Here is a 56,394-nt window from a genome sequence, read left to right on the forward strand (position 1 = left end):
GTCGACTTCGGGCGGCATCGGCGCATGCGGATGCAGCGGCAGCGGCTGGTCGAATGTGCCGATTGCACTGGGCGCTTGCCGGCTCGTATCAGGTAAATCCATCAGTCCTCTCCCATAGTCTTGGTTCAGACGCGCAATGCTCGTGCCGCATGCCGACGGATGTCGTTCGCGTGGAACGCCAATTGCTGGAACCCGGCACGCGCGCCGCATCGCGATGACCGCGCGCGCCCGGCTCACATTGGACATCGCCCACGCAAAGCACAGGACGAGGAGCGCATATGGCGCGACACAAGGCCGACGTTGCCGACGACGACTTCGAGATTTTCGCCAGCTATCACGGAACAGGCGACGGCCGATACATAGGTGGACTGAAGGTTGTGAGGAAAGCGGACCGGCGGATTCTGTTCCCGTTCGAGGGCGCACCGCAGATCGGCCCCTATGCGACCGCCGACGAAGCACGCCGCGCCGCGATTGCGTACGGCCGCAAGCTCGTCGCGGCCGATCGTGCCGCGCCCGAAGGCTGAGCGGGCGCAGCCGGTTCGGCAGTGCTTGCGTGCGAGGCGCAGAGCCATCAAGGCAGACCGCCGAGCGACGGCGAAATCGTGCTGCCGCGCGCGGGATCGCCCGGATGTTCGTCGGGCAGGGTAGGGCGCGCCGACAGCGGCGGATGATCGCGATAGCAGGTGTCGACCGAACCGTCGACGAGGCAGTTCTGGAACGCATCGGCGTCGCTCTTTTGCGCGAACGTGTACAGCGTGCGCTCGACCTGCACCTCGGTATCGGATACGCGAATTGTCGTAATGCTCATGAGGTTCTCCTTCGGGGGCGCTTTTTTACAAAGCGAACGTGCCGCGCTACTGCCTTCGAGATCGCAATGGCCGTGCCTGTTGCGCTGCGCGCGGACTTCTCCGGCAAGGCTCGAATGTTGCTGCATGAACCAGGTGCCCGTTCGAGATGGCGCGTAATGACGCGAATCGACGGCAGAACAAACGAGGAGGGCGCGATGCAAGATCCCCAATCGACCGACACCCCGCAGCAGAGCGCGACGCCGGGCGGCGAGCAGTCCGCGAGGCCAGATAACCGCGCCGCGCCCACGCTGTCCGACGAAGTCAAAGCCCGCAACAAGCCGAGCGGCACGCACTACGTCGAGCCGAGTCCGCTCGGCATCGAACCGGTCGTGCAGACCGGCGTGGACAAAGCGACCAATCCGCCACGGTCGAGCGAGCGGCCGCGCCAGGGCGCCGAAGTGCCGCTCGGCACCGGCGAGCACGCGGAGCCGCCGGGGGGCGGCGGGCGCGAATCGCATCACAAGCAGCCGGGCGAGCAATGACGCGGCGCGTTGCGTGCCAGCCGTGCATCCAATCCGTCAACACCCAACCGGAGAAAGCGCATGCAACCGGACACTCCAACCCCATCGATGAACCCCGGCGACGAAGCGCCGTCCAACACGCCGGGCGCTGGCGAAGACCTGTGCGGCGCCTGCCACGGCACGGGCAAGGTCGAGGGCGCTCGCTGCGCGGTGTGCGGCGGCACGGGCAAGGTGCTGCAGGGCATCGGCGGAGGCTAGCCGGCTGCTCGTCCGCAGGTTCGCGGCAACCGCATCACAAGCCAGGAGCAACCATGTTCAACGAGTCCAGGCACGGCTTCGACGCCGCGCAGACCGAATACGAAGCGTTCATGCTGGAGCCGCACGACTGGGTGCCGAACAACAGCAAGCTGCCGGTCGTGCTGTACCGGCGCGCGCTGTCGCCCGGCAGCGGCAATCTGCCCGCCGCGTTCGAAATCCTCTTCGAGCGCAATGCATGGCCCGCGCAGTGGCGCAACAGCATCTTCGACTTCCATCACTTTCACGCGACCGCGCACGAGGTGCTCGGCGTGACAGACGCGAGCGCCGAGGTGATCGTCGGCGGGCCGGGCGGACGCGTGGTGACGGTGCACGCGGGCGACGTGCTGCTGCTGCCGGCCGGCACCGGCCATTGTCTGCAATCGTTCGAGCGGCATTTTCAGGTGGTGGCGGGCTATCCGTTAGGGCAGCAATGGGACATTCGCCGCGAAGCGCTGACGCCGCAGGAACTCACCGAGATGCTGGCGTTGCCGTTTCCGCCGCTCGATCCGATCGACGGCAAGCATGGTCCCGTCATCGAGTTTTGGCTGCAGTCGGCCTGAACTTCGTCGTTTGCGAAGCAACCGACCTGCCGCGGCGTGGCGTGCAGAGTTGCGCGGTTAGGCGCATCATCTGTGGGCTTTGCCGCGATTTCCCCGCGCGCTTTCGGCGCTGACGCTGGCACGTGGGCGGTTCCACGTGCGGCTTCGCGTCCTTATCGACATGCCCGGACGCGCGCGATTCCATGTCGACACGATGCGCCGATCCGTCCGCGCGCTCCGCGGCGCGCGTCGGCCGTCTTGCGAATTGCCGAACAAGGAGCGTCCCATGCAAAACGATTCCGCCCTCGATCAGTTGTGCATCAACACGATCCGCACGCTGTCGATGGACGCCGTGCAGAAAGCCAATTCCGGCCACCCCGGCACGCCGATGGCGCTCGCGCCGGTCGCCTATCACCTGTGGCAACACCACCTGCGTTACGACCCTGACGAGCCGCTGTGGCCGAATCGCGACCGCTTCGTGCTGTCGGCCGGGCATGCGTCGATGCTGCTGTATTCGCTGCTGCATCTGGCCAACGTGAAAGCCGTCGACGAACACGGCAAGCCGACCGGCGCGCCGGCCGTGTCGCTCGACGACATCGAGCATTTCCGCCAGATCGACAGCAATACGCCGGGCCACCCCGAGTACCGGATGACGACCGGCGTCGAGACCACCACGGGACCGCTTGGGCAAGGGCTCGGCAATAGCGTCGGCATGGCGATGGCCGCGCGCTGGTACGAGAGCCGCTTCAATCGCGCGGACGCGCCGCTGTTCGACTACCGCGTGTACGCGATTTGCGGCGACGGCGACATGATGGAAGGCATCTCGCACGAAGCGGCCTCGCTCGCGGGGCATCTGAAGCTGTCGAACCTGATCTGGATTTACGACAGCAACCGCGTGACGATCGAAGGCCATACGGACCTCGCGTATAGCGACGATGTGGCAAGCCGCTTTCACGGCTACAACTGGCACACGCTGCACGTCGGCGATGCGAACGACACCGCCGCGCTGGAAAAGGCGCTGGTCGAAGCGAAGAGCGTGACCGACCGGCCGTCGCTGATCGTGGTCCACAGCATCATCGGTTGGGGGGCGCCGAACAAGCAGGACACCGCGTCCGCGCATGGCGAAGCGCTCGGCGTCGAGGAAGTCGCGCTGGCCAAGAAGTTCTACGGCTGGCCCGAGGACAAGTTCTTCTACGTGCCCGAGGGCGTGCACGAGCGCTTCGCGCAGGGCATCGGCGCGCGCGGCAAGGCGGCGCGCGAACAATGGCAGGCGAAGTTCGACAGCTACAAAAAGCAGTATGCGGAGCTCGCGCGCGAATTCGCGCAGATCGAGGCGCACGAATTGCCGCAGGGCTGGGACAGCGACATCCCGAGCTTCAACGCGGACCCGAAGGGCATCGCGACACGCGAATCGTCGGGCAAGGTGCTCAATGCGATTGCCGCGCGTGTGCCGTGGATGATCGGCGGCGCGGCGGACCTGTCGCCGTCGACGAAAACCAACCTGAAGTTCGAAGGCGCCGGCAGCTTCCAGGCGGATCACTATGCCGGCCGCAATCTGCACTTCGGCATTCGCGAGCATGCGATGGGCGCGGTGGTCAACGGTCTTGCGCTATCGAATCTGCGCGCGTACGGCTCGACGTTCCTGATCTTCAGCGACTACATGAAGCCGCCGATCCGCCTGTCCGCGATCATGGAAGTGCCGGCCATCTTTGTGTTCACGCACGATTCGATCGGCCTCGGCGAAGACGGTCCGACACATCAGCCGATCGAGCAGCTCGCGTCGCTGCGCGGCGTGCCCGGCCTCACGGTACTGCGTCCCGGCGACGCGAACGAAGCGGCCGAGGCCTGGCGCGTTGCGCTGACACAGCCGCATCGGCCGGCGTGCATCGTCTTGTCGCGCCAGCCGCTGCCGACGCTCGACCGGAGCCGCTATGCGCCCGCGAGCGGCGTCAGGCACGGTGCATATGTGCTCGCCGATGCGCCCGCTGGCAAGAAGCCCGAGGTGATCCTGATGGCGACCGGCAGCGAGCTGTCGATCTGCGCCGACGTGTACGAGAAGCTGAAGAGCGAGGGCATCGCGGCGCGCGTCGTGTCGATGCCGTCGTGGGACATCTTCGAGCGCGAGGACGGCGCGTATCAGGAGTCGGTGCTGCCCGCGGACGTCGAGGCGCGCGTCGCCGTCGAGCAGGCTGCGTCGCTCGGCTGGGATCGGTATACAGGACGGCTCGGTGCGCAGGTCGTCATGCATACGTTCGGCGCGTCGGCGCCGATCGCGGATCTGAAGAAGAAATTCGGTTTCACGCCGGAAGTCGTGTATCAGGCGGCGAAGCAGCAGATCGAGCGGGTGAAGAAGGGGAAGGGCACTTGAGCGTGCGGCGCTCGACGACGTCGTGAACGCTTGATGCGAAAAGCGGTGGGCCGGCGGAATCTATCCGTTTCGATCAGACGTGCGGCCGCGGTTTGCGGCCGCTTGCCGGCCTACTCGGTCGCGAGGCCGGATGCCTCGCCGCGCCATGAAAGGAGACTTCAAATGGCCGAGATCAATAAGGAAGACGTTGTTGCGGTGCTGAACCGGATTCTCGAATCCGAGTTGGCCGGCGTCGTCCGATATACGCACTATTCGTTCCTTGTTTTCGGATTCGGACGCATTCCGATCAGGTCGTGGTTGCGCGCGCAGGCCGATGAATCGTTGTTGCACGCACAGCAGGCCGGCGAATGGATCACGACTCTGGGTGCCTATCCGTCGCTTGCGATCGGTCCTCTGCTCGACTCGCACACCTTCGATATCTCTTCGATCCTGCGCGAGTCGTTGCAAGCCGAGAATCTTGCGTTGCAGTTGTATCGCGACCTGCTGGCGCTCGTCGAGGACCGCTCGGTTGCACTCGAGGAGTTCGCCCGTCAGATGATCCACGTCGAGGAGATGCACGCGGGCGAAGTCGACAAGATGCTGCGCCGCCCTGGGGAAATGACGACGTCGGAGGACAGCTAGTGCTGATGCCGATGATGGATATCGGGGAAATGCGCGTGCGAATGTGTAATAGGCAGATGCACGTGAGCGTGCGTGTGCGGATCTTCACCGGCATAAGGAAACTCATGCGCGTGCTGATGGTGCTCGTCATGGCGATGCTGGTGCGTGTGTTGAAGAAACTCATGGCTGTGCTCATGCTCATGCCGCTCGCGCACATGTAGCCAGATACCCAGCGCCATCAGGGCGGCGGCAATCCAGAAAGACAGATTGGGTAGCGCGGGCCATATGATCAGCGAAAGCATGACACCGAAAAGCGGCGCAACGGAAAAGTACGCGCCTGTACGCGCCGTACCGAGATGGCGAAGTGCAACAACGAACAGCACGAGGCTGATGCCGTAACCGCCAAGCCCGGTCAGCATCGCTGCCGCCATGGTTCCTGCTGACGGAAGCGAAGCGCCCGCCGCGATCGCAATGCCGAGATTCACGGGACCGGCCACCATCCCTTTGAGACACGCGATCACCATCGGGTCGTTCGCCGAGACCTTGCGCGTCAGGTTGTTGTCGATTGCCCAGCACAGACACGCGCCGACGATCAGTAACGCACCCACCGGCACGCCTGACTGTCCCGGATGCCACGACAGAAGTACGCCGCCCGCAACGATCGCCACCATCCCGAGAAAAACCTGAATGTCGACATTTTCCTGGAAGACCACCCAGGCAATCACTGCGGTCAACACACCCTCAAGGTTGAGCAATAACGAACTCGTTGCCGCTGGAGTAGTGGACAGGCCCAGCATCAGCAATGCGGGGCCGGCGACGCCACCCATCGCTATCGCCCCGATCAGCCAAGGCGACTCGCCTTTGGTGATGCGGTGGTCCGCGGTGGACTGAAGCCCGCGCGATCGAAAGGCACGCCACGCGATGCCGACGCCAAGCCCCAGGCCGCTACCGAGATAAAACAGTCCTGCGAGCATGAAGGGGCTGACTGAGCCGAGCAGCGCCTTGGCCAACGGTGTCGCGGCGCCGAACAGCGCCGCGGCGATTAAGGCGGTGAATATCGCGCCGTATCCTGATCTCACCACTCCAACCTCTTGTCCGCAGCAGAAGGGACAGTTTCCAAGGTACATCGGTCGTTCAACACCGCCTGGACGAAATGATAGGGGCATACGTCGACGCACTTCGCACATGTTCGGAGCATCGAACTGTCGGCACGCCGCAGACATTTCGCCGCGAGGCTGTCCGTGCGCCACCACCACTCGCGAATCGCCTTCATGCCCGCGGCTGCCGCGCAAACCGATTCGATCGCGCAAAGCCGTGTGGCGCCCGGAGCGCGGCACACGGCGCGAACATGGCACACCCTGTGCGCTAGAGACCGCGGGTCCGCAACACTCTGCAGTTCAAGGATCTGCGGCCTCGTTCGATATGCTAAGCTGTCAGGCAGTGCTCCGCACAAACGTAGCGCACGATCGATGCTTTTCTCGGATGTATAAAGAGGAGAAGCGACCATGAAAATCCTATGGGTCGATGACCACGAAATTCTTTGCGTTGCTCTTTCCGAATATGTCCAAACACACGCGTCGGAGCTGAGCGCAGCCCCCATCGACATCACGCCCGTCTTTACGCTTGCCAGCGCGCTTGAAGAAGTCAACAAGACACCGCCCCCGGACCTGGTATTCCTGGATCTTAATCTGGATGGTGAGAATCGTGGCGCCGCGACACTTGAACATTTTCAGGCCGGAAATCCATCCAATGTTCCCGTGGTCATCTGCACAGGACTTGCTCCTGGAAACGATCATGAAGTTGAAATTTTGCGAATGTGCATGCGTGACTACGCCGCTCGAGGAATCCTGTTGAAAGGAGGCGCGCACAAAAAAATGTTCATTGGACTGAGCAGGATCTTAGGAGGTGAACTCTGGATTCCGGAAGAAGTCTTGCTCCGCTTTGCCTGCTCGACACAAGCGCCCTCAGCTAGCCGGAATCAGCATCATCTTGGGCTTTCTCCGCGAGAGTGGGATTTGGCGCGTTGCATTGCACGTGGCCTCTCAGGTAAACAGATCGCAAGAGAGCTTGGCGTCTCCGAGGGACATGTCAGACAGGTTTCTTGTGTTATTTACGACAAACTTCAAGTCAGAAACCGCGTTGAAGCTGCACTTCGAGTCAATGCCGAACTTACCCTTGGAACGGGGGCAGCAGATACGCGACTGTCGTGAAGATCTCTGCTAACGCTCTTCATGTTTCCCTGCCATCACTTTTAACCGCCTTCGGTCGACGTTTTTGGCTTATGTTCTGCAAGTGTGGTCAATAAGGTTCGTTCCGAAACCGGTTTCGACAAAAGCTTGATGCCACTGACGGCTACTTTTTTGAGCACAGCTGACGAGGTGTCCCCCGACCACAGGATCGCAGGGATCGAGGCGTCGGTAGCAGCGCGGACCGCCGTAATCGCCGCAATGCCGTTCTCGTTTTCCAGCCGGTAGTCGGAGAGGATGAAGTGCGGACCGCTTGCCAAAGCCTCAATGCGCAACTGCTCGATGACGTCGGATGACGATTCCCCCGCCACGACGTAGCAGCCATGCTCGATCAGGCGCATCGATATTTCGATTCTTAAGTCGCTGTTGTCCTCGATGATCGCCACGACCATATTGGTCAGGTCCGGGTCGCCGTCTTCAACCGTTTGAACCTCGCGCAACTCCGGCGGTATGAGTCCCATGAACGGGACCGTAACCGAAAAACGCGATCCCCGTCCTGGTGTCGAGTCCACGTCCAGTTTGTGACCAAGAAGGCTCGCGAGCCCCTGGACAATGGACAGACCCAGGCCGAACCCTTTTTCACGATTCCTCTCGGGATTATCGACCTGTACATAGCTTTTGAAGATATCCGCCTGTCGACCTTCCGGGATACCGATCCCGTTGTCCCAGACGCTTATCTTTATGCCGCTGCCTCGCCTCTGGCAACTCACCAGAACATGTCCCTTCTTGCCTCCCCGCTCGGAAGGCGTGTAACGGAGCCCATTGAGCACCATATTCCGGACGATCCTGTCCAACGCATGTCGATCCGTACGGACCAGATAGGGGCGACTACGGAGTCTTAACTTCAGCCCCTTTGCCTCAGCCAGCGGCTGCATATCCACGACTATGCCGCGTAAAAGGGAAGGCAGCGCCACCTCCAGAATTTCTACATTCCAGGTGCCGGACTCGAGGCGGCAGATATCCAGTGCCCCGTTAATCATCCCTTCCATCGCATCCACTTGCCTTTGCGCAATCGAGACGCCTTCGACCAGATCGGTCGATTTAACGCTCCGCTCGATGAAATTTAACTTCAGGCCGAGCGTGGTGAGCGGTTGACGCAGGTCATGGCTTATCGCAGCGATAAGCAGGTTCTTCTCCGCCGTTGCCGCTACAGCCTGAGATCGCGCCTCCTCGAGAATAATCTCTTTAACATATGCGCGCTTCTGAGTGTAAAAAATGAACCACGCGAGGAAACAATAGCCAATTAGTTGAGCCGTATAAAAGCCCAGCATTGCTGGCCGGTAAATAAAAAGAGGTGGTCCCAAGCTGAATCCGAACGGGATAGCGCCGAGCACGAATGAACCTAAATTCGCACGAAGACTCGGTGCGAGCAGCAGCAAGGTAAATGTATGGCTGATTAGCGTGTACTCAAGGAAGCCAGAACTGGCCAATTTGACGTAGGGAGCATGGCCCGAGAAATCGGGTGGAGTTAGCCCAAAGCTACCTGCCGCCCACCAGAACGATGTCAGTGTGACGACTGCAGCCCATGTCCAGTGCATCTGCTCGACCGCGTCGACGCTGGCGTGCTTCGGGAGCGCCATGGTCTTTTTCAGCAAGTATGCTGCCATGGGAGTGGCTATCCCCCACAGTCCCAGGACCCAGACGACACGGAACCAACGGTAGCTATCCGACGTTTTGATCCACGATCCATATACGCACAACAGCGAGGCTCCGACCGACACTAGCACGGTCCAACATACCGCTCGACGGGACAGCGATTTCAATAACTCACGTTTGACATAGAGATTCTGCTCGGTACTGAGTGCCGCACCCGGTCCCAGAAAAGGATTCACAAGTTCAGCGAATACGCGGCGCTCGATTGTGTGAGCCGTTTCGCCCGCGCACAGTGATGTGCTGGCCCCGGGCTTTTCGCCCGCGTCGGAATCACGTCTTGTTTGAATACGGGACGCCATAGCAGGCCTCCGAGAATCAAGTGCAGCTACGCTCCGTTGCGCTAGCTTTGTGTTCCCCTGCCATCTCTTTCACCCTCCTTCGGTCAATGTTTTTGGCTTATGTTCTGCAAGTATGGTCAATAAGGTCTGGTTAGAATCCGGTCCCGACAAAAGCTTCATGCCACTGACGGCTACTTTTTTGAGCACAGCTGACGAGGTGTCCCCCGACCACAGGATCGCAGGGATCGAGGCGTCGGTAGCAGCGCGGACCGCCGTAATCGCCGCAATGCCGTCCTCGTTTTCCAGCCGGTAGTCAGAGAGGATGAAGTGCGGACCGCTTGCCAAAGCCTCAATGCGCAACTGCTCGATGACGTCGGATGACGATTCCCCCGCCACGACGTAGCAGCCATGCTCGATCAGGCGCATCGATATTTCGATTCTTAAGTCGCTGTTGTCCTCGATGATCGCCACGACCATATTGGTCAGGTCCGGGTCGCCGTCTTCAACCGTTTGAACCTCGCGCAACTCCGGCGGTATGAGTCCCATGAACGGGACCGTAACCGAAAAACGCGATCCACGTGCTGGTGTCGAGTCCACGTCCAGTTTGTGACCAAGAAGGCTCGCGAGACCCTGGACAATGGACAGACCCAGGCCGAACCCTTTTTCACGATTCCTCTCGGGATTATCGACCTGTACATAGCTTTTGAAGATATCCGCCTGTCTACCTTCAGGGATACCGATCCCGTTGTCCCAGACGCTTATCTTTATGCCGCTGCCTTGCCTCTGGCAACTCACCAGAACATGTCCCTTCTTGCCTCCCTGTTCGGAAGGCGTGTAACGGACCGCATTGATCACCATATTCCGGACGATCCTGTCCAACGCATGTCGATCCGTACGGACCAGATAGGGGCGACTACGGAGTCTTAACTTCAGCCCCTTTGCCTCAGCCAGCGGCTGCATATCCACGACTATGCCGCGTAAAAGGGAAGGCAGCGCCACCTCCTGAATTTCTACATTCCAGGTGCCGGACTCGAGGCGGCAGATATCCAGTGCCCCGTTAATCATCCCTTCCATTGCATCCACTTGCCTTTGCGCAATCGAGACGTCTTCAACCAGATTGGTCGATTTAATGCCCCGCTCGATGAAATCTAACTTCAGGCCGAGCGTGGTGAGCGGTTGACGCAGGTCATGGCTTATTGCGGCGATAAATTGGTTCTTCTCCGCCGTTGCCGCTACAGCCAGAGATCGCGCCTCCTCGAGAACAACCTCTTTTACACATGTGCGTTGCTGATCGTTGCAAATGAACCATGCGACGACACAATAGCCAATTATTTGAGCCGTATACCAGTCAAACATTCCTGGCCGGTTAATAAAGAACAGTGGTGCCATGTTAAATCCGAATGGGATAGTGCCAATCACGAGTGCGCCTAAAGCCGCACGAAGACTGGGTGCGAGCAGCAGCAACGTAAATGCCTGGCAGATCATCGTCAGTTCCAGAAAGCCATACCGGCCGAATCTAAAGTAATAACCATGGAGGACCACGAATTTGGGTGGGATGAGCCCAAAGCTGGCCGCCGCCCACCAGAAAGATGTCAGCATGATCAATGCAGCCCATGCCCAGTGCATCTGCTCGACCGCGTTGACGCTGGCGTGCTTCGGGAGCGTCATGGTCTTTTTCAGCAAGTATGCTGCCAAAGGAGCGGCTATCCCCCACAGTCCCAGGATCCAGACGACACGGAACAAGGGATAAATATCCGATGTTTGGATCCACGATCCAAATACGAACCAGAACGGGCTTCCGACCAGCAGTAGCGCGATCCAATATACCGATCGGCGGGACAGCGATTGCAATAACTCGCGTTTGACGAGGAGATTCTGCTCAGTACTGAGTGCTGCAACCGGTCCCACAAAAAGATTCATAAATTCAGCGAATCTGCGGCGCTCGATTGTGTGAGCCGTTTCGCCCGTGCACAGTGATGTTCTGGCCCCGGGCTTTTCGCCCGCGTCGGAATCACGTGGTGTTCGAGTACAGGACGCCATAACAGGCCTCCGGGAATCAGGTGCAGCTACACGCCATTGTGCTAGCGGTCCGCCAGCAAGTCGATGGACAAGTGTTCTGTTTTTTGCCGAACAAAAGTTCGTGATCCACGCAGGTGGTCCCTAACGGAGATTTGTGCCCGCTGTGAAGAGCGTTGGGCGCAAGACCGTCAAAGCTGCTGAACGAGGGTAAGTATGAGGCTGATCTCTCGCGCTGCGCAGTACCAGTAACTCGCGGTTGTCCTGATCAAGCACGGCTCGCCAATTGCGATATTGGGTGCTCGCTCCGTGTGTGCCGCGTCGAACTGCATCCGTAACCAGGCGTGCGCCGCACGCTCAATAAATCACTCTAACGAATAATCGTAAAGCGACACCGAACATTTATTCTCCCGAAAAGTAACTTTTAATGCCGAACATCAAATTATCGACGTAACTACAACTGACACGATTACACGGCGCAATAATGCAACATAATTCGATACAAGGAGGGCAGCAATCACCGCACAATGGCCCGCGTTCTTCTCTTGTCGAATGCCCCCATATCAACCACAACTTCCAGTTTGTCTGCAGAACTGGCTGCAGTGTGCTATTCGGTTTCCCGATTGTTAAGTTAGCCATGAATCAAGGAGCTCCACGATGAAAACCCTTGCATGCCTTGTCCTCGCCAGCTGTGCGCTTGCCAGCCCAGTCGTCAGCTTCGCTCAGAGCACCGCGCCCGTCACCCGTGCGCAGGTGCGCGCGGAACTGATCCTTCTCGAGCAGGCCGGCTATCACATGGGCGACGGCGACCATACGAAGTATCCCGAGCAAATTCAGGCTGCTGAAGCGAAGATCGCTGCACAGGACAGCCAGCAGGCGGGCAACAGTGACGTTGGCGGTACGACGACCAACGGCACCGCAGCTTCCGGCAGTGTCGAGCATGTGTCGACGCCCTCGCCATCGTCGTGCGTCGGCCCCGCAAGTTATTGCAACCTTTTCTTCGGTAATTGACCGCAGATGGCTCGCCCGACACCGCCCCGAAGATCCGGGTAACGTGCCTGGATCGTCGGGGGGCGTCCTCACCGGTGGCGTCCGAATCTTCGGACCCTGCGCAACGAATTCCAGGTGAAATGATGAACCCGCGGGCGATACGCATCGCCGGCCACATGGCCTTGACCTCGTTGACACTTTACGTCGCCGATGTATTGCTGCGCACTAACAACAGCGTTGCAGGCGCGATGTTGCTGATCCTCGGGACGTTGGTCATACATCTCCTTCGCCCCTTAATCCATTCGAGCATCGAGCCGCCTTCGATGAGCTTTCGCGTCTGGCTCAACAAATCCTCGATGCCAACGGACTTTCAGATCGGGCAAGCATCGCTTCGTTCGCACCCGACGCCGCGGGATACGGTTCTCGACAGCTTCTCAGCCTCGGCGCTCATCAGCCGTCCGTCGAAACGGTGGTAGCCTCCCATGCATCGATTTCCACGTTCAATGCCGACAACCTGTCTCGAACGAGCCCGAGTGCGTCGCTACCGAGCAAAAGACGCGTGGGCGGATGATCCGCTGCCATGGCGGCCAGCATTGCGCGCGCCGCTTTGCTGGGATCTCCCAATTGCTTGCCGCTTTTTTCCTCGCGGGCCTGGCGGATGGGATTGAAAATATCGTCGTAATCCGAAATCGAGCGGGGGGTTCGCGTCATCGAGCGACCTGCCCAGTCAGTGCGAAATGAGCCCGGCGCCACGGCCGTCACGGCAATACCGAAGGGCTTGACCTCTTTGCCAAGCGCCTCGGAGATGCCCTCCAACGCAAACTTGCTGCCGCAGTAATAAGCGATTCCCGGCATCGTGATGTAGCCGCCCATCGATGTGATATTCAGAATGTGGCCGCGGCGGCGCTCACGCATGAACGGCAGGACGGCCTTCATCATGGCGACCGCACCAAATACATTCACATCGAACTGTCGGCGCATATCCGAGAGCGGCGATTCCTCCATGATGCCCTCGTGGCCGTAGCCGGCATTGTTGACCAGCACATCGATTGGTCCGACGCCAGCCTCGATTTCCGCCACGACGCCGTCGATCGCGTCGAAGTCGGTCACGTCGAGCACGCGTCCCCAAGCGGCATTCGCGGATACGGACTCGAATTCACGCTTTGCCTGGGCACTTCTCACCGTACCGACGACCTTGTGACCCACCGCCAGCGCTTCCTGTGCGAGCGCGCGGCCAAAGCCGCTGCTGACGCCGGTGATGAGCAGTGTTTTGCTGGTTGCCATTGAAGCTTCTCCCGAATGTCGATTGGAGAGTGCATACTAATCTGACCAGCGAGGTAAATTAAGCCGAATTCCGCTGATTTTCTTGCATAAAACTATGAACACGATACGCGCTTTGGCCCAGCATCCAGCTCTATCCTCTCGAAGCCAGAAACGCATGATTGTCCTGCTACGCGCGTTGGGGCCTGATGAGGGCTACAACCTGACGGCACTGCCGAGCGTCCGCATCTTGCGGTCGAACCGGGCGCTATCGCGCACGCCCGTTCTGTACGATCCCGGTATCGTGATCGTCTGCCAGGGCCGCAAGCGAGGTTATTTCGGCGACCAGCTCTACCTGTACGACGAGCGTCACTACCTGGCCGTGTCCGTGCCCGTGCCGTTCAGCATGGAGACCGACGCAACCGAGGAGCGCCCACTGCTCGCGCTGTATCTGCACCTCGATTTCGCATTGGCCGCCGAACTTGCGGAGCGGATCGACCGCGAAGGAGTGGGGGAGTGCGCACCAGCACCTCAAAGCATGATGTCGACGCCGATGGATGACGCAATGCAAGCGTCCGTGCTGCGCTTCCTCGAGGCGATGCATCGGCCACTCGAATCTGCTGTGTTGGGCGCCGGGCTGCTGCGTGAACTGTATTTCCGGGTGCTCACCGGAGCCCAGGGAGGCTCGTTGCGCGAGGCTTTGGCGATGCGAGGACAGTTCGGCCAGATAGGCCGCTCACTCCGCCTGATTCATGCAAGCTATGCGCAGCCCCTCGACGTGAGGCAACTGGCCGACGAAGCGGGTATGAGCATTCCGAGTTTCCACAGCCACTTCAAGGCGATTACGCAGGTGTCGCCGATGCAATATGTGAAGTCGACGCGCCTTCATCAGGCTCGCCTGTTAATGGTGCGCAAGGAACTAACCGCGGAGGCGGCGGGACACGCTGTGGGTTATGCGAGCCCGTCCCAGTTCAGCAGGGAATTCAGGCGTCTGTTTGGCTTGACGCCTGCCGCAGAGGCTAAGCGTATGCGCGAGAGCTTCGCGATCCCGGCAGTATTCGCTGATACGGCTTATGTCTCGTCGCACTGAATTTGCCGCACCGGTGAGCGCGATTGTTCGATGTCACGCCGATTGTCCGAAAGTTAGGGGGATACAGGGACGGCGGCCGTTTTCAAGCGGCGATGCAAACCACCGAGCCAACGGATTAACTGACCGAGGTCCGTCCTTGATTGGTTGCGCGGCCGCCGCCTTGAACTCCGCCGTGTACACCTGGTTTGGTACCTTGAACATCTCTTCTTTCCTTCCTTTGGGTCGATTTTATGCACGACCTACTGGAAGGCGAAATTTCGGGGGAAGCTCAATCGAGACGTTTTGGCACACAGGCCGACACGTTGGGGCCAACTCGACCTTCTGGCGCGTTATGACCGGCCAGTCACACCAACTTTTTTCTACCGTCGCGATCTGTGTTGCCAGTCGCGGCTATCCGGTCACGCTACGCCCGACGAAATTGAACCGCCTGGTCGCATTGCGCTCATTTGCGCCCGGTTGCCAGCCTTGATTGCTCTCATTGGCCGGCTGGCGACTTTGTGGTTGGGGTCGCCAGCGAGTTGTTAACCCCGTAAGCGGGGGGGCGGGCCGTCGAGCTACTGTTCGCGCTATTCGGCTGGCCCCAGGTCGGCTGGCCCGAGGTCGGCGACCCGGCGCCGCTGTCCGTGTTGGTGGCACCAGGCGTGCCGTAGCCACTCGTTGCAGCGGCCGGCGACTGTGTGCTCGGAGTCGCCAGCGTGTTGTTGCTTTGTGCATATACGCCGCCCGACAGCGTGAGTGCGGCGACGGCCGCGATCAATGTGCTGCTTGCCTTGTTCATGACACGCTTCTCCTTGGTTGGACTGCGATTTCGACGCAAACGATGCTTTCGTACCGTTTCCGTCGCGGTCCCGTAATGCCAAGTTTAGGAAAGCGGTGGCTGATAGTTACGCGCATTATTCACAATGGTGAATATCGATTTTCGGCGCTAACCGGGTAACCTGACGCGCGCTGGTCCCCAATCTGAGGCTATCAGTCACCGCGCGCAAGACTGCCACTGCGGCCGCCATTATTTCTCTTCCCGCATCGATGGCGTAAACGTGATTCCGACCAGCAATCCTTCCGGCCCGATGAAGCGACTGACCGTCTGGCCCCACGGCTCATTCCGGTTCCTGACCAGCATCCGATACCCTTGCGATTCAAGTTCCGCCGTTGCCGCCTGGACGTCGTCGACATCAAACTCGATCCAGGCTTGCGGGATGGGTACGTCGCGAGGCCACGAATCCGTGCCGAAGCACGACTGGGAGGCGTGGGAGAGCGGCCACAAGGCGAAAGAGTTTGCGCCGTTCAGACCCTCCGTATGGAGATAGCCGCCGTTCTCTTCCTTGAAGGGGATACCGAAGGCCCGACCGTAGAGATCGCGGCTTGCCTGGGCATCAATCACAATCGGGCCAAAACCTGCGATGAACAAGGCCGTGGCTTTTGGGATCTTTTCCATGGCTTCTCCTTTGCCGCGAAAGAGCGGCGCGATGAAGAGCGAACATGTTCGCCCACGCCCATCGAACTGATCTGGCGGCGAGTTTTCCGGTACCGCAGGGCATGGCATGGTTGAGTGTAGGCTTGTTTCGGGGGGCCGGCGATGCATCGCCCGGCGCCGTGGCGCGTGCGTCGACGCGAAACGGCGTTGGCACGCTTTACCGTCGCTTTGCAAGAATTGCAGAAATGCGCGCGGGTCCGATGCCCGGCCATCAAGCCTTGGCGTTGATGCCGTCTTGCGCGTTGTCCTCGCCGCCTCGTTCAAGCGTGCTGCGATATGCGCGCGACTGCATCTCGGCAAGCCGGCTCAGCGTACGCGACAGATCATGCGCGCCTTCGAGACCGATCAACGCGGTCTCGATCGGCTGATCGGAGGCGATGAAGAGCGCACGCTTGCGGTCGTAGAAGATGTCGATGAGCCAGACGAGTCGCTGCAGCGTATGCGGCTGCCTCAGCGCTTCCGTATGCAGACGATCGACGATCAAGCCTTGCCATTGCTCGGCGAGATCGAGGTAGTCGAGGTGCGAGCGGCTTGCGACGCACAACTGCTCGAAGTCCGCCCACAGCAGCGCGCGGCCGGCTGCCCGCGCTTCGAGCGGCCGGCCCGCCGCGCTCATCCTGACCGGCTCGATCGCAGCGTCGCGTTCATGGCCCGTGAAGATATCGCGCAACGCGGCCTCGCTCGATGCGTCGAGCGGCGCGAAAAAGCGCGGCACCTCGGCCGCTTCGCCGCCGAAGCGGTAATCGCGCACGCCGTCGAAATGGATCACCGTGAAGCCGCGTTTGATCTGCGCGATGGTCGGCAGAAAGCGCTCGTGAAACTCGGGGTCGGGCAACAGATCGTCCGGTGCGTAGTTCGACGTCAGCACGATACGCGTGCCCAGCTTGATCGCGGTGTCGAGAAAGCGGCCCATCAGGAACGCGTCGGCGATATCGTGCACATGGAATTCGTCGAAGCACAGCAGCTCGATACCGTCGAGCCATTGCCGCGACACGTCGCCGAGCCGGTCGTCGCCGCGCGGCGCGTGCACGAGCCGGCGGTTCATTTCGCGCAGGAACTCGTGGAAATGCAGGCGCCGTTTGCGGCATGGCGCAAGCTCGAACAGCGTATCGACGACGAGGCTCTTACCGCGGCCCGGCAGTCCGTGACAGTAGACGCCTTGCGGCCCGAACGCGGCGGTGGACCATGCCTGCCGCGCGCGCTGCTGCGCGCCGACCAACCCGACGAGCGCGCCGATGGCCTCGCGCTGCCGTGCATCGGCAGAGATGCCGCGCGCGGTCAGTGCGCGCGCGATGCGGGTTTCGTCAAGCATGGGCAGGAGCGTGCATGCCTGATGACGCGAATGATGCGACTTGCGCGAATGACGCAGTGTGGGCCGCCGCGAAAACGGCGAGGACGTGTGTGAGCATGAGATAACGGCCGACGTGATGGCCTGCGGCGAAGCAGACCCAATGAGCGCGTGCACGGAGCGCGCGCCATTTTACCAGCCACGTTCTGCGTCGAACGTTGGCGCGCACAGGCGTCGTCGAGCCGCTACCGCGTCATTTGTCGTGATGCCCCGGCAGCACGGCACCGAGCACCTGCTTCGCCGTTTCGACCACCACGTTGCCCTGATCGGGGTCGCCCTTCATCAACGTCTCGGCGAACGCTTTGGCCTGCGCGAGCGTGACATGAGGCGGCAGCGGCGGCACGTTCGGATCGGCCTTCACCTCGATCACGACCGGACGATTCGACGCGAGCGCGTCGTCCCAGGCGGTGGCCATCTGATCGGGATTGTCGACATAGATGCCCTTCAGACCGATCAGTTCCGCGAAGCGGTGATACGGCACGGACGGAATGCTCTGCGAGGCCTCGAACTTCGGATCGCCTTCCATCACGCGCTGCTCCCATGTGACCTGATTCAGGTCGCCATTGTTGAGCACCATGCAGATCCAGCGCGGATCGCTCCAGCCTTGCCAGTACTTCGCAACCGTGATCAGCTCCGCCATGTTGTTCATCTGCATCGCGCCGTCACCGACGAGCGCAATCACGGGCCGCTCGGGGTACGCGAACTTCGCGGCGATCGCATAGGGCACGGCCGCGCCCATCGACGCGAGCCCGCCCGACAGCGAGCACATCATGCCGCGCTGCACTTGCAGATCGCGTGCGTACCAGTTCGCGACCGAGCCCGAATCGCTGGTGACGATCGCGTTCGAGGGAATGCGCTTCGACAGCTCCCATACCGAGAGCTGCGGATTCAGGCCATCTTTCGCGGGTTCGTGCGCACGTTTCTCCAGCGTCTTCCACCAGTCGGACACCCAGCCTTCGATGCGCTCGCGCCACAGCCGATCCTTCTTTTCCTCGAGCAGCGGCAGCAGCGCGCGCAGCGTCTCGGCGCTATCGCCGACGAGGTTCACTTCCATCGGATAACGCAGGCTCAGCATGTCGGCCTTGATGTCGATCTGCACGCCGCGCGCGTCGCCTTCCTTCGGCAGAAATTCCGAGTAGGGGAAGCCCGAGCCGATCATCAGCAACGTATCGCAATGGGTCATCATGTCGTAGCTCGGCTTCGTGCCGAGCAGGCCGATCGAACCGGTCACCCACGGCAGATCGTCGGGCAGCGCGGCCTTGCCGAGCAGCGCCTTGGCGACGCCGGCGCCGAGCTTCTCGGCGATCGCGATCACTTCGTCGGTCGCGTGCAGCGCGCCCGCGCCGACCAGGATCGCGACCTTGCGGCCCGCGTTCAGCACGTCGGCGGCCTGGCGCAATTGCTCGTCGGTCGGCACGACGCGCGGGCGCGCGTAACCGATGCCCGAATGCAGCGTGCCGTGCTTGCGCCCCGGCGGCTCGTAGGAAATGTCCTGCAGATCGTTCGGCAGTATCAGCGCCGTGACCGCGCGCTCGGCGAGCGCGATGCGCACCGCGCGATCGACCAGATGACGGACCTGCGCGGGCATCGTCGCAAAGCCGACGAACGAGCCGGCCACGTCCTTGAACATCGCGGGCAGATCGAGCTCCTGCTGATAGTGTCCGCCGATCGCCGCGCGTGCCTGCTGACCAGTGATCGCGAGCACCGGCATGTGATCCATGCGCGCGTCGTACAGCCCCGTCAGCAGATGCGATGCGCCTGGTCCCGAGGTGGCGATGCACACGCCCAACTCGCCGGTGAATTTCGCATGTGCGGAGGCCATGAACGCGGCCATTTCTTCGTGACGGACCTGAATGAATTCGATCGGGCCCGGCTGATCCGTGCTCTTGTGGCGTTTCTTCACTTCGCTCTGCGCGCGGTTCAACGCGCCGAACACGCCGTTGATGCCGTCGCCCGGATAGCCGTAGATTCGCCGCACACCCCATGCGTGCAGCCGCCCGATGATGAAATCGCCGACGGTTTCAGCCATGATCCTCGCTCCTCGATAGCCAGTCGATGCCGCCCTGCGAAACGGGCGGCCGTCGTCGGTATCGGCGAGCAAGGGTTGTTCCTTGCGACTGGCTTGCTACCCGGTCTTGATCCTCGGCTGCGGCGCGTCGAGCGGTTCGTGGCCGAAGCGCTCGTATTGCGATATCACCTGCGCGCCGAACAGCAGCAAGGTGGCGAGCCATTCGAAGCTGAGCAGGATCACGATCGCCATCGTCAGCGAACCATAGACGACGCTGACCTGCGACAGCGTGGCGAAATACCAGACCAGCACGTGCCGCGTGATCTCCCACAACGCGCCGGCCACCACGCCGCCGATCAGCGCGTGTTTGAGCGACGGCCGTCCGACCGGCATCACCAGATACACCGAGGTCAGCACGAAGATTTCGCCGGCGAGCCCGAACAGATACAGCATCACTCGCGAGAAGCCCTGCAACGACACGTGCAGGCCGAACAGTCTCAGTCCTTCTGCGCCGATCGTGTCGAGCGCGCTCGACACGAACGTGACGATCAGCAGCCCCACGCCGAGAAACAGGATGTAGCAGTACGGCAGCAGCGCCGAGATCAGGAAGTGGCGCCGCTTCACGACGACCCGATGCACGAAGATCAGCGACATCGCGTTTTCGAGCACGGTGAACGCGAGCGAGCTGAAGAAGATCATCGTCAGCAGCAGCACCCAGCCGATTACCGCGCGATGCAGCAGGAAGTTCGACAGCTCACGCACGAGCGCGGCCGATTGTCCGGGCACGAGCCAGCGCAGCAGATGCGCAAGCGCGTCGAGCACCAGCTGCTGCGGCACCACGCGCGACAACACGATGACGATCAGGATCAGCAGCGGCACGATGGACAGCAACGCGTAGTACGCGACCGCGCCCGCGAGCAGCAGCCCCTGGTTCGCGCGAAACGCTTTCAGCGTTTGCAGCAGGAAGCGCCAGGGATGTCTGGCGATATACAGCGCTTGCTGGTCGAGCAGGATCGGCATGAGGCCTCGCGGTGCGCGCCGGGCACTGCCGGATGGCAGCCGCTCTCGACACGCCTGTGTGCTTTATATACCGTAAGCAGAAACGGGGCCATCAATGGTGCGGCATATAGTTTGCTTGGCCGCGTTCGCAAGGTCGCGTTCCCTTGCCGAGGACAGCCGATGGATCAGCCGCCGCGTCAGACCGACACCGCGCCGCAAGCCAACGATCTGGTGATCGCGCGGCCGGAGGGACTGTATTGCCCGCCCGGCGATTTTTACATCGATCCGTGGCGGCCGGTCGAACGCGCGGTGATCACACACGCGCATTCCGACCACGCGCGTTTCGGTCATCAGCGCTACCTGGCCACGCGCGCGGGCGCGAGCGTGCTGCTATCGCGGCTGCCCGGCATCGCGCTGCACACGCTCGACTACGGCGAGCCGCTGACGATTGGCGCGGCGCGCGTGTCGCTGCATCCGGCCGGGCACGTGCTCGGCTCGGCGCAGGTGCGCATCGAACACGCGGGCCGCGTGTGGGTCGCATCGGGCGACTACAAGCTCGAAGCCGATCCGACCTGCGCCGCGTTCGAACCGGTGCGCTGCGATACGTTCATCACCGAATCGACGTTCGGTCTGCCGATCTATCGCTGGGATACGCCGCAAAGCGTGTTCGATTCGATCGATTCATGGTGGCGTCACAACGCCTCCGAAGGGCGCGCGTCGGTGCTGTTCTGCTATTCATTCGGCAAGGCGCAACGCGTGCTCGCGAGTGTCGATGCGGCGATCGGGCCGATCTTCTGCCACGGCGCGCTCGAGCCGCTCAATCGCGCGTATCGCGACGCGGGCGTGCGTCTGCCGGCGCTCGGTCTGGTCGGCGAGATTGCCGCGAAAGACAAGGGCGTATTCAAACAGGCGCTGATCGTCGCGCCGCCGTCCGCGCAGAGCAGCGCGTGGCTCAAGCGCTTCGGCGACTACAGCGATGCGTTCGCGTCGGGCTGGATGCGCCTGCGCGGCGCGCGTCGCCGGCGCGGCGTCGATCGTGGCTTCGTGCTGTCGGATCACGCGGACTGGCCGGGTTTGCAAACGGCGATACGCGAGAGCGGCGCCTCCCGCGTGATCGTCACGCATGGCTCGATCGAACCGATGGTGCGCTGGCTCAACGAGCAGGGCCTGCACGCCAGCGCGTTCGAAACGCAATACGGCGACGATACCGTCGAAGCCGATGCGGCCGGCGCCGACGAAGCGCCGGCGGCGAGCGAATCATGACGGGCACCGTATGAAACGCTTCGCGGCTCTTTACACCGCGCTCGATGCGACCACGTCGACGCACGACAAGCTCGCGGCGCTGACCAGTTATTTCTCGGTGGCCGACCCCGAAGACGCGGCATGGGCGTCGTATTTCCTCGCGGGCGGCAAGCCGCGTCAACTCGTGCCGACGCGTTTGCTGACCGAAATCGCGCGCGAGCGCGCCGGCTTGCCCGAGTGGCTGTTCGAGGAGTCGTATCACGCGGTGGGCGATCTGGCCGAGACCATCGCGCATATCCTGCCGCCCGCGTCGCGCAACTCCGAGCTGGGTCTCACGCAATGGATCGAGCAACGCATGCTGCCGTTGCGCGGCCTGCCGCCCGACGAGTTGCGCAGGCGTCTGCTCAGCTACTGGGACGAACTCGACTGGGGCGGTCGTTTCCTGCTGACCAAGCTGATCGGCGGCGGCTTTCGTGTCGGCGTCGCGCGGCAACTGGTGGTGCGTGCGCTCGCCGAAGTGGCCGGCGTCGATCACAAGCGGATCGCGCAACGAATGGTCGGCTGGACCGATTCGCAACAGAAGCCCGATGCGGCGCGCTATCTGCGTCTGATCGCGCCGCAGATCGACGACGATACGCAAGCGCACGCGCCTGAACACGATAGCGACCTCGGCCTGCCATATCCGTTCTTTCTCGCGCATCCCTTGCAGACCGATCCGGCGACGCTCGGCGATCCCGCGCACTGGCTGATCGAGTGGAAGTGGGACGGCATACGCGCGCAACTCGTCAAACGCGGCGGCCGCGTGTGGTTGTGGTCGCGCGGCGAGGATCTGATTACCGATCGTTTTCCCGAAGTCGCGGCATTGGGCGAGTCATTACCCGATGGCTACGTGATCGATGGCGAGATTCTCGCGTGGGAGCCCGGCGCGGCAGCGCCATTGCCGTTCGCGCGGCTGCAACCGCGCATCGCGCGCAAGACGCTGACGCGCAAGATACTCGCGGATTCGCCCGCCGCGCTGCTCGCATACGATCTGCTCGAAGCAAACGGACGGGACCAGCGCATGAACCCGCTCGCTGAACGGCGTGCACGCCTCGATGCGCTGGCCAGCTCCGTCGATGGCACGCTCGCGCGTGGTCTGCTGCGCGTATCGCCGCTCGTCCTTGCAGCGGACTGGGCCGCGCTCGCGGCGTTGCGCGACGAGAGCCGCGCGCGCGGCGTCGAAGGTTTGATGCTCAAGGAGCGCGAGTCGATGTACGGCGTTGGTCGTACCAAGGCGTCGGGCACGTGGTGGAAATGGAAGATCGAGCCTTATGCGGTGGACGCCGTACTTATTTACGCGCAGCGCGGTCATGGCCGTCGCGCGAGTCTTTACACGGACTACACGTTCGCGGTGTGGGACGAGGCCGACGGCGTGCGCACGTTGGTGCCGTTCGCGAAGGCCTATTCAGGGCTCACAGATGAAGAGATGCGTCGGGTCGATGCGATCGTGCGCAAGACCACCGTCGATAAATTCGGCCCCGTGCGCAGCGTGACGCCGACGCTCGTGTTCGAGATCGGCTTCGAAGGGATACAAGCGAGTTCGCGTCACAAGTCCGGCGTGGCCGTGCGTTTTCCGCGCATGCTGCGCTGGCGCACGGACAAACACATCGACGACGCAGATACGCTCGCGATGCTGAAAGGGTTTATCGATAATCGTGCGGGATAACCCGCAGAGCACAAACCCCTAACATGTCGAGCATTTTTTTATCGGCATCGTCGCTTATTCTTTTGATAAGACCGCGTCATCGATTCGCGCCATAAGTGCGATTGCGGCTTGCATTGCGTGGACCCCTCAATCCGTTGAAATACCGATATCGTGCGACGCCTCTGAACGAGACGGATCGCACAAGGACAGTGCGTCGATCGATGTTGCGCAGCGCGCACATCGCAGGCGCCGTCATTCAAACGCCGTGATGAATGGGCACGCTGAATCCCGCATTCCAGGTGATTGCAACGTCGGAATGCGCGACCAGGCGTGCTGGCCGCGGCATCGTCCGAGCGAAGCGGAAATAACAAAAAACCGGTCGTAGTCCGGCAGACGCAACGGGATCGAATCTTGCACGTGTGGCGCGGATGCCCTTCAGGGCCAATGTAAAAGGGCGAGAAAAAATGACTGTGTTCAACGACAACGTGGACAGCAGCGACGACGTGCTCGTATGGCGACCAATCCGCTATGCGATGGCCGCGCATCGTCGTGTGCTGGTAGTCGACGATTACCGGGAAGCGGCCGATGCGCTGCAAATGCTATTGACGGCCGACGGCTTCGAATGCCGCGCGCTCGACGATCCGTTTGCCGTGTGCGAGACCGCGCGCGAATGGCAGCCGTTCGCGGTGGTGCTCGACATCAAGATGCCTGGACTCGACGGGCTCGAACTCGCGCGGCGGCTGCGCGCGCATCCGCAGACTTCACACATGCTGCTGGTCGCATGTACCGCGTTTGCGTCGCGCGACGATCGCGCGCTCGCGAAGGCCGCCGGCTTCGACGCGCATTGCGCCAAACCGTTGACACCCGAGCGTCTGCTGCGCGTGCTCGAATCGGCGGCGGCGTTGCATGCGGCGGAGCCATCATCTGAATCACGTTGTTAGCGAAAACTCACTGACAGTTCTGTTATTTCTGCACGGTCGTCGCCAGAAAATCGCACTCGTCGCTCTGCGAATCTGTTTGTCATCAATCTGCCATCTGTCCGCCACCGTTCTGTCCAACGCAGTTTCTTAAGCCATGCGTGCCCCTGCGCTGCCCGGCGCGCAGGAGTTTCCTCTCGCTATTGCATTCAGGCCCACTCGTTGCTGAAAGACCGATGACGCGGCGCGTTCGTGCGCGCCGCCCATGGTCATTCGCACCGAGGGAGATCCGACATGAGCGACACGCAACGTCCGGCACCGCCGTTTCCTGAACAGCAGCAGGACCAGAGGCCCGGCCGCACGGCCGACATGAACCCGCAACCGGATCACGGCGAGAAAACCTATGAAGGTTCGGGGCGTCTCGCAGGCAAGGCGGCGATCGTGACCGGCGGCGACAGCGGCATCGGCCGCGCGGTCGCGATCGCGTTCGCGCGCGAAGGTGCGGATGTGCTGATCGCCTATCTCGACGAAGACGACGATGCGCGCGAGACCGCGCGCTGGGTCGAGGACGCGGGTCGCAAGGCGGTGCTGGTCGGCGGCGATATCCGCGATCGCACGCATTGCGATGCGATCGTCGACAAGGCGATCGAGGCATTCGGCCGGCTCGACGTGGTGGTCAACAACGCCGCGTATCAGATGAGCTATCCGTCGCTCGATGCGATCAGCGACGAAGAATGGGACAAGACCTTCGATACCAACATCGGCGCGATGTTCAGAATCACGCGCGCGGCGGTGCGCCATATGAAGCCGGGCGGCGCGATCATCAATACTTCGTCGATCAATGCCGATCATCCGAATCCTGGTCTGATCGCGTATGCGACCACCAAGGGCGCGATCCAGAACTTCACCGGTGGCCTCGCGCAATTGCTCGCGGAAAAGGGCATTCGCGCGAACTGCGTGGCGCCGGGACCGATCTGGACGCCGTTGATTCCATCGACGATGCCGGCCGACAAGGTCGAGCAGTTCGGCAAGCAGGTTCCGATGAAGCGCCCCGGCCAACCGGCCGAACTGGCCGCCGCGTACGTGATGCTCGCGTCGGATGAAGCGAGCTACATCTCGGGCGCGACGATTGCGGTAACCGGCGGCGCGCCCATTATTTAGGTTGTCGAACTGATGGCGGCATGGCCGCCTGCGCTCACGTACGAGGTTCGCGCAGTGGATTTTCATAACGTCTTAAGGGAGAGTGCCATGAAGATCGATGTATCCGTCAACCTGGGTGCCGCGCTCGTTTCAGGCTGCCTCGCGCTAGGCTTTGCGCAGGCGGGCTTCGCGCAGACCGGTACCAATCCGTCCATGCAAAACGGCAAGTCTGCCGCGCAACCCGGCGCAAGCCTGGAAGAATCGCGCACGCCGGACACGACCAGCGCGAACAACGCGAACGGCAATGTCGGCGAATCGGGGGGCGCCACCAATGGCGTCGCCGGCGGCGGCAATGGGAAAACCACCAACAGGCGCTTCAAAGGCGCGACGCCGCCGCGCGCGGGTAGTGGGGCGGGGCAATAAGCGATCCGTCGAGCGCGTCGGCCTGCCTCGCGACGCGCCGGACGCCGCGGCGGCATCGCGCTCGCGCGCTGTCGCCGCTTTGCATTGGTTTGAATTGCGTTGAGTTCCGTCGCGCGCCGCACTGCTTGCGCGATGCCTTGTGAGGAGGAAATCCGATGGCTACCCCCGATGCTGAAACCGCCCGGGCCGACGCGCCCGCGTCGCATGCATTGACGTTCGAGATCAACGGCGAGACGCGGCGCTTCGACGTCGAAGCGTGGACCTCGCTGCTCGATCTGCTGCGCGAGCATGCGCACCTGAGCGGCACCAAGAAGGGCTGCGATCACGGTCAATGCGGCGCTTGTACGGCGATCGTCAATGGCCAGCGGATCAATACCTGCCTCGCGCTCGCGGTCGTGTACGACAGCGCATCGATCACGACGATCGAAGGTCTCGCGAACGGCGACACGTTGCATCCGCTGCAGCAGGCGTTCATCGATCACGACGCGTTCCAGTGCGGCTACTGTACGCCCGGACAAATCTGCTCGGCGCACGCGATGCTCGAAGAAGGACATGCGCGCTGCGCGGACGATGTGCGCGAGCAGATGAGCGGCAATCTGTGCCGCTGCGGCGCGTATCCGAACATCGTCGCGGCGATTCTCGACGCTGCGCATTTCGGTGACGATGACGCAAGGCAAGACAGTGCGGTCGCGAATAAATCTGGAGCGCGGCCATGAACCGCTTCTCGTACACGCGCGCCGATGCGGTGCAGGATGCGCTCGAACGGCATCGTTCGGACAGGGGCGCCGCGTTCATCGCGGGCGGCACGAATCTGGTCGACCTGCTGCGCGAAGACGTGGCGCGCCCGGCTTTGCTCGTCGACATCAACCGTTTGCCGCTCAGGCAGATCGAAGCGTCGGCGCAGGGCGGCCTGAAGATCGGCGCGCTCGTAACCAATAGCGCGCTCGCGTATGACGATACCGTCGCGACACGCTACCCGCTGCTCGCGAAAGCGATCCTGGCGGGCGCGTCGCCGCAGATTCGCAACGTCGCGACGGTCGGCGGCAATCTGCTGCAACGCACGCGCTGCTACTACTTCTACGACGTGGGCACGCCGTGCAACAAGCGCGAACCCGGCAGCGGCTGTCCGGCGCTGCATGGCGTGAACCGCATTCACGCGATCCTCGGTGCGAGCGAGCACTGCATCGCCGTGCATCCGTCCGATATGTGCGTCGCGTTGGCGGCGCTCGGCGCCACCGTGCATCTGATCGGCAACGACGGCGCACGCACGCTGCCGTTCGCGGATTTTCACCGGCTGCCCGGCGATACGCCGCAGATCGACACCAACCTGCGCGACGACGAACTCGTGACCGCGATCGAACTGCCGCCGCAAGGCTTTGCCGCGCATCACGCGTACGTGAAGGTGCGCGACCGCGCATCGTATGCGTTCGCGCTGGTGTCGGCCGCGGTCGGTGTCGAGCTCGATGACGAGTCGCGGATCGTCGACGCGCGTTGCGCGCTCGGCGGGGTCGCGCACAAGCCGTGGCGCGATCCCGCCGCCGAAGCCGCACTGCGCGGCGCGACGCCGAACGCGCGAACGTTGCGCGACTTTGCGGCGACGCTGCTGCGCGGTGCGCGCGCTCAGCGCGACAACGCGTTCAAGATCGAACTCGCGGCGCGCGTGATCGTGCGCGCCTTCGGCGAGGCCACACAACGTTCGTTCGAGGAGGCCGCGCGATGAACCGTGCCGAAACCTTGCCGTCGACAGGCAGCCCGAAGCCTGCCATCGGCGTGCCGCATTCGCGTGTGGACGGGCCCGTCAAAGTGACCGGCGCCGCGCAATATGCCGCTGAGTTCTGCGTCGAAGGGCTCGTGTATGGCGTCGTCGTGTCGGGCACGATCGCGACGGGCAAGATCGTGTCGATCGATACCTCGGCTGCCGAGGCGCTGTCCGGCGTGCTGCTCGTGCTCACGCATCGCAAGCGCCCGGCGCTGCCGTCGGACGTCGACGCGTTCAAGGACATGATTGCGCCCGGGGGCACGCCATTGAGGCCGCTTTGGGACGAGCGCGTGTGGTACAGCGGGCAGCCGGTCGCGCTGGTGGTCGCGCAATCGCTGGAACTGGCGCGCTACGCGGCGTCGCTGGTGCAGGTGCGTTACGAGGCCGGCTCGCACCAGACCGATATCGAAGCAGCGTTGACGAGCGCCGTGCCGCCGTCGGCCGAGAAGGGCGGCTTCGATCCGCCTCCGCCCGAGCGTGGCGACCCACGCAAGGCGTTGGCCGATGCAAAGGCGCGCGTGGACGCGTTCTACACGACACCACCGGAGTATCACAATCCGATGGAAATGCACGGATGCACCGTGGTGCCCGATGCGCAAGGACGCTTGACCGTCTATGAAAAGACTCAGGGCGTCGTCAATACGAAGGGCTATCTGACGCGTGTGTTCGGTTTGAAAGACGACGAAGTGCAGGTGGTGTCGCCGTTTGTCGGCGGCGCGTTCGGCTCCGGCTTGCGGCCGCAATATCATCTGGCGCTCGCGGTAATGGCCGCGCGCGAACTGAAGAAACCCGTGCGCGTCACGCTGACCCGGCAGCAGATGTTCACCTTCGCGCATCGTCCGCAAACGGTGCAGCGCGTCGCGCTCGGCGCGTCGGCGGATGGCCGCCTGCAGGCGGTGATCCACGAGGCGGTGTCGGAAACCTCGCGCTACGAGGACTACTGCGACGTGGTGGTCAACTGGGCGGGGCAGCTGTATCGATGCGACAACGTGTCGATGGGCTACAGGGTCGCGAAGCTCGACGTGCCGACACCGGCCGACATGCGCGCGCCCGGCGCGACACAAGGGCTCTTTGCGCTCGAAGTCGCGTTGGACGAACTGGCCGAGGCATTGCGGATGGACCCGCTCGAATTGAGGCTCGTCAACTATGCGGAGCGTGACGCGAACAGGAATCTGCCGTTTTCGAGCAAGGCGCTGCGCGACTGCTATCGCGAAGGCGCGGCCCGCTTCGGCTGGGCGGGGCGGCCGCTCGAGGCGCGCGCACGCCGCGACGGCAACGAGTTGATCGGCTGGGGCATGGCGACCGGTGCGTGGGACGCGATGCAGAACGAAGCGGCCGCACGCGCGGTGTTGACGCCCGATGGCCGCGTCAGCGTGTCGAGTTCGACCGCCGATATCGGCACCGGAACCTACACCGCGATGACGCAGATCGCCGCCGATGCGCTCGGCGTGCCGCTCGGCGACGTCAGCTTCGAACTCGGCGACACCCGGCTGCCGAAGGCGCCGATCGAGGGCGGATCGTGGACGGTGTCGTCGGTGGGCAGCGCAGTCGATGCCGCGTGTACGCGCCTGCACAACCGTCTCGTTGAACTGGCGCGCGAACATGGTGGGGCACGGTTCGCGTCGGCGACTCGCGAACACGTGCGGCGCGAGCGTAACCGGCTCGTGTGCGGCCCACACGAGGACGACTCGATCGCGATTGCGACGCTGTTGCAGCGCGCCGGGCTGGACAAACTCGAAGAGCAGGCCAGCGTGAAGCCGCACGAAAAGCAGCAGGCGTATTCGATGGGCACGCATTCGGCGGTGTTCGCCGAAGTGCGCGTCGACGCAGCGCTCGGCACTGTGCGGGTGACGCGCGTGGTCAGCGCGGTCGCGGCGGGACGCATCGTCAATCCGAAGACGGCGGGCAATCAGATCGCGGGCGGCGTCGTGTGGGGCATCAGCATGGCGCTGCACGAGCACGGCCAGTTCGATCACGCGCTCGGGCGGCAGATGAATCACAACCTCGCCGAATATCACATGCCGGTGAATGCCGACATTCACGAGATCGACGTGCTGTTCGTCGACGAGCGCGATGACATCGTCAATCCGCTCGGCGTCAAAGGTGTCGGCGAAATCGGCGTGGTGGGCGTGGCCGCGGCAGTGTGCAACGCGATCTGGCATGCGACCGGCAAACGCATCCGCGATTTGCCCATTACGCCCGACAAGCTGCTCGGCTGACTACGCCCCTGAGCGCATGTGCATGGACGGCCCGTTGCCGCGTCGATCGATTCGACGCGGCAACGCCGCGCTCAATTCGCGTACTTGAACTCCGGCAACGCCTCGAGCGATTTCTTCGTCGCCTCGGGCAGCACGACGCGCCGGTTGTCGATCTGCAGATCGTTGAACGGCACGGCGACCAGATGCTTGCCCATGCCGAGAAAGCCGCCGACCGACAGGATCGCATACGTGGTGCGCTCGGTGCCCGGCGACACGATCAGATCATCGAGCGTGCCGATGTTGTCCTTGTTGCGGTTGTACACGTCCGCGCCCGACAGCTTCGACGCGCGATAGCCGCTCGCGAGCTGCACGACGTCCGTGCGTTTTTCGGTGATCGCCTGCGGCGCGCCTTGCGCGAACGCGCTGCCGCACGTGCCCAACGCGGAAATCAGCGTCATGGCGGCGAGAAGCGATGCGGAAGCGGCCAGCGGTGTGATCTGCGGGTTGCGCATCATCTGTGTTCTCCCGGTTTGGTGTCGTGGCGTTTCGACGGCGCGCAATGCGTGCGCCTTGCCGATATGCTGCAAATCTCATGCCGCGACTTTGAGCTGAGGGAAAGCGAGGCGGATCAGGCCCATAAGTTGCTACACGCACCGGCCCGCTGCTTGCGCGCGGTGCAATGTCCGGCGCGCGGGCCTCGAATGCCTACACTGGAACAATGAGCAGCAAAGAACACGTGGAAAGGCAGTTGAAAAAAACACCTGCATGACCCTGAGATACCAACCTCCTTGCAGCCACTGAGAACACCTATGTCATCCCCAGCCAGCTACTCGACGCGCATTGCCGAAGGCACGCCTTTTCCGCTCGGCGCGACATGGAACGGCAGTGGCGTCAACTTCGCGTTGTTCTCCGCGCACGCAACCAAAGTCGAACTGTGTCTGTTCGATGAAACTGGCCAACACGAACTCGAACGGATCGAGCTGCCCGAATACACCGACGAGGTATGGCATGTGTTCGTACCGAATCTGAAACCGGGTGCCGTCTATGGATATCGCGTGCATGGTCCCTACGAGCCCGAAAACGGGCATCGCTTCAATCCGAACAAGCTGCTGCTCGATCCCTATGCGAAGGCGCACATCGGCGAGCTTATATGGGCGCCGGAAATCTTCGGCTATACGCTCGGCTCGGAAGAGCTCGACCTGTCATTCGATGAACGCGATAGCGCACCTTTCGTGCCGAAGTGCAAGGTGGTCGACGCGAATTTTTCGTGGAGCCATCCGGAGCGCAACGCGCTGCCGTGGGAGCGCGTGATTCTCTACGAGACGCACGTGCGCGGCTACACGAAACGTCATCCGCGGGTGCCCGAGCGTCTGCGCGGCACGTTCGCGGGTCTGGCGCAGCAGCCGGTGCTCGACCATATCCGCAGCCTTGGCGTGACCTCGGTCGAGCTGATGCCGATCCAGACTTTCGTCAACGACAGCCATCTGCTCGACAAGGGTCTCACGAACTACTGGGGTTACAACACGATCGGCTTTTTCGCGGCCGATCCGCGCTTTTTCGCGTCATCGACCGAGTCGGTCGGCGAATTCAAGGAGATGGTCGACCGGTTTCACCAGGCCGATCTCGAAGTGATACTCGACGTCGTGTACAACCACACGGCCGAAGGCAACGAACGCGGCCCGACGGTCTCGTTCAAGGGCATCGACAACGCGTCGTACTACCGGCTGATGCCCGACGAGCCGCGCTACTACATCAACGACACCGGCACCGGCAATACGCTGAACCTGTCGCATCCGCGCGTGCTGCAGATGGTGACCGACAGCCTGCGCTACTGGGTCACCGAAATGAAAGTGGACGGCTTCCGCTTCGATCTCGCGACGATCCTCGGCCGCGAAGATCACGGCTTCGACGAGGGCGGCGGCTTTCTCGACAGCTGCCGCCAGGACCCGGTCCTCTCCAGCATCCGGCTGATCGCCGAGCCGTGGGATTGCGGCCCCGGCGGCTATCAGGTGGGCGGTTTTCCGCCGGGCTGGGCCGAATGGAACGATCGCTTCCGCGACACCGCGCGGGCGTACTGGAAGGGTGACGAGGGCACCGCCGCCGATCTCGCGACGCGCGTCACCGCGTCGGGCGACAAGTTCAATCATCGCGGCCGGCGGCCGTGGGCGAGCGTGAACTTCATCGCCGCGCACGACGGCTTCACGCTGAACGATCTGGTCTCGTACAACGACAAGCACAACGAGGCAAACGGCGAGGACAACCGCGACGGCCATTCGGACAACAAGTCGTGGAACATGGGCGTCGAAGGACCGACCGACGACGCCGACATCCGCCAGCAACGCGAGCGCCAGAAGCGCAATCTGCTCGCGACGCTGCTGCTGTCGCAGGGCACGCCGATGATCCTCGCCGGCGACGAATTCGGCCGCACGCAGCAGGGCAACAACAACGCGTATTGCCAGGACAACGAGATCAGCTGGGTCGATTGGGATGCGATCGACGACGACGGCCGCGCGCTGACCGAGTTCGTGCGCAATCTGACCACGTTGCGCCACCGTTTGCCGGTGCTGCGGCGCGGCCGTTTTCTGACTGGCGAATACAACGAGACGCTCGACGTGACCGACACGCGCTGGCTATCGCCGGACGGCACCGACATCACGGGCGAGCAGTGGGCCGATCCGGCGATGCGCTGCTTCGGCCTCGTGATCGACGGACGTGCGCAGGCGAGCGGCATTCGCCGTCTCGCGTCCGACGCGACCTTGCTGCTGGTGCTGAACGCGTATCACGACGTCGTCAACTTCACGCTGCCCGACATTCCCGAGGGCGATTTTTGGACCTGCCTCGTCGACACCAACATGCCGGTGCGCGCCGAGCTGCCGCAATTCAGCGCGGGCGATGCCTACCAGGTGACCGGCCGCTCGCTGCTGGTGTTCGCGCTCGAAGCGCCGAGCCGCGCGACGCAGCGCGTGTTCGACCGCCTCGAAGAGCAGTTGACTTCCGACGAAGGCGACTCCGCGCCAGGCTAGTGCAGGCTGGCGAGCGACGCCAGCCCCGTTGCAAAAGCGGGCCGGAGCACAGGTACAAGGTTTGCTCGTTCTGTCGTTGACGATACGCACGCGTCTGCGACCTTCGCCACGGCAGGCGTGCGCACGCAAATGGCCAAGCTGGAGTGAACAAATGGAACAGGAACCGAGCGTCGACGAGCAGATCCGCACGCGCGCCTACTATCTGTGGGAGCAGGCGGCCGAGCCGAAGGGCACGCCCGAGCAATACTGGGAGCAGGCCCGCCGTGAGATCGAGAAGGAGGCACCACCGGTCGAGAGCGGGCCGGTGTCGGGCGATTCGATGAAATAGACATTGCTCAACGGTATTGAGTAATAAGACTCCGAGCCGGCGAACCGCGTGCGGCTCAGAGACCGTTTTTCCACGCCCGATTTTCGCTTCGCAACATGAACGACACACCCGAGCCGCGCGGCACGAGCGCCGCCGCGCGCATTCAGGCGGCCTCCACCGCATTCGGTATCGAGGGCCTCGTCACGTTCGGCGTCGGCGTGATCGCGGTCGCATGCCTGTACGTCGCGAGCGCGGTGATGATTCCGATCACGCTCGCGATCCTGTTGAGCTTTCTCGTCGCACCGCTCGCCGATGCGCTGTCCCGGCTCAAACTCGGCCATGTCGCGTCGGTGTGCGCGGCGGTCCTGATCTCGGTGTCGGTCATCGCGCTGCTGTGCGCGGTAATTGCCACACAGCTGACCGATCTCGCGGCCGGCATGCCGCGCTATCAGGCGACCATCCAGCACAAGATCGACACCGTGCACAGTCTGACGATCGGCAAGCTGAACCGTTTCGCGAGCGAGGCGGGGCAGGCATTGCAGCGCGCGACGATCGAGCCGCCGCAGCCGCGAGCGCCGAACGGCGCGGCGGCCGCGGCGAGTCCGCAGGCGTCGACGGCGGTGCCGGTGGAAGTGCGCGAGCCCGTGCCGACGCCGTTCGAGCTCGCGCGACGCGTGCTGTCGCCGGCCATCAGTCCGTTGGCAACCGCGTTCATCGTTTTCGTCGTCACGATCGTGATCCTGCTGCAACGCGACGACCTGCGCGATCGCGCGATCCGGCTGTTCGGCTCGCGCGACCTGCACCGCACGACCACGGTGATGGACGAGACCGCGCGGCGCCTGAGCCGCTACTTCGTGTCGCAACTCGGCGTCAACACCGGCGTCGGCGTCGTGATCGGGACGGGGCTGTTTCTGATCGGCGTGCCGAGCCCGATCCTGTGGGGCATTCTCGCGGCGCTGCTGCGGCTCGTGCCCTACGTCGGCATCTGGATCGCGGCGATACTGCCCACCGCGCTCGCCGCCGCGGTCAGTCCCGGCTGGGCGATGGCGATCTGGTCGCTGGTGCTGTTCGTGGTCGCGGAACTGGCGGTGGGGCAGGTGGTCGAGCCGCTGCTGTATGGGCGCAGCACCGGCCTGTCGCCGTTTTCGGTGGTGGTCGCGGCGATCTTCTGGAGCTGGATCTGGGGGCCGATCGGGCTGATCCTGTCGACACCATTGACGCTGTGTCTGCTGGTGCTCGGCCGGCACGTGCGGCGTCTCGAATTTCTCGACGTGCTGCTCGGCGATCAGCCCGCGCTGACGCCGGTCGAAAACTTCTATCAACGCGCGCTCGCCGGCGATCCGGATGACGCGATCGAGCAGGCCGAAGTGCTATTGCGCGACTGCTCGCTGTCGGCCTATTACGACGAAGTCGCGATCAAGGGCTTGCGGCTCGCGGCCAATGACGTGACGCGCGGCAGCGTGACCAGCGCGCAACTCGCGCGCATCGAGTCGACGACCAACGACCTGGTCGACGGCCTCGACGGCTACGAGGATCGCGAGCCCGCGCCGCTCGCGACGCAGGCGAACCGGGGCGCAGTGGGGCCGCTGGCACCTTCCGACGAAACGCAGGCCGCGCGGGCGATGCCACGATCGGTCGACGCCGCGGCCGTGTTCGCCTCGCATGCGCCGACGAGCCGCGTGTTGTGCCTGCCGGGCCGTGGCCCGCTCGATGCGCTCGCGACGATCATTCTGCTGCAGTTGCTCGGCAAGCACGGCTTCGCGGCGCGCTCGCTGCCGCACGAGGCGGTGTCGCGCGCGTCGATCGACAGCCTCGTGGCGGACGACGTGGGCATCGTCTGCCTTCTGTATCTGCAGATCGACGGCATTCCGTCGCATCTGCGCAATCTGATCCGGCGCATCCGCACGCGCTTGCCGAAGGTGGCGATCGTGGTCGGCCTTTGGACACCCGAGGATACGCAGCAGTGGAGCGCGGAACAGCAGGAATCGCTGGAAGCGGAGTGCGCCGTGACGTCGTTGCAGCAGATGCTGGCCGCGTGCGGTCGTCTCGATGCGACGCGAACGGCGATCGCGGAGCCGCAGTTCGAGGATGGCCGATAGGTGGTTTTCCTGAGCAATCGTTGCTGATGCGTCCCGGCATCGCGGCTTGTTATCCGCCTATTGACCGGCGGGCTTGTCGTGCCCGCCCTTTGACTTGTCCTGCTCCGGCTCGATCTTCGTGGTGCCGCCGGTCGAAGGCGGGTCGCTAGCCGGGAAGCTGTCTTCGACCTGCTTGTCGATCTGCTGCTCGCTCTTTTCCGAGTGCGGATGCTTTTCCTTGTTTGTCGTCATGGTGGCTCCTTGCTCCAGGTTGAACGTCAAGACATCGGATCGCACGGGTCCACGTGCGCATCGTCACGACGCCGCCGCTTCCGGCGCGCCGATGATCGCGAGCGCGTCGGCCCGCGACAGCCCGCCGCGCATCGCGTCGGAAAGCCGCGCGGTCAGCGCTTCGCGCTCGCAGGCGAACACCGCGTCGACGTGGCCGTCGCGCACGTACAGCGCGATGAACTGGTGATGATCGAAGTCGCCATCGACGACGATCTCATCCCACTCGCTCGCGTGGCCGAGGTATTCGAAGTTCTTGCCGTAATGATAGGTCCAGAAGAACGGCACGTCGGCATAGCGATTGCGCAAACCGCACATGTTCTGCGCGGCGATGCGCGCATGCTGCTGCGCGACGCGCCAATGCTCGATACGCACCGGCTCCTGGTTCTCATGCAGCGTGAACACGGCGATATCGCCGGCCGCATACAGACCGCACGCGGCGTTCATGCCGGCATTGACGACCACGCCGCCGTCCTTCTGCAACGGCAGTCCTTCGACAAACCCCGTAGCGGGCGCAACCCCCGTGCCCAGCAGCACGACATCGGCCGCGATGGCCTCGCCGCCGGCGAGCATCACCGTATGCACATTGCCTTCCTCGCCCTCGAGCGAGGCGACCTTGGCGTCGAGATAAAACTTCACGCCATTGCTTTCGTGCAGCGCGCGAAACATCTGGCCCGCGCGCTCGCCGAACTGCTTCGCGAACGGCACCTTGTCGCGCGAAATCACGGTGAGGGGCACGCCGTGCTTGCGCAACGCGGACGCGACTTCGAGGCCGATGAAGCTGCTGCCGAGAATCGCGACGCGGGTTTGCGATGCATCGTCGCCGAGCGCGTCGATCAACGCGGCGGCATCGTCGAGGTGTCGAAGCACATGCACGCCGCCGAGTTCGCAGCCGGGCATGTCGGGCACTTTCGGCACGCTGCCGGTCGCGAGCAGCGCGGTGTCGTATTTCAGCGGCTCGATGCTCTGCTCGCTACCACCCGCGCCGGCTTCGAAATGGATCGTGTGTGCAGGCACGTCGAGCCGCGCGACCTTCGCGACGATGCGCTCGATGCCGTGCGTGTGCAGCCAGTCGGGCGGCAGCAGCGGCGGCACGTCGGCGGGCGTCATTTCAAACGAGGGGACGAATTTGCTCAGCGAGGTGCGGTCGTAGGGCGCGTGCGCTTCGTCGCCGATCAGCGTGATGCGGCCCTCGAAGCCGAACTCGCGTAACGCGGCACAGGCAGCGGCGCCGGCCGCGCCCGCGCCGATTACCACGTAGTGCTTGACTTGCGCGGTGGCATCGGGCGGGGATGTGTGCGCCGCCGGCGCCGGCGCTGCGATTTTTTCCGCCGACACGAGCACGTCGTCGCCATCGAGCGTGACCGGGTAGCGATCGAGCGGCAGCAGCGCGGGCGGCTCGAGCACGTTGCCGGTCGCGACGTCGAACGTACCCTTGTGCCATGGGCAGATGATGCGGCCGTGGCACAGCGCGCCCTCTTCGAGCGGGCCCCCGGCATGCGGGCAATCAGGCGAGTAAGCCCGCACGGTGTCGCCATCGCGCACCAGCAGAATCGGCGTGCCGTCCACGATCACGCGCACCGCGCGGTCCGCTGGCAATTCCGGGAGCCGCGCGACGCGGCGGGCAGTCGTGGACATGGTGAGGCCTCGCGCAAGAAAGAGCTCGTGCAGCGCACGCAAACGCGTCGCGAGCGGTGACGGAAGTACGCTTGCCATCAAGCATCGATAAGGCAGCAATCGTCGTGCCCGGACGCGTCGGCGGAGTGATGCCGTGAAGCTGCTTGGGAAGATAGGCCGAGTTGCGGTAAATTTCGAGGCAGGGGAATTAGCGCGCGAACAGCGGCGTGCGAATTCACAGGCAATGCCTTCCCTGACCGTATGCAACTTTGATGGAGCAGGGACCGTGCAGCGTGCAGAACGTGTCGCAGTCGATGTGCCGATGCCGTCACGCAACTTCGCGGCGACGCAGCGCATGCTGCTGATCTTGCTGGCCGTGTCGATCGTGTTTCCGTTGGCCTGCCTCGTGGGCTACGGCTACTTCGACTACCAGCGCCGCGTCTCCGATGCGAACGATGCGCTCGACCGCCTCGCGCGCGTGGCGCAGGAGCAGGCCGTCAAGGTGCTGGATTTGAACCGGCAGATGGCCTCGCGCGTGATCGAGCTGCTCGGCAATTCCGACGACGCGCAGATCCGCGCGCGCGAGCGCGAATTGCACGAGCGTCTGCAGAGCATCGGCGGCGACTTTCCGCAGGTGGCGTCGATCTCGCTGCTCGGTGTGAACGGCCAGTTACTTGCGTCGAGCCTCGCGTATCCGGCGCCGGCAGTGACGAGCGGCTTGCGCGACGACTTTCTCGCCGCGAAGGCAATGCGTCCGCAGCCGTATTTCTCGCTGCCGATGTTCGGCGCGCTGTCGAAGGTCGACGTGTTCACGACCGCGATCGGCCGCTCGGGTACGGACGGTCAGTTTCTCGGCGTGGTCACGGTGGCGCTGCGCAGCGAATATTTTTCGCGCTTCTATCGCGAGCTGACCAACGGCGATCCGTCGCTCGCGCTCGCGCTGTACCGGCAGGACGGCAATCTGCTGGTGCGCTATCCGCCATGGCCGGCCGGCGCGCGGCCGTCGATGCACAGCGCGTTCATGTCCGCGTTGCGCGACAAACAGCTGTTCGGGCACGTGCATCTGAATTCGACCGTCGACGGTGTCGAGCGGCTGCTCGCGTTTCGCCGCGTCGGCGACTATCCGTTGTATGTGATGAGCGCGTACGCGATGTCATCGATCGTGGCGGCGTGGCGCACGCACTTTATGTTGATCGCGGCGCTGACGGCGGTGCCCTGCATCGCGATCTGGGGGCTCGTGCTGTATTCGCTGCGTCAGCTCGAGGCGGAGCGGCGCGCGTGGGAGCGGTGGCAGGGCGAGGTCGCGATGCGTCTGTCGGCCGAGGCGTCGAGCCGGCAACTGCAGCGCATGGGCGCGCTCGGCAATCTGGTCGCGAATGTCGCGCACGATTTCAACAACCTGCTGATGGTGGTGTCGGCGAACACCGAGCTCGCGCGCCTCAAGCATTACAACGATCTCGAGAAGGAAGTGCATGCGGTCGAGCGTGCCACCGCTACGGCCGAAGCGCTGACGCGGCGTCTCTTGAGCGTCGCGCGCAAGCAGCCGCTCAAGCAGGAGCCCGTCGAGCTTGCGCGCTGGCTGCCGGCCGCCGAGCCGCTGATCAACGCGGCGCTCGGCGACACGATCGAACTGGCGTTGCGCATGCCGGAGAACCTGTGGCAGGTGCTCGTCGATCCGACCGATCTCGAGTTCGCGATCGTGAACATCGCGATGAACGCGCGCGATGCGATGCCGCGCGGCGGGCGCTTCGTGATCCGCTGCCAGAACAATCGGCTGGTCAGCAGCGATACGCTGCTGCCGGACGGCGAGTACGTGCTGATCGCCTGTTCCGACGACGGCGAAGGGATGCCCGAATCGGTCGTGCGACGCGCGTTCGAGCCGCTGTTCACGACCAAGCTGCGCGGCTCGGGCACCGGCCTCGGGCTCGCCCAGGTACTGTCGATGTCCGAGCAGGCCGGAGGCACCGCGAAGATCGACAGCGTGCTGGGCAGCGGCACGACGGTGCGGATGTTTTTGCCGCGCTATCGTGAGGGCGCCGCGCTGGCCGGCGCCGATGCGCGCCAGCCGCTGCCGACCGCGGCCGGGGCCGTGCTGCTCGTCGAGGACAACGAGGACGTCGCGGCCGGCGTGACCGCGGTGCTCGAAACCTTCGGCTGCGAGGTGCATCACGAGCCGACCGCCGACCAGGCGTTCGACGTGCTGAACGCCGGCGAGCGCTTCGAACTCGTGCTGTCGGACATCCAGATGCCGGGCAAGCTGAACGGTATCGACCTGGCGGAGAAGATCCGCAGCGCGTGGCCGTCGCAGAAGATCGCGCTGATGACCGGTTACGCCGACGAGCTCGACCGCGCGCGTCGGCTCGGCATTGCGATACTCGCGAAGCCGTTCAATATCGACGAACTGCATGCGCTGGTGGCTTGCGGCACCTGAAGCCGCGGCACCGTTCGTCTATCGCGTCCATGGGCTTTTCCTGGCGTGCTGTGCTGCGGCACAGCCCTTGCTGAAAAGAGCGCGAGGTTTGCGCGTGCGGTCACCGCGCGCCCACTTCCTTTCGACACTCTCGACACCCAGGAGAATCGCCATGAAAATCAGAAACGCAGTGCTCGTTTCCACCTTGCTCGCGGCTTCGTCGCTCGCAATGGCGCAAGGCGCCGGCGGTGGCGCAGGCGGCGGCGGGGGGCCGGCCGGCAACGACCCGAACACCAACGCCGCGACCTCGACACGCGAGGGCGGCGATGCGGGCGCGACCGGGGAGACCACGCCTTCGACTCACCATCACATGAAGAAGCATTCGAAGTCGAAGAAGCCCATGACCGACTCGACGAATACGCCGGGCGCCGACGCGAGCAGCGATACGAAGGGGCAGTAAGCGCAGCGCAATAAGGCAGAAGGGCGGCTGGCGCCCCGCGTCGAACATCGTCTGGCGCGTCGGCTCCGGCAGTTTTTCTGTGCGCCGCAGTCCCCGCCAGAACCCGGCACTGTCGGCAACGGGGGTTTTATGAGATGGTGCCATGTTGCACAATCGTGCCTCGTCAATTGACTGTGAGGCACGATGACTTCACTTTTTCCCGCTCCTCACCTCGACGTCCGTGAAAGACGGCACGGACATTTCTTCTGGCAGAGCGTTCGCAAATCGATCTACCTTCACATTGAGTCGCCCCGCATGTTTGACGCGGACCGCTGGAATTACCGAATGATTAACACACGAGACGAGATTGAGCGCCGCCTGTCAGCTGTTGAAGGACTGCCGATAAGTGCGGTACATCATGCAGCAGGCACACTGACGATGCAGTTTGGCTCCCTAAGACCGGTAGCCAATTTCAAAGGTGCGATCAGGCACGTTGGGGAGTGGTCGTTACACGTCCAATGCAACTGGAAAATAGAACAGGCTGGCAGTGCGATTGCAACGCAAGATGATCTTTTCGGTCCCGATGAAAAGGCACACCGTTCGGCTCAGCGTATTGACGATTTGCTGGTCAAACAGGGCCCTGCCATTGTGAAAGGCGTATCGGGAAGCGAAGAAGGCGGTGCAGACATTTTACTGTCCGGTGGCTTGCGGCTTGTCATCAGCCCGAACAGTGCGCCTGACGAAGAAGACTGGCGCTTTTTTGACCCAACCTCCGATACGAAGCACTTTATCATCGAGGGCGGCAAGGTTGATCCCTGGTCTTTATCGTGACGAACGTCCCCAGGAAAAGGCAAATCTCGGCGTTGGATTACCTGCAAAGCCCGTAACAATCGCTGACCGTCAATTCGTACTGTCGGCTGTGATATGTGCGGGATGGATGTTATGCGCGGACGCGATCCAGAAGCCTTTTTCCACAGCTCCCGGATAGCCTGCGCCCGCGCCCGGGTTCAATCCCTGGGTTCAATCCTTTTCCATCGCCGAGTCGTACTTGCCGAGCGCGGCCGCGCCGTTCAGACGCGCGCGCTTGAGCAACGCCTGCTGCGCTTCCTTCACGTTGGCCGGCTGTCCGCGCCACGCATTCAACGGCGGCTCCTGCAACGCGCGCCCGTACGAAAAGCTCAGATTCCACGGCAGCGCGCCGAGCCGGTTCATCGCACTGAGATTGGCGGTAGCCTCCTCGGGCGACTGTCCGCCCGACAGGAACACGAGACCGGGAACCGAAGAGGGCACCGTACGCATCAGCACGCGCACGGTCGCCGCCGCGATATGCGCCGTGCTCGACTGCTGCTGATGCTCGGAGCCGGCCAGCACCATGCTCGGCTTCAGCACGATATGTTCGAGCACCACGCGATGCCGATGCAGCGCATGAAACACCTCGTGCAACACGGCCTCGGTGACTTCGGCGCAACGCTCGATCGTGTGCTCGCCGTCCATCAGCACCTCGGGTTCGACGATCGGCACGATGCCGGCTTCCTGGCTGATCGCCGCGTAGCGCGCGAGCGAATCGGCGTTCGCCTCGATCGCGAGCCGGCTCGGCAGGCTCGCCGTGATGTTGTAGACCGCGCGCCACTTCGCGAAGCGCGCGCCTTGCCGCTTGTAATCGACGAAGCGTTTGGCGAGACCGTCGAGGCCCTCGGTGATCTCGTCGCCGGGAGCGAGCGCAAGCGGCACCTTGCCGAGGTCGACCTTGATGCCGGGCACGATGCCGTTCGCCGCGGCCACCTGCGGGAACGGCGTGCCGTCGTCGGCTTTCTGGCCGAGCGTTTCTTCGTAGAGGATCACGCCGCTCACGAACTCGCCGAGACCGGGCGTCGTCAGGAGCAGGTTGCGATACGCGCGACGGTTTTCCTCGGTCGATTCGAGGCCGATCGTCTTGAAGCGTTTGGCGATGGTCGGGCCGCTTTCGTCGGCGGCGAGAAGACCCTTGCCCGGTTGAACCATCGCCTTGACGGTGGCTTGCAGCTCGCTACGGGTGTCCATGAGGTGTGCTCCCTTGGGTAGGCTCCGGTCGATGCGGTGTGCGGAGAAGTGCCGGTGACAGTTTCCTTTGCGTGACGAGTGGGTGCGAAAGCGGACTTCATTCGCCGAGCAGATGCAACACGATATCGCGCGGCTGCGGGTGACGCCGATGTTCGAACAGATACAGCCCCTGCCATGTGCCGAGCACCATCCTTCCATGCTCGACGGGCACGCACAACTGCACCTGGGTGAGCGCCGTGCGCAGATGCGCGGGCATGTCGTCGGGGCCTTCGGTGTCGTGCTCGTAGCGCGTGCCGTCCTCGGGCGCGAGGGTCTCGAAGTAGCGCTGCAGATCTCGCCGCACGGACGGATCGGCATTCTCCTGAATCAGCAGCGACGCCGACGTGTGCCGGCAAAACAGCGTCAGCAGACCTGTACGGATGTCCGTGTCGTCGACGAAGCGGCGCGCGTCGTCGGTAAATTCGACGAGGCCGCGGCCGCGGGCCTGGACACTCAGATGATGGATGACCTGGCGCATGACGGAGCTCGAATCTCAGAGCGACGCGAACGCGTCGTCGATATCCTCGGCGCTGCGTGGCCGCACCACGCGCGCGACCTCGGCGCCGTCGCGCATCAGTACGAGCGTCGGCCACAGCTTGACCTTGAACGAGCGGCCGAGCGGGCGGCCCGGGCCGTCCTCGATCTTCAGATGCCGCAGGCCCGCGTGCGGCGCGAGCGCCTGGCGGATCGATGCCTGCGCGCCCTGGCAATAGCCGCACCAGTCGGTGCCGAATTCGACGACGGTGACGCCGGGCAGCGAGTCGAGCTCGGCGCGGGTCGGTCCTTTCGGGGAATAAGCTGTCGGCGAGGTCATGCGTGCTCCGCTGCTGATCGTGATCTGCCAAGGGTAGCAGCTATGCCGCGGATCGTCAGCGCAGCGGCCGTATGCTGCCGATGCGCGCGGTGTCACCGCGGCATGTTAAAAAGCGGTGCGCGCGTGCTCGATCGATCGACGCGCCGCGTCATCGCACGGAACCTCGCAAAACATGAACGCACGAATCTATCTGCAACATCCGCAACACAAAGACGCTATCGCGGTCGCGACCGGCTTCAGCTGGGGCGCGTGCCTGCTCGGCTTCATCTGGGCGCTGTCGAAGAGAATGTGGTTCGCCGCGTTCGTGATGCTAGGCATCAACGTGATCCTGCTCGGCATCGGGCTGTGGGGCGAGACGGCCGATCTGATCGGCTTCGTGCTGTCGATCGTGTTCGCGTTCGGATGCGGCGCGTATGGCAACCGGTGGCACCGCTGGACGCTCGAACAGCGCGGCTACGTCGTGGTGTGATGCGTTCGCGCTGGAGCGGGGGTTGCTATGCGCAGGAATGTGATCGAAGCTGAGTTCAATCCCTCATGGAGGCGTTTTATGCTCATTGCATCGGCAATCGCTGGTCTTTCCGCTGATCGGCTTTCGACGCGCCGGCCTTGCCCTCACGCTGCGGCAACTGGCCGAGCATTGCGAATGTGCGGCCCACGAACGCATTCAGGCTCGTCGCTCGATTGATCCGTCCCGCCGAACGCATGACGCTGCGGCTTGAACGATGACGACGAAAGCAACTGTTGGCACTTGCTTATCCTACCGTCGCGAACGACTCGCGCTGATGTCTGGTTGTCTGCCCTAACAACGGATTACGCCGAGCGGGCAGCAACGCTAGACATCGCTATGCACCCGGATAATTGACCATTGTTAACAAAAACCAGAATCCGTTTGATTGCGTCAGAATTTCCTTCCGTGCTAGCGTGATCCCCACGCATCCCTCACGCACGCAAACTTAATGCCTCAAAAACCTAATAATGGCTGATTATAACAGCAGCAATTACTGGACCTCCTCAACTACAGAAAAGCATGACAGCAAGCAAAACGCCATTGCAATATCGGTCGATGACCGCGCCGCCACCCGGCAGGCGATTATCAATATGCTTGCGCGAAAAGGCTACAGGCTGATTGAGCGTTCAGCGTGGCACGCAAAGCCCCCGGGTGGCGCGATGCGGGAAAGTCATTGGGACTATCAGGATATTGTGATACACCACGCGGGCCGCAGCTATTCTTGTGGCGCACCTTCTATTGAAGAAATGCAGCGCTTACAGGCGGAGGACATGCGCAGAAGCCCGCCTTTTGGCGATGCAGGATACCACTACGCAGTTTCATGTCAGGGCGAGATATATGAGGCCCGCGATATTAGGTTTGTTGGTGAGCATGTGGCTGCAAGCAATTCGGGAAAAATCGGTATTGTGTTTCTATCCGATTTGGTTGAGGCAGGTGAGGCCTATGAACAGGAATACCGCAACCTATCGATATTTCATAAGCTCAAAAATATTCGCGGGATTCTAACCGACCAGACTATTTCAGGGCATGATAAGCCAACCCCGACTCAGATTCAAGCTGCCACAGCTTTGTGTGGCGTCTTAAAAGATTTTTTTAATATTTCCAGACTGGGTGGACACAGGGAATATCAAAGATTGGCAACGAATACGGGGCGGGCCTGTCCTGGCAAGCTTGGAATGGATGTTGTGAAATTGCTGCGTTCGAGATTATCGCTATCTGTGCCGGGAAGTGATATGCCATGAAAAAGAAAGTTTTTGTGGGTGTTTTCGTTATGATTTTTGCATTGGGGATGCTCATCTTCAATGTATTTGTAGGGTATTACAATTCATATGTCGATCATAATGAGCATGAGATCTATTTTTTAAAGAAATTTCCAACTTTAAGACGGGAATTTGTCAACCCATTTGCAAATGAAGGCGATGCCCCTTCCGTGGATGAACTATCAACCAATGCTCGCAGAGAGCTCTCTGATTTTTGCAAATATGCATACGGTCTGACTTTCAATGACTCAAAGTCCCTTGAGGCTTGTAGGGTGCAGATTCTTCGAGAAAATCAGTAACCGAATTCAAAGCTTTCCTATAGGTGATCGAGCACAAGCTTTTTTCGGTTGCACTCGACTCATCTGAGGGCGAAATAGTGCAGGAGATTACATGGGAATTTTTTATGCGGCTGTGGACGGAGATCCGCTGACGAGTCACGAGGACAGTCACGTTATTGCGCGCGAAGGCCATCGCGCCGCCACGGTAAAAGGGGATGACGGCAAAACCCGAAGGGTGGTCTACATTGGCGATAGCGCCTGGTGTGGTGCATGCCAAAGCACAGGGGTCATCGTCGGCGGCGCGGGGATCAGTGAGAATCGCCGCATGATTGATCTGGCCGGGGGTGCTCGCCGCCAGGCTGTCGGTGGAGATGCGATTCACTGCAACTGCTCGACCCCGCCGCGCATCATTGCGATTCACGGAACGCGATGGTCGATCACTGACGACGCACAGCTTAAAGCAACGAGCACTCAGAAGCACGCCACCCCGCCAGCACCGCTTGTCGAGCCAACGCATACGCGCTGGTTCGCCATCGTCGACAGCGTAACCGATGAGCCTTTATCTGGCCGTGAATTCATCGCGAACGTTGATGGTGTCAGACAGGCCGGCAGGACCGATAGCAACGGTTACGCACGGATTACGACCAATGACGAGAAGCCCGTCGATATTCATGTGGTTTTCCATTCTCCCGCACGCAAACTCAATGCATCGGGAACCTGACAATTAACTGGTGCTTTTGAACAACTATCACACCGAGTTCTATCCGACCTACGACTACAAGGCGCAGGCGCAGCAAATGCGCGCAACTGAGGGCAAGTAGCGTTGAGCGTGCCAGCAGCTTGCCGCTAACGGCACGCATCGGCACGGCGCGGCGCGAGTCGCCGGATGTATCCGCAGGCTTCTCACGGATTTGGGACAGCTATTAGCGGGTTTACGCGAGCCGCGCTCCGGGTCGATAATGCCCCGGTCGTTTCCGGCCCCCTGCCTGCGACGCCTAACGTGCCTTCGAGCGCTTCGCTGCGTATCGAGGCCCGCTCCACCTGACCCACCGTCCCCGTGTTGAAAACTGCGCGTTTTTTCGACCTGCTTCGCATTCCTGGCTTCAAGCCGCTCGCCGCCGCCACCCTGATGCTCGGTGTGGCGATGTCCTTCACCGCACCGTATCTGTCTCTGTTCGGCATCGAACGCGCCGGCATGACGCCGTTCCGGCTCGGCGTATTCATGACGCTGATCGCCGCGAGCGGCGTGCTCGCGAGCACGGTGGCGGGGCGCTGGAGCGACCGGAGCGGGCGGCATCGACCGTTATTGCTGGCGGCGCTCATCGCAGCCGCGCTCGGCTACCTGTGTCTGTGCGTGGTGCGCGATTACCGGCTGCTGCTCGTGGTCGGCATCGTGTTCATCGGCGCGGGCGGTTCGGCGATTTCGATGGTGTTCTCGTTCAGCCGCGCGGCGCTGCCGGTGCCCGACCCTGCCGAGCGCGTGTTCGCGAGCGCGACGCTGCGTACGATCCTCTCGGCCGCATGGGTGTTCGGGCCGGCGGTCGGCGCGCTGGTGCTCGCCGCGACGAGCTTCACCGGACTCTTCCTGTTCGCGGCCGCCAGCTTCGCGACCTGCGGCTTCATCGTCTGGCGCATGCAGGAGCCGCAGAGCCATCTCGGCGATCACACGGTCGAGGACACCGCGTCGGAGCCGTCCGCGTCGATCACGGTGCCGCCGCTGAGGCAGCCCGGCGAGGACGCGCACGAAACACTGCCGGTCGCGTCGGCGAACGACATCCTGCGCTCGGTGACCGCGCTGACCCTGCTCGGCCTCGCCGCGAACGCGACGATGATCGTACTGCCGCTGTACATCGTGCATGGGCTCAACGGCACGCATCTCGACGTGTCGGTGATGCTCGGTCTCGGCGCGCTGACCGAGATCCCGATGATGCTCGCGCTCGGCGCGAAGTCGTCGTCGCTGCACAAGCCGAACTGGCTTGCCGCGTGCGCGGCCGTGCATGCGGTGTACTTCGTCGCGATGTCGCTGGCCGGCAACGTCAGCGTGCTGATCCCGATGCAGATGCTGAACGCGTTCGTGGTCGCCGTGACCTCGTGCCTCGGCATGACCTACGTGCAGGATCTGATGCCGCATTCGCCCGGACGCGCGACCGCGCTGTTCTTCAATGCGGCACGGGTCGGCTCGATCCTGTCGGGCGTGCTGTCGGGGCTGCTCGTGCAGGCGTTCAGCTATCGCGGCACGTTCCTGTTCTGCGGACTGCTGGCGCTGGGCGCGCTGGTGCTGTTCGCGGTGCCCGGCTATCGCTATCCGCTGATGTGGCGCGCCGTCAAGCGCTTCGCGGCCGAGCAATACGCGAAGCTGGCCGCCCGCCGCGGCACGCGCGTGCCCGAGCGTAGCGAATGACACGTGGGCTCGCCGCGTTCGCTTTCGTGCGGATGCGGCGCGCCTCCAGTTGCGTGGAACTTTGAGCCGCGCTGCGCCTCTGCAAAAAAGTGCGGCTTGCTTCGATACATGCGGCGTAGCTCGCGACACAGCGCCTATGCTTAAGGGCAGCCGCGCCGGCGCAACACGATGACCGGAAAATCGGGCAGCGCAACGCAGCATCTTTAGGAGCGAGCCATGCAGCTAGGCATGATTGGATTGGGACGAATGGGCGCCGACATGGTGCGGCGCCTGACCAGGGGAGCTCAGCAGTGCATCGTCTACGACGTGCAGCCGGCGGCGGTCGACAGGCTGAAGCAGGAAGGCGTGGCCGGCGCGAGCTCGCTCGAAGACCTCGTCGCGAAGCTCGACAAGCCGCGCGCCGTGTGGCTGATGGTGCCCGCCGCCGTGGTCGACGCGACGCTCGACAAGCTCGTGCCGCTGCTCGAGCCGGGCGACGTCGTGATCGACGGCGGCAACTCCTACTACCACGACGACATCCGCCGCGGCCAGCAACTCGGCGCGCGCCAGCTTCACTACGTGGACGTCGGCACGAGCGGCGGCGTCGCGGGGCGCGAGCGCGGCTACTGCCTGATGATCGGCGGCGAGGCTGAGGTCGTCAAACGGCTTGAACCGATCTTCTCGACGTTGGCGCCCGGCGCGGGCACGCAGAGCGCGACGCCGGGCCGCGCGGCGGGCGCGAGCACCGCTGAGCAGGGCTTTCTGCATTGCGGCCCGCAAGGCGCGGGGCATTTCGTCAAGATGGTTCATAACGGCATCGAGTATGGGCTGATGGCCGCCTACGCCGAGGGTCTGAACGTGCTGCGCCACGCCGACGCCGGCCGGCACGCGCGCGAGGCCGATGCGGAGACGTCGCCGCTGCGCCGTCCCGAGCTGTATCAGTACGATCTGAATCTCGCGGATATCGCCGAGGTCTGGCGGCGCGGCAGCGTGATCGGCTCGTGGCTGCTCGACCTGATCGCCGGCTCGCTCGCCAGCGACACCGAACTGAAAGGCTACGCGGGCCGCGTATCGGATTCGGGCGAGGGGCGCTGGACCGTCACGGCGGCCATCGACGAAGGTGTGCCGACACCGGTGCTCAGCGCGGCGCTGTTCGCGCGCTTCAGTTCACGCGGAGAAGCCGATTTCGCGAATCGCGTGCTGTCGGCGATGCGGCACGATTTCGGCGGCCACGCGGAAAAACCCGTTGCGCCGGACGGCGGGCTGAAGTAGCCGAGGCCATCCACGCGTGCGCTATCACGCCGACCCGCCGAACCGGCCCGCCGAACTTGCCACAAGGAACCCCGATGCCAGTCACCTCCGCCACGCCGCACGACGTCGTGTTTCTGTTCGATTGCGACAACACGCTGCTCGACAACGATCACGTGCTGCAGGATCTACGCGCGCACATGATGGGCCAGTTCGGCGAAGAGAACAGTGCGCGCTATTGGGAAATCTTCGAGAACCTGCGCACCGAACTCGGTTACGCCGACTACCTCGGCGCGCTGCAGCGCTACCGGACCGAGCATCCACGCGACACGCGCCTGCTGTTGATGTCGTCGTTCCTGATCGAGTATCCGTTTGCGAACCGGCTCTATCCGGGTGCGCTCGACGCGCTGCGGCATCTCGGCAAGCACGGGCCGACGGTGATCCTGTCGGATGGCGACGTCGTGTTCCAGCCGCGCAAGATTTCGCGCTCGGGCCTGTGGGACGAAGTCGACGGGCGCGTGCTGATCTACATCCACAAGGAGCTGATGCTCGACCAGGTGATGGAATGCTATCCGGCGCGCCATTACGTGATGGTCGACGACAAGCTGCGAATTCTGAGCGCGATGAAGAAGGCATGGGGCGCGGAGCTGACCACCGTGTTTCCGCGCCAGGGACACTATGCGTTCGATGCGAAGCAGATCGCGAGCAATCCGCCCGCGGACGTGACGGTCGGGCGGATCGGCGAGTTGGCGGAGCTCGACGTGGACACGCTGTTGCGTAGCGCGAAGGGCAACTAGGCGGCGCCGCGCGCGTGGTGCGGGCGCCGTTTCATGGGTGACATCGCGGGCTCACGCGCCCAGCGCTTTCAGGCGCGCCTGGGTATCGGCCGCGCCCATCCGTGCGGCGGCATCGGCCGCGCCGACGCCGTTCGCGTCGCGCGCATGCGGGTCCGCGCCGTGCGCGAGCAGCAGATCGACGATCGCGGTGCGGTTGAACATCGCCGCGATCATCAGCGCGGTGCGGCCATCGGGCGATGCGCCTTCGACGTCGGCGCCATGCGCGAGCAAGGTTTCGATCACCTTGTCGAAGCCCTTGAACGCGGCGCCCGCGATCGGCGTCTGGCCCGCGTCGTTGCGCAGGTTCGCATCGGCGCCCCGGTCGAGCAGCGTGCGCACCGCGTCGACGTGGCCGTGGTAGCTCGCGAGCATCAGCAGGCTGTCGCCGCGCTCGTTGCGCAAATTCGGCGGCACGCCTTTCTCGATGACGGCCGCGAGCATCGTCGCATCGCCGCGCCGCGCGAGGTCGAAGACTTCGCGCGCGAGCGCCTGCAATTCGGGATCGGGTTGTGATGCGGGCGGGTTGTCGGTGTGGTCGGTCAAGGCACTCTCCTTGCGATGAATGAGCGGCGCATTGCCAATGCCGCGCCCGGTCTTTCAGCGAGCATACACATTCCGTGGCGCTCGCGTTCGCACGCTGGCAGCCGCGCCGCTGTGCTAGACGTGGCTGAACAGCTTGACCAGCAGCCCGAATATGCCGATCGGTATGGCGACAGCCAGGCATGTGAACACGAGCGTAAGGACCAGGACCACGAGCACTTTGAGCGCACTGGGAGATGTCGACATGGCGGCCATTGACCTGAGACAGAAGATCACGAAAAGAAAGCAGACAGCGCAAGGAGTTGCAGCACGAATGCCACATTCAGCGCGACATACTGGGAGGGGTAGAAAGCATTCGCCCCCGTTTGAGCAGCTTAGTACATTCGACTCGCACCGCCCGGCTTCGTTTCGAGTGCGCCGCATCATCCGCCAACCAGCCTGACAGTTCTTTTCGAGGAGTGACGCCATGGCCGAAGCAACCTCGCATCCCACCCCACCGCAAGTTCTGGACCCCGATACGCTGCGCAACCTCGATCGCTACTGGCGCGCATGCAATTACCTGTCGGTGGGCATGATCTATCTGCGCGACAACCCGTTGCTGCGCAAACCGCTGAAGGCCGAGCACATCAAGAACCGGCTGCTCGGCCACTGGGGCTCCGACGCCGGCCAGAGCTTCGTGCTCGTGCATCTGAACCGGCTGATCCGCAAACACGATCTCGACGTGATCTTTCTGTCCGGCCCCGGTCACGGCGCCCCCGCGAGCCTCGCGCACTGCTACCTGGAAGGCCACTACTCGGAAATTTATCCGGACCGCAGCGAGGACGAAGCCGGTATGCGGCGCTTTTTCCGGCAATTCTCGTTCCCGGGCGGCATCGGTTCGCATTGCACGCCCGAAACGCCGGGCTCGATTCACGAAGGGGGCGAACTCGGCTACAGCCTGTCGCACGGCTACGGCGCCGCGTTCGACAACCCCGAGCTGATCGTCACCGTGATGATCGGCGACGGCGAAGCGGAAACCGGCCCGCTCGCCACGTCGTGGCATTCGAACAAATTCCTGAACCCGATCCGCGACGGCGCGGTGCTGCCGGTGCTGCATCTGAACGGCTACAAGATCGCCAACCCGACGCTGCTCGCGCGCATTCCGCGTGAGGAGCTCGAAGCATTGATGGTCGGCTACGGGCACAAGCCGTATTTCGTCGAAGGCGACGATCCCGACACGATGCATCAGCAGATGGCCGCGACGCTCGAACAATGCATCGGCGAAATTCGCGCGATCCAGCAGCATGCGCGGCAGAACAACGACACGACGCGGCCGCGCTGGCCGATGATCGTGCTGCGCTCGCCGAAGGGCTGGACCGGGCCGAAGGAAGTCGACGGTCACAAGGTGGAAGGCTCGTGGCGCTCGCATCAGGTGCCGGTGGCCGATGCGGTGAGCAATCGCAAGAGTCTGCAGATCGTCGAGGATTGGCTGCGCAGCTACGGCCCCGAAACGCTGTTCGACGCGAACGGCCGGCTCGTCGAAGAACTGCGCGCGCTCGCGCCCGAGGGCGCGCGCCGCATCAGCGCGAATCCGCACGCGAACGGCGGACTGTTGTGCAAGATGCTCGACATGCCGCCGTTCCGCGACTACGCGGTGGCCGTGAAGAAACCGGCGGCGGCGTATACGTCGCCGACCGCGGTGCTCGGCACGTTCCTGCGCGACGTGATGCGCAACAACATGTCGAACTTCCGGCTGTTCGGTCCCGACGAAACTTCGAGCAACAAGCTGCACGCGGTCTATGAAGCGTCGGGCAAGACCTGGCTCGCCGCGCTCGAACCGGGCGACGCCGACGGCGGCGAACTGTCGCCCGATGGCCGCGTGATGGAAATGCTCAGCGAGCACACGCTCGAAGGCTGGTTGGAAGGCTATGCGCTGACAGGCCGTCACGGACTCTTCGCGACCTACGAAGCGTTCGTGCACGTGATCGACTCGATGTTCAACCAGCACGCGAAGTGGCTCGAAAAAGCCAAGCGCGAGCTCGGCTGGCGGCAGCCGGTGCCGTCGCTCAATCTGCTGATCACGTCGATCGTGTGGCGCCAGGATCACAACGGTTTCACGCACCAGGACCCCGGTTTTCTCGACGTGGTCACCAACAAGAGCCCGGACGTCGTGCGCATCTATCTGCCGCCCGACGCGAACTGTCTGCTGAGCGTCGCCGATCACTGCCTGCGCTCGCGCGACTACGTGAACGTGATCGTGTCCGACAAGCAGCCGCACCTGGACTATCTCGACATGGACGCGGCCGTCACGCATTGCACCAAGGGCATCGGCATCTGGGACTGGGCGTCGACCGATCAGGGCGTCGAGCCGGACGTCGTGATCGCGTGCGCGGGCGACATCGCGACGATGGAAGCGCTCGCCGCCGTGCAGATCCTCAAGGAGCGCTGCCCGACGCTGAAGATCCGCTTCGTCAACGTGGTCGATCTGTTCCGCCTGATGCCCGAGCATGCGCATCCGCATGGACTGTCCGACCGCGATTTCGATTCGCTGTTTACGACCAGCAAGCCGGTGATCTTCAACTTCCACTCGTATGCGGCGCTCGTGCACAAGCTCACGTACAACCGTCAGAATCACGGAAACATGCACGTGCATGGCTATAACGAGAAGGGCAACATCAATACCCCGCTCGAACTCGCGATCATCAACGGCGTCGACCGCTTCACGCTGGCGATCGATGCGATCGATCGCGTGCCGTCGCTGCGCGGCGTCGGCGATCATACGAAGGAGTGGCTGCGCGGGCAGATCATCGAGCATCTCGCGTATGCGCACGAGGAAGGGATCGACAAGGAGGAAATCCGCAACTGGACGTGGAAAGGCTGAGCGAGGCGGCGCCATGCACGACCACGACCACGATCAGGAACGGACGGTCCTCGTGCTGAACAGCGGGTCGTCATCGCTGAAGTTCGGGCTGTTCGCCCACTCGGCCAACGACGAAACACTGTTGCTCGAAGGCGCGGCTGCAAGCGGGCGGGAGCTGACTCGCCTGACTGAGGTCAGCCCTTGCGGACGACGGTCCGGTCAGCGACTGAGGTGACGCCGAACAGACGCGTCACGTCTTCGAGCATCGCGGCGCGCTGTGCTTCGCGTTGAAGCTCGCCCGACAGCGTGAGGCGCCCCCGCGCGACCTTCACGCGCACGGCGCGCGGCGGCACGGCCGAATCCCACGCGAGACGGCGCGCTGCTTCGGCGGCGATCTGCGCGTCGGTCAGGCGGGCAGATTCGCTCGATCTCGAGCTTGTGGACCGCATGACGTCTCCGCGAAACAGAATGTCGATCAACTCACACTAGCAGATGTGGCGGGTTTTGCCGGCGTGCGCGCTTCGCCGGCAGCGCAGATTCGCTCGCCGCGCCGGGCTCGCCACGTTTATCATAGTGCCCACCTGACAGAACGCGCCGTCCAGCCGCGAACGGCGCGCGCATCTTCCACGAGATCTCGCAATCCCATGAATTCGACTCCCGACGCTCCTTCCCGACCCTCGCTGCGCGCGCTGACTGCGCTCGAAGGACGTGTTCTCGGCGTGCTCGTCGAAAAACAGCACACGGTACCCGACAGTTATCCGTTGTCGCTGAACGCGCTGACGCTCGGCTGCAATCAGAAGACCGGCCGCGCGCCGGTGATAAGCGCGACCGAGGCCGAGGTGCTGACCGCCGTCGACGGCCTGAAACGCCTGAGCCTCGTGTTCGAGGGCAGCAGCAGCCGCGTGCCGCGCTTCGAGCACAACATGAACCGCGTGCTCGGGCTGCCGGGACAGTCGATCGCGCTACTGACCACGCTGCTGCTGCGCGGCGCGCAAACGGCCGCCGAATTGCGCCTGAACAGCGCGCGCCTGCATGGCTTCGCCGATATTTCGTCGGTCGAGGCGTTCCTCGACGAGCTGGCCGCGAACGATCCGCCTCGCGTCGTCCGGCTGCCGCGCATGGCGGGCGAGCGTGAGAATCGCTGGATGCATCTGTTGTGCGGCGAGCTCAGCATCACCGAAGCCGCGCAGTCCGCGCTCGCCGAGGACGACAGCGTGCCGCTGTCGGCATTCGAGGCGCTGAAGGCCGAGCAGAAGCGTCTCGCCGATGAAGTCAGCCGTCTGCAGGCCGTCGTGCGGCGCATGGCGACCGAGCTGGGTATCAGCGCGGACGATCTGTGATCTGAAACGGAAACGAAAGCGAAGGCGAAGGCGAAGGCGAAGGCGCGCCCGGCCGCCTGTATCACGCATCACGCCGACGCGGCCTGTCCGCCAGCAACGTGCGCTGCGTGCGATAGAAGATCCGCGGCGGCACGTTCGGCGAGTCTTCGGCGAGACGGTCGAGTTCGGTACGGATCCCGGTGAGGTAGTGCGCTTCGCGCGCATCGGCGTCGCCGGCAAACACCGCTTCGAGCCGCCGACGCACCGCGCCGTAGCGCGCACCGGCCGCGCGATGCTTCTCGGCACGCTCCGCATAGCGCAGGAACGTCTGCAACGCGGCCGACAGCGCCGCCGCCACGCTGACGAGCCCAACGACTATCCGCATCTCGATCGACACCGGCGGCGCGCTCAACGACGCGAACACCGCCGTGCCGACGAACGCGGTCAGCGCGGTCACGAGCCAGCCCATGCGGCGCTCGCGCGCCGACAGCAGATCCGCCATGTCGTAATGGCTCATCTGCGATTCGCGTGCGCGGCGAATCCATTTCAACAGCAGCTCGGTTTCGTCGACGGGCGGCTCGTAGGCGGGCAGGGTCGTCATCGTTCAGCGTTCGGCACGCGCATCAATCGTAGGAAAACGAGCTGCCGAACTTCTCGATCCGCTCCAGCGCCATGCCCGAGCCGCGTACGACGCAGGTCAGCGGCGCCTCTGCAACGAACACCGGCAGGCCGGTTTCCTCGGCGAGCAAACGATCGAGATCGCGCAGCAGCGCGCCGCCACCCGCGAGCGTGATGCCGCGCTCGGCGATGTCCGCGCCGAGTTCCGGTGGCGTCTGTTCCAGTGCGATCTTCACCGACGACACGATCTGGTTCAGCGGATCGGTCAGCGCTTCGAGGATTTCGTTGCTCGACACCGTGAAGCTGCGCGGAATGCCCTCGGACATGTTGCGGCCTTTGACTTCCATCTCCATGACCTCGGAGCCCGGAAACGCGGAGCCGATTTCCTTCTTGATCGCCTCGGCGGTCTGCTCGCCGATCAGCATGCCGTAGTTGCGGCGGATGTAGTTGACGATGGCGTCGTCGAACTTGTCGCCGCCGACGCGCACCGAGCCTTTGTACACAATGCCGCCGAGCGAGATCACGCCGACCTCGGTGGTGCCGCCGCCGATATCGACGACCATCGAACCGGTTGCATCCGACACCGGCAGGCCGGCGCCCGTCGCCGCGGCCATCGGTTCCTCGATCAGATAGACCTGCGAGGCGCCCGCGCTATGCGCGGCCTCCTTGATCGCGCGGCGCTCGACCTGGGTCGAACCGCACGGCACGCAGATGATGATGCGCGGCGATGGCGCAAACAGCCGCGACTCGTGCGCCATCTGGATGAAGCGCTTGATCATCTGCTGGGTGATGTTGAAATCGGCGATCACGCCGTCTTTCATCGGGCGGATCGCCTCGATGTTGCCCGGTACCTTGCCGAGCATCTGCTTCGCTTCGCGGCCCACGGCGAGGATGATCTTCTTGCCGTTCGGCCCGCCTTCCTGGCGGATCGACACGACCGACGGCTCGTCGAGAACGATGCCCTTGCCGCGCATGTAGATCAGCGTGTTCGACGTACCGAGGTCGATTGCCAGGTCGTTGGAAAAGTAGCCGCGCAGAAAACCGAACATGCGTATTCCTGTCTTTGCGAAGGCGGGCGCGTGAGCGCCGCCGGGAGCTTGTCGGGGTCTGCCGCTTGCACGCGGCGGGCGGCCAGAGCGGCCGCGCGACAGCAAGAATAGCAGTTTATCGGCGGGCGCGGCCGCACTATCGTCCGCTATCTGTCGCTCGCCGGCCCCAGCCGCGCCGCGATCGTGCGGCATGCCGCAAGCAGCGGCTCGATGTAAGTGGCTTGCACATCGTCGCGGCGGCGGAAGGTCGGCATGCTGATGCTCACGCAGCCGGCCGCGCGGCCGTCCGGGCCGCGAATCGCGGCGCCGTAGCAGCAGATCGATACTTCGTTCTCCTCGCGGTCTTCCGCGTAGCCGCGTTGCGCGGTCGCGTCGAGCTCGCGGCGCACGGCGTCGAGGTCGGTCAGCGTGTGCTCGGTGAAACGCTCGAGCGGCGCGTTCTTCAGCAGCGCCTCGCGCTCGGCCACGCTGAGTGTCGCCAGATACGCCTTGCCGACCGAACTCGACGTCAGCGACACACGCGTGCCGATGCGCGATGCCATGCGCACCGCGTGCGGGCTTTCGAGCTTTTCGATGTAGACCATCTCGCCCTGGCTGGGGACCGCGAGGTGGATCGTCTCCGATGTG

General features: G+C 63.3%; 55 protein-coding genes (1 of these 55 cut by a window edge). 33 read left to right on the forward strand and 22 right to left on the reverse strand.

The annotated features are described in order from the left end of the window. Positions 1-278: 278 nt before the first annotated feature. Positions 279-524, forward strand: coding sequence for a DUF6723 family protein (locus tag OKW26_RS11780; RefSeq protein WP_090809892.1), 246 nt, complete (start codon positions 279-281; stop codon positions 522-524). Positions 525-571: 47 nt separating this feature from the next. On the opposite strand, the gene OKW26_RS11785 is transcribed toward OKW26_RS11780, so the two are convergent. Next, entirely contained in the window at positions 572-808 is a 237-nt protein-coding gene (locus tag OKW26_RS11785) for a hypothetical protein (RefSeq protein ID WP_184060089.1), read from the reverse strand. Between the two features lie 195 nt (positions 809-1,003). Here OKW26_RS11785 and OKW26_RS11790 point away from each other — a divergent pair, with 195 nt between their 5' ends. The 5 genes from OKW26_RS11790 (at position 1,004) to OKW26_RS11810 (ending at position 5,134) form a co-directional block, all read left to right on the forward strand. After that, on the forward strand, positions 1,004-1,330 hold the full coding sequence (locus OKW26_RS11790) for a hypothetical protein (protein ID WP_090810523.1): 327 nt from the start codon (positions 1,004-1,006) through the stop codon (positions 1,328-1,330). 60 nt (positions 1,331-1,390) lie between these two features. After that, positions 1,391-1,567 (forward strand): hypothetical protein, encoded by a 177-nt coding sequence (locus OKW26_RS11795; protein WP_429353711.1) that lies wholly within the window; start codon positions 1,391-1,393, stop codon positions 1,565-1,567. 53 nt (positions 1,568-1,620) lie between these two features. Continuing rightward, positions 1,621-2,166 carry a cupin gene (locus tag OKW26_RS11800; RefSeq protein WP_429353712.1) on the forward strand — a complete coding sequence of 182 codons (546 nt, stop codon included), beginning with the start codon at positions 1,621-1,623 and terminating at the stop codon, positions 2,164-2,166. A gap of 265 nt (positions 2,167-2,431) precedes the next feature. Continuing rightward, positions 2,432-4,513, forward strand: coding sequence for a transketolase (tkt, locus tag OKW26_RS11805; protein ID WP_429353713.1), 2,082 nt, complete (start codon positions 2,432-2,434; stop codon positions 4,511-4,513). A 162-nt stretch (positions 4,514-4,675) separates the two neighbouring features. Further along, complete coding sequence (locus tag OKW26_RS11810) at positions 4,676-5,134, forward strand: ferritin-like domain-containing protein (RefSeq protein WP_018425186.1); 459 nt, start codon at positions 4,676-4,678, stop codon at positions 5,132-5,134. Here OKW26_RS11810 and OKW26_RS11815 read toward each other — a convergent pair. Then, positions 5,131-6,240: an EamA family transporter gene (locus tag OKW26_RS11815; protein WP_429353714.1), complete on the reverse strand. Its 1,110-nt coding sequence runs from the start codon at positions 6,238-6,240 to the stop codon at positions 5,131-5,133. The two genes, OKW26_RS11810 and OKW26_RS11815, sit on opposite strands and share 4 nt — an antisense overlap. Positions 6,241-6,618: 378 nt before the next feature. Between OKW26_RS11815 and OKW26_RS11820 the strand changes: the two genes are divergently transcribed. After that, on the forward strand, positions 6,619-7,323 hold the full coding sequence (locus OKW26_RS11820) for a LuxR C-terminal-related transcriptional regulator (protein WP_184060101.1): 705 nt from the start codon (positions 6,619-6,621) through the stop codon (positions 7,321-7,323). 41 nt (positions 7,324-7,364) lie between these two features. Here OKW26_RS11820 and OKW26_RS11825 read toward each other — a convergent pair whose 3' ends face one another. Together OKW26_RS11825 and OKW26_RS11830 are read right to left on the reverse strand one after the other, a co-directional pair. After that, positions 7,365-9,311 carry an ATP-binding response regulator gene (locus OKW26_RS11825; protein ID WP_429353715.1) on the reverse strand — a complete coding sequence of 649 codons (1,947 nt, stop codon included), beginning with the start codon at positions 9,309-9,311 and terminating at the stop codon, positions 7,365-7,367. A gap of 69 nt (positions 9,312-9,380) precedes the next feature. After that, positions 9,381-11,210, reverse strand: a complete 1,830-nt coding sequence (locus OKW26_RS11830) for a hybrid sensor histidine kinase/response regulator (RefSeq protein ID WP_429353716.1) — start codon at positions 11,208-11,210, stop codon at positions 9,381-9,383. 753 nt (positions 11,211-11,963) lie between these two features. Here OKW26_RS11830 and OKW26_RS11835 point away from each other — a divergent pair. Beyond that, on the forward strand, positions 11,964-12,317 hold the full coding sequence (locus tag OKW26_RS11835; protein WP_184060108.1) for a DUF4148 domain-containing protein: 354 nt from the start codon (positions 11,964-11,966) through the stop codon (positions 12,315-12,317). Between the two features lie 122 nt (positions 12,318-12,439). Further along, the gene (locus OKW26_RS11840; protein ID WP_429353717.1) at positions 12,440-12,772 is read left to right on the forward strand and encodes a hypothetical protein; all 333 of its coding nucleotides are present in this window, start codon (positions 12,440-12,442) and stop codon (positions 12,770-12,772) included. Here OKW26_RS11840 and OKW26_RS11845 read toward each other — a convergent pair. Next, positions 12,747-13,580: an oxidoreductase gene (locus OKW26_RS11845; protein WP_429353718.1), complete on the reverse strand. Its 834-nt coding sequence runs from the start codon at positions 13,578-13,580 to the stop codon at positions 12,747-12,749. The two genes, OKW26_RS11840 and OKW26_RS11845, sit on opposite strands and share 26 nt — an antisense overlap. 154 nt (positions 13,581-13,734) lie before the next feature. On the opposite strand from OKW26_RS11845, the gene OKW26_RS11850 reads away from it, so the two are divergent. Further along, complete coding sequence (locus tag OKW26_RS11850) at positions 13,735-14,646, forward strand: AraC family transcriptional regulator (RefSeq protein ID WP_429353719.1); 912 nt, start codon at positions 13,735-13,737, stop codon at positions 14,644-14,646. Positions 14,647-15,121: 475 nt separating this feature from the next. Here the strand turns inward: OKW26_RS11850 and OKW26_RS11855 are convergent, their stop codons facing one another. From OKW26_RS11855 to OKW26_RS11875, 5 genes are all read right to left on the reverse strand, one after another. After that, complete coding sequence (locus OKW26_RS11855; RefSeq protein WP_429353720.1) at positions 15,122-15,424, reverse strand: hypothetical protein; 303 nt, start codon at positions 15,422-15,424, stop codon at positions 15,122-15,124. Between the two features lie 228 nt (positions 15,425-15,652). Next, on the reverse strand, positions 15,653-16,081 hold the full coding sequence (locus OKW26_RS11860) for a VOC family protein (RefSeq protein WP_429353721.1): 429 nt from the start codon (positions 16,079-16,081) through the stop codon (positions 15,653-15,655). A gap of 250 nt (positions 16,082-16,331) precedes the next feature. Continuing rightward, entirely contained in the window at positions 16,332-17,432 is a 1,101-nt protein-coding gene (gene zapE, locus OKW26_RS11865) for a cell division protein ZapE (RefSeq protein WP_429353722.1), read from the reverse strand. A gap of 229 nt (positions 17,433-17,661) precedes the next feature. Further along, positions 17,662-19,497: a thiamine pyrophosphate-requiring protein gene (locus OKW26_RS11870; RefSeq protein WP_429353723.1), complete on the reverse strand. Its 1,836-nt coding sequence runs from the start codon at positions 19,495-19,497 to the stop codon at positions 17,662-17,664. 96 nt (positions 19,498-19,593) lie between these two features. Further along, on the reverse strand, positions 19,594-20,496 hold the full coding sequence (locus tag OKW26_RS11875; RefSeq protein WP_090809917.1) for a YihY/virulence factor BrkB family protein: 903 nt from the start codon (positions 20,494-20,496) through the stop codon (positions 19,594-19,596). 159 nt (positions 20,497-20,655) lie between these two features. Here OKW26_RS11875 and OKW26_RS11880 point away from each other — a divergent pair, with 159 nt between their 5' ends. The 8 genes from OKW26_RS11880 to OKW26_RS11915 all read left to right on the forward strand — a co-directional run bounded on the left by OKW26_RS11880 (position 20,656) and on the right by OKW26_RS11915 (position 29,859). Then, the gene (locus tag OKW26_RS11880; RefSeq protein ID WP_429353724.1) at positions 20,656-21,738 is read left to right on the forward strand and encodes a ligase-associated DNA damage response exonuclease; all 1,083 of its coding nucleotides are present in this window, start codon (positions 20,656-20,658) and stop codon (positions 21,736-21,738) included. A gap of 10 nt (positions 21,739-21,748) precedes the next feature. Further along, positions 21,749-23,422, forward strand: coding sequence for an ATP-dependent DNA ligase (locus OKW26_RS11885; protein WP_429353725.1), 1,674 nt, complete (start codon positions 21,749-21,751; stop codon positions 23,420-23,422). Positions 23,423-23,865: 443 nt separating this feature from the next. Next, a complete protein-coding gene (locus OKW26_RS11890) occupies positions 23,866-24,342 on the forward strand; it encodes a response regulator (protein ID WP_184009928.1) in 477 nt (158 codons plus the stop codon). A gap of 270 nt (positions 24,343-24,612) precedes the next feature. Then, a complete protein-coding gene (locus tag OKW26_RS11895; protein ID WP_184062277.1) occupies positions 24,613-25,479 on the forward strand; it encodes a glucose 1-dehydrogenase in 867 nt (288 codons plus the stop codon). Between the two features lie 87 nt (positions 25,480-25,566). Beyond that, positions 25,567-25,881: a hypothetical protein gene (locus OKW26_RS11900; protein WP_429353726.1), complete on the forward strand. Its 315-nt coding sequence runs from the start codon at positions 25,567-25,569 to the stop codon at positions 25,879-25,881. A gap of 155 nt (positions 25,882-26,036) precedes the next feature. Continuing rightward, positions 26,037-26,597, forward strand: coding sequence for a (2Fe-2S)-binding protein (locus OKW26_RS11905; RefSeq protein WP_429353727.1), 561 nt, complete (start codon positions 26,037-26,039; stop codon positions 26,595-26,597). Continuing rightward, positions 26,594-27,601 (forward strand): FAD binding domain-containing protein, encoded by a 1,008-nt coding sequence (locus OKW26_RS11910; protein ID WP_429353728.1) that lies wholly within the window; start codon positions 26,594-26,596, stop codon positions 27,599-27,601. The genes OKW26_RS11905 and OKW26_RS11910 overlap by 4 nt, the downstream gene beginning before the upstream one ends. Continuing rightward, positions 27,598-29,859, forward strand: a complete 2,262-nt coding sequence (locus tag OKW26_RS11915) for a xanthine dehydrogenase family protein molybdopterin-binding subunit (protein ID WP_429353729.1) — start codon at positions 27,598-27,600, stop codon at positions 29,857-29,859. Before OKW26_RS11910 ends, OKW26_RS11915 begins: the two co-directional genes overlap by 4 nt. 71 nt (positions 29,860-29,930) lie before the next feature. Here the strand turns inward: OKW26_RS11915 and OKW26_RS11920 are convergent, their stop codons facing one another. Further along, positions 29,931-30,353, reverse strand: coding sequence for a PRC-barrel domain-containing protein (locus tag OKW26_RS11920; RefSeq protein ID WP_184060132.1), 423 nt, complete (start codon positions 30,351-30,353; stop codon positions 29,931-29,933). 294 nt (positions 30,354-30,647) lie between these two features. Here OKW26_RS11920 and glgX point away from each other — a divergent pair, with 294 nt between their 5' ends. The 3 genes from glgX to OKW26_RS11935 all read left to right on the forward strand — a co-directional run bounded on the left by glgX (position 30,648) and on the right by OKW26_RS11935 (position 35,267). Continuing rightward, positions 30,648-32,861, forward strand: a complete 2,214-nt coding sequence (glgX, locus tag OKW26_RS11925; RefSeq protein ID WP_429353730.1) for a glycogen debranching protein GlgX — start codon at positions 30,648-30,650, stop codon at positions 32,859-32,861. Between the two features lie 151 nt (positions 32,862-33,012). Continuing rightward, positions 33,013-33,189, forward strand: a complete 177-nt coding sequence (locus tag OKW26_RS11930) for a DUF2934 domain-containing protein (RefSeq protein WP_184060136.1) — start codon at positions 33,013-33,015, stop codon at positions 33,187-33,189. Between the two features lie 95 nt (positions 33,190-33,284). Continuing rightward, positions 33,285-35,267 carry an AI-2E family transporter gene (locus OKW26_RS11935; protein WP_429353731.1) on the forward strand — a complete coding sequence of 661 codons (1,983 nt, stop codon included), beginning with the start codon at positions 33,285-33,287 and terminating at the stop codon, positions 35,265-35,267. A gap of 57 nt (positions 35,268-35,324) precedes the next feature. On the opposite strand, the gene OKW26_RS11940 is transcribed toward OKW26_RS11935, so the two are convergent. Continuing rightward, the gene (locus OKW26_RS11940; protein WP_184035179.1) at positions 35,325-35,498 is read right to left on the reverse strand and encodes a hypothetical protein; all 174 of its coding nucleotides are present in this window, start codon (positions 35,496-35,498) and stop codon (positions 35,325-35,327) included. 63 nt (positions 35,499-35,561) lie between these two features. Continuing rightward, a complete protein-coding gene (locus OKW26_RS11945; protein ID WP_429353732.1) occupies positions 35,562-37,172 on the reverse strand; it encodes an FAD-dependent oxidoreductase in 1,611 nt (536 codons plus the stop codon). Positions 37,173-37,437: 265 nt separating this feature from the next. Between OKW26_RS11945 and OKW26_RS11950 the strand changes: the two genes are divergently transcribed. The 3 genes from OKW26_RS11950 to OKW26_RS11960 all read left to right on the forward strand — a co-directional run bounded on the left by OKW26_RS11950 (position 37,438) and on the right by OKW26_RS11960 (position 40,831). After that, positions 37,438-39,582: a response regulator gene (locus tag OKW26_RS11950; RefSeq protein ID WP_429353733.1), complete on the forward strand. Its 2,145-nt coding sequence runs from the start codon at positions 37,438-37,440 to the stop codon at positions 39,580-39,582. Positions 39,583-39,733: 151 nt separating this feature from the next. Continuing rightward, positions 39,734-40,021 carry a hypothetical protein gene (locus tag OKW26_RS11955; RefSeq protein ID WP_429353734.1) on the forward strand — a complete coding sequence of 96 codons (288 nt, stop codon included), beginning with the start codon at positions 39,734-39,736 and terminating at the stop codon, positions 40,019-40,021. A gap of 183 nt (positions 40,022-40,204) precedes the next feature. Next, positions 40,205-40,831, forward strand: coding sequence for a hypothetical protein (locus OKW26_RS11960; protein ID WP_429353735.1), 627 nt, complete (start codon positions 40,205-40,207; stop codon positions 40,829-40,831). 189 nt (positions 40,832-41,020) lie between these two features. Here the strand turns inward: OKW26_RS11960 and OKW26_RS11965 are convergent, their stop codons facing one another. The 3 genes from OKW26_RS11965 to OKW26_RS11975 all read right to left on the reverse strand — a co-directional run bounded on the left by OKW26_RS11965 (position 41,021) and on the right by OKW26_RS11975 (position 42,893). Then, complete coding sequence (locus OKW26_RS11965) at positions 41,021-42,040, reverse strand: class I fructose-bisphosphate aldolase (RefSeq protein WP_429353736.1); 1,020 nt, start codon at positions 42,038-42,040, stop codon at positions 41,021-41,023. A gap of 97 nt (positions 42,041-42,137) precedes the next feature. Further along, on the reverse strand, positions 42,138-42,557 hold the full coding sequence (locus OKW26_RS11970; RefSeq protein ID WP_429353737.1) for a secondary thiamine-phosphate synthase enzyme YjbQ: 420 nt from the start codon (positions 42,555-42,557) through the stop codon (positions 42,138-42,140). A gap of 15 nt (positions 42,558-42,572) precedes the next feature. Beyond that, positions 42,573-42,893, reverse strand: coding sequence for a thioredoxin family protein (locus tag OKW26_RS11975; RefSeq protein ID WP_090809954.1), 321 nt, complete (start codon positions 42,891-42,893; stop codon positions 42,573-42,575). A gap of 172 nt (positions 42,894-43,065) precedes the next feature. Between OKW26_RS11975 and OKW26_RS11980 the strand changes: the two genes are divergently transcribed. The 7 genes from OKW26_RS11980 (at position 43,066) to OKW26_RS12010 (ending at position 49,363) form a co-directional block, all read left to right on the forward strand. Continuing rightward, positions 43,066-43,362, forward strand: coding sequence for a DUF2628 domain-containing protein (locus tag OKW26_RS11980; protein ID WP_018425131.1), 297 nt, complete (start codon positions 43,066-43,068; stop codon positions 43,360-43,362). Positions 43,363-43,868: 506 nt separating this feature from the next. Further along, the gene (locus tag OKW26_RS11985; protein ID WP_429353738.1) at positions 43,869-44,642 is read left to right on the forward strand and encodes a peptidoglycan recognition protein family protein; all 774 of its coding nucleotides are present in this window, start codon (positions 43,869-43,871) and stop codon (positions 44,640-44,642) included. Continuing rightward, positions 44,639-44,959 carry a hypothetical protein gene (locus OKW26_RS11990; protein ID WP_429353739.1) on the forward strand — a complete coding sequence of 107 codons (321 nt, stop codon included), beginning with the start codon at positions 44,639-44,641 and terminating at the stop codon, positions 44,957-44,959. Before OKW26_RS11985 ends, OKW26_RS11990 begins: the two co-directional genes overlap by 4 nt. 91 nt (positions 44,960-45,050) lie before the next feature. Then, positions 45,051-45,659 carry a hypothetical protein gene (locus OKW26_RS11995; RefSeq protein ID WP_429353740.1) on the forward strand — a complete coding sequence of 203 codons (609 nt, stop codon included), beginning with the start codon at positions 45,051-45,053 and terminating at the stop codon, positions 45,657-45,659. A 336-nt stretch (positions 45,660-45,995) separates the two neighbouring features. Further along, positions 45,996-47,339 carry a sugar efflux transporter gene (locus tag OKW26_RS12000; RefSeq protein WP_429353741.1) on the forward strand — a complete coding sequence of 448 codons (1,344 nt, stop codon included), beginning with the start codon at positions 45,996-45,998 and terminating at the stop codon, positions 47,337-47,339. 216 nt (positions 47,340-47,555) lie between these two features. Beyond that, complete coding sequence (gene gnd / locus OKW26_RS12005) at positions 47,556-48,590, forward strand: phosphogluconate dehydrogenase (NAD(+)-dependent, decarboxylating) (protein ID WP_184060167.1); 1,035 nt, start codon at positions 47,556-47,558, stop codon at positions 48,588-48,590. 74 nt (positions 48,591-48,664) lie between these two features. Further along, the gene (locus tag OKW26_RS12010) at positions 48,665-49,363 is read left to right on the forward strand and encodes an HAD family hydrolase (protein ID WP_184060169.1); all 699 of its coding nucleotides are present in this window, start codon (positions 48,665-48,667) and stop codon (positions 49,361-49,363) included. A 51-nt stretch (positions 49,364-49,414) separates the two neighbouring features. On the opposite strand, the gene OKW26_RS12015 is transcribed toward OKW26_RS12010, so the two are convergent. Together OKW26_RS12015 and OKW26_RS12020 are read right to left on the reverse strand one after the other, a co-directional pair. Continuing rightward, positions 49,415-49,945, reverse strand: coding sequence for an ankyrin repeat domain-containing protein (locus OKW26_RS12015; protein ID WP_187611377.1), 531 nt, complete (start codon positions 49,943-49,945; stop codon positions 49,415-49,417). A gap of 114 nt (positions 49,946-50,059) precedes the next feature. Continuing rightward, the gene (locus tag OKW26_RS12020) at positions 50,060-50,188 is read right to left on the reverse strand and encodes a hypothetical protein (RefSeq protein ID WP_260321128.1); all 129 of its coding nucleotides are present in this window, start codon (positions 50,186-50,188) and stop codon (positions 50,060-50,062) included. A 220-nt stretch (positions 50,189-50,408) separates the two neighbouring features. Here OKW26_RS12020 and OKW26_RS12025 point away from each other — a divergent pair, with 220 nt between their 5' ends. Further along, complete coding sequence (locus OKW26_RS12025) at positions 50,409-52,802, forward strand: phosphoketolase family protein (protein WP_429353742.1); 2,394 nt, start codon at positions 50,409-50,411, stop codon at positions 52,800-52,802. Between the two features lie 173 nt (positions 52,803-52,975). On the opposite strand, the gene OKW26_RS12030 is transcribed toward OKW26_RS12025, so the two are convergent. Beyond that, positions 52,976-53,230, reverse strand: a complete 255-nt coding sequence (locus OKW26_RS12030; protein ID WP_429353743.1) for a BON domain-containing protein — start codon at positions 53,228-53,230, stop codon at positions 52,976-52,978. A gap of 195 nt (positions 53,231-53,425) precedes the next feature. Here OKW26_RS12030 and OKW26_RS12035 point away from each other — a divergent pair, with 195 nt between their 5' ends. Continuing rightward, positions 53,426-54,121: a YceH family protein gene (locus OKW26_RS12035; protein WP_429353744.1), complete on the forward strand. Its 696-nt coding sequence runs from the start codon at positions 53,426-53,428 to the stop codon at positions 54,119-54,121. Positions 54,122-54,182: 61 nt separating this feature from the next. Here the strand turns inward: OKW26_RS12035 and OKW26_RS12040 are convergent, their stop codons facing one another. The 3 genes from OKW26_RS12040 to OKW26_RS12050 all read right to left on the reverse strand — a co-directional run. Then, positions 54,183-54,701 (reverse strand): SLATT domain-containing protein, encoded by a 519-nt coding sequence (locus OKW26_RS12040; protein WP_429353745.1) that lies wholly within the window; start codon positions 54,699-54,701, stop codon positions 54,183-54,185. A gap of 22 nt (positions 54,702-54,723) precedes the next feature. Beyond that, on the reverse strand, positions 54,724-55,767 hold the full coding sequence (locus OKW26_RS12045; protein ID WP_013091688.1) for a rod shape-determining protein: 1,044 nt from the start codon (positions 55,765-55,767) through the stop codon (positions 54,724-54,726). Positions 55,768-55,913: 146 nt separating this feature from the next. After that, positions 55,914-56,394, reverse strand: the 3' portion of a protein-coding gene (locus tag OKW26_RS12050; RefSeq protein ID WP_429353746.1) for an IclR family transcriptional regulator. The gene runs 377 nt beyond the window's last position; the window shows 481 of its 858 coding nt (coding positions 378-858); the start codon falls outside the window, past its right edge; its stop codon occupies positions 55,914-55,916.

This window comes from Paraburkholderia sp. 32 (assembly GCF_050435345.1).
Taxonomy (GTDB): Bacteria; Pseudomonadota; Gammaproteobacteria; order Burkholderiales; family Burkholderiaceae; genus Paraburkholderia; species Paraburkholderia tuberum.

Coding starts and splice junctions, on each gene's coding strand:
- OKW26_RS11795 (WP_429353711.1), top strand. CDS start 1,391: ATGCAACCGGACACTCCAACCCCATCGATGAACCCCGGCGACGAAGCG.
- OKW26_RS11870 (WP_429353723.1), bottom strand. CDS start 19,497: ATGGCTGAAACCGTCGGCGATTTCATCATCGGGCGGCTGCACGCATGG.
- OKW26_RS11980 (WP_018425131.1), top strand. CDS start 43,066: ATGAACGCACGAATCTATCTGCAACATCCGCAACACAAAGACGCTATC.
- OKW26_RS11850 (WP_429353719.1), top strand. CDS start 13,735: ATGATTGTCCTGCTACGCGCGTTGGGGCCTGATGAGGGCTACAACCTG.
- OKW26_RS11935 (WP_429353731.1), top strand. CDS start 33,285: ATGAACGACACACCCGAGCCGCGCGGCACGAGCGCCGCCGCGCGCATT.
- OKW26_RS11960 (WP_429353735.1), top strand. CDS start 40,205: ATGACTTCACTTTTTCCCGCTCCTCACCTCGACGTCCGTGAAAGACGG.
- OKW26_RS11910 (WP_429353728.1), top strand. CDS start 26,594: ATGAACCGCTTCTCGTACACGCGCGCCGATGCGGTGCAGGATGCGCTC.
- OKW26_RS11790 (WP_090810523.1), top strand. CDS start 1,004: ATGCAAGATCCCCAATCGACCGACACCCCGCAGCAGAGCGCGACGCCG.
- OKW26_RS11975 (WP_090809954.1), bottom strand. CDS start 42,893: ATGACCTCGCCGACAGCTTATTCCCCGAAAGGACCGACCCGCGCCGAG.
- OKW26_RS12025 (WP_429353742.1), top strand. CDS start 50,409: ATGGCCGAAGCAACCTCGCATCCCACCCCACCGCAAGTTCTGGACCCC.
- OKW26_RS11965 (WP_429353736.1), bottom strand. CDS start 42,040: ATGGACACCCGTAGCGAGCTGCAAGCCACCGTCAAGGCGATGGTTCAA.
- OKW26_RS11990 (WP_429353739.1), top strand. CDS start 44,639: ATGAAAAAGAAAGTTTTTGTGGGTGTTTTCGTTATGATTTTTGCATTG.
- OKW26_RS11815 (WP_429353714.1), bottom strand. CDS start 6,240: ATGTACCTTGGAAACTGTCCCTTCTGCTGCGGACAAGAGGTTGGAGTG.
- OKW26_RS11835 (WP_184060108.1), top strand. CDS start 11,964: ATGAAAACCCTTGCATGCCTTGTCCTCGCCAGCTGTGCGCTTGCCAGC.
- OKW26_RS11810 (WP_018425186.1), top strand. CDS start 4,676: ATGGCCGAGATCAATAAGGAAGACGTTGTTGCGGTGCTGAACCGGATT.
- OKW26_RS11895 (WP_184062277.1), top strand. CDS start 24,613: ATGAGCGACACGCAACGTCCGGCACCGCCGTTTCCTGAACAGCAGCAG.
- OKW26_RS11945 (WP_429353732.1), bottom strand. CDS start 37,172: ATGTCCACGACTGCCCGCCGCGTCGCGCGGCTCCCGGAATTGCCAGCG.
- OKW26_RS12045 (WP_013091688.1), bottom strand. CDS start 55,767: ATGTTCGGTTTTCTGCGCGGCTACTTTTCCAACGACCTGGCAATCGAC.
- OKW26_RS12035 (WP_429353744.1), top strand. CDS start 53,426: ATGAATTCGACTCCCGACGCTCCTTCCCGACCCTCGCTGCGCGCGCTG.
- OKW26_RS11820 (WP_184060101.1), top strand. CDS start 6,619: ATGAAAATCCTATGGGTCGATGACCACGAAATTCTTTGCGTTGCTCTT.
- OKW26_RS11840 (WP_429353717.1), top strand. CDS start 12,440: ATGAACCCGCGGGCGATACGCATCGCCGGCCACATGGCCTTGACCTCG.
- OKW26_RS11800 (WP_429353712.1), top strand. CDS start 1,621: ATGTTCAACGAGTCCAGGCACGGCTTCGACGCCGCGCAGACCGAATAC.
- OKW26_RS11780 (WP_090809892.1), top strand. CDS start 279: ATGGCGCGACACAAGGCCGACGTTGCCGACGACGACTTCGAGATTTTC.
- OKW26_RS12040 (WP_429353745.1), bottom strand. CDS start 54,701: ATGACGACCCTGCCCGCCTACGAGCCGCCCGTCGACGAAACCGAGCTG.
- zapE (WP_429353722.1), bottom strand. CDS start 17,432: ATGCTTGACGAAACCCGCATCGCGCGCGCACTGACCGCGCGCGGCATC.
- OKW26_RS12030 (WP_429353743.1), bottom strand. CDS start 53,230: ATGCGGTCCACAAGCTCGAGATCGAGCGAATCTGCCCGCCTGACCGAC.
- OKW26_RS11860 (WP_429353721.1), bottom strand. CDS start 16,081: ATGGAAAAGATCCCAAAAGCCACGGCCTTGTTCATCGCAGGTTTTGGC.
- OKW26_RS11970 (WP_429353737.1), bottom strand. CDS start 42,557: ATGCGCCAGGTCATCCATCATCTGAGTGTCCAGGCCCGCGGCCGCGGC.
- OKW26_RS12020 (WP_260321128.1), bottom strand. CDS start 50,188: ATGTCGACATCTCCCAGTGCGCTCAAAGTGCTCGTGGTCCTGGTCCTT.
- glgX (WP_429353730.1), top strand. CDS start 30,648: ATGTCATCCCCAGCCAGCTACTCGACGCGCATTGCCGAAGGCACGCCT.
- OKW26_RS12010 (WP_184060169.1), top strand. CDS start 48,665: ATGCCAGTCACCTCCGCCACGCCGCACGACGTCGTGTTTCTGTTCGAT.
- gnd (WP_184060167.1), top strand. CDS start 47,556: ATGCAGCTAGGCATGATTGGATTGGGACGAATGGGCGCCGACATGGTG.
- OKW26_RS11825 (WP_429353715.1), bottom strand. CDS start 9,311: ATGGCGTCCCGTATTCAAACAAGACGTGATTCCGACGCGGGCGAAAAG.
- OKW26_RS11985 (WP_429353738.1), top strand. CDS start 43,869: ATGGCTGATTATAACAGCAGCAATTACTGGACCTCCTCAACTACAGAA.
- OKW26_RS11920 (WP_184060132.1), bottom strand. CDS start 30,353: ATGATGCGCAACCCGCAGATCACACCGCTGGCCGCTTCCGCATCGCTT.
- OKW26_RS11930 (WP_184060136.1), top strand. CDS start 33,013: ATGGAACAGGAACCGAGCGTCGACGAGCAGATCCGCACGCGCGCCTAC.
- OKW26_RS11900 (WP_429353726.1), top strand. CDS start 25,567: ATGAAGATCGATGTATCCGTCAACCTGGGTGCCGCGCTCGTTTCAGGC.
- OKW26_RS11905 (WP_429353727.1), top strand. CDS start 26,037: ATGGCTACCCCCGATGCTGAAACCGCCCGGGCCGACGCGCCCGCGTCG.
- OKW26_RS11940 (WP_184035179.1), bottom strand. CDS start 35,498: ATGACGACAAACAAGGAAAAGCATCCGCACTCGGAAAAGAGCGAGCAG.
- OKW26_RS11855 (WP_429353720.1), bottom strand. CDS start 15,424: ATGAACAAGGCAAGCAGCACATTGATCGCGGCCGTCGCCGCACTCACG.
- OKW26_RS11875 (WP_090809917.1), bottom strand. CDS start 20,496: ATGCCGATCCTGCTCGACCAGCAAGCGCTGTATATCGCCAGACATCCC.
- OKW26_RS11845 (WP_429353718.1), bottom strand. CDS start 13,580: ATGGCAACCAGCAAAACACTGCTCATCACCGGCGTCAGCAGCGGCTTT.
- OKW26_RS11885 (WP_429353725.1), top strand. CDS start 21,749: ATGAAACGCTTCGCGGCTCTTTACACCGCGCTCGATGCGACCACGTCG.
- OKW26_RS11915 (WP_429353729.1), top strand. CDS start 27,598: ATGAACCGTGCCGAAACCTTGCCGTCGACAGGCAGCCCGAAGCCTGCC.
- OKW26_RS11890 (WP_184009928.1), top strand. CDS start 23,866: ATGACTGTGTTCAACGACAACGTGGACAGCAGCGACGACGTGCTCGTA.
- tkt (WP_429353713.1), top strand. CDS start 2,432: ATGCAAAACGATTCCGCCCTCGATCAGTTGTGCATCAACACGATCCGC.
- OKW26_RS11880 (WP_429353724.1), top strand. CDS start 20,656: ATGGATCAGCCGCCGCGTCAGACCGACACCGCGCCGCAAGCCAACGAT.
- OKW26_RS11785 (WP_184060089.1), bottom strand. CDS start 808: ATGAGCATTACGACAATTCGCGTATCCGATACCGAGGTGCAGGTCGAG.
- OKW26_RS11995 (WP_429353740.1), top strand. CDS start 45,051: ATGGGAATTTTTTATGCGGCTGTGGACGGAGATCCGCTGACGAGTCAC.
- OKW26_RS11955 (WP_429353734.1), top strand. CDS start 39,734: ATGAAAATCAGAAACGCAGTGCTCGTTTCCACCTTGCTCGCGGCTTCG.
- OKW26_RS11830 (WP_429353716.1), bottom strand. CDS start 11,210: ATGAATCTTTTTGTGGGACCGGTTGCAGCACTCAGTACTGAGCAGAAT.